The following is a 57,671-nucleotide window of genomic DNA, read 5'->3' on the forward strand; positions in this document are numbered from 1 at the left end:
TCTGCGTAAGTCAGAAGTTGCTCTAATGCTTGATGTTTACGTTGGTCATCTAGAGTTAACAGATCACGGAAAAACGTTTCTAAACCTAAAGAATCAAGATTGTTACCAAACTCTTCAACCAAACCAGCCAGCTCGATCGAATCCAACTTTTTGAACAGGCCTAATATTTCATTGAAATCTCGAAAGCCATTCATCGCTTGGTATTCAGTGATCGCGTAAACCAATTCAGGTTTGTGGTTCGAGTCTTTGTAATTACGATGTCCTGCAGTCAGAGGGATTCCTGCTTGCTCTTCTCTCGCAAAGCCAATTTCGGCTTGACGCTTGTTTGGATGAACCTGAACCGATAGTGCCTTTTCTGCTGCCAAGATCTTAAACAAGAACGGCAGTTCACCGAACTCCTGCGCAATATCAGTAGATAGATAGGCCGGTTTATTCTTGTTAATCAGCTCAGAGAGAGGCACCAAATGTTGGTCTAGTTTGACCATTGAACAACCTTTCGGATGCGCTCCCATCCAAACTTCCGCTTGCGGCTCTTGTGACTCATTCTTAAAGCCAAACAGTTCACGTATAGAAGAAATGCTCCCCCATGCATAATTTTGGATGGTGTTTTCCATTGGGAAAAATGAGTGCTCTGAGAAGTGGCTGAATGACATGGCGTTTTCCGTAGTGAGCCCTTTGAACACAATTCAGAGAGCTGATTTCTAATAACGTAAATAATTAGAAAGACTACAGAGAGCAGCTAGAACCCACATGAGATGAGGTCTTAGACGCAATAGGAAAAATTCTTAGAAACGGGTGAGAACGATGAAAAGCGTGAAAAGAGTCACATTTGAATGCTACGTATAAAAAACGCTGAAGATAGGATAGCTGCACAATAACCAGAGGACCATTAGCAGCTATCTTATTTACGAAGAAACCCCTTAAAAACCAGAGCGAGCCTCTGCACTTTTCTGAGGTGATTGAGCTTGTAGGAAAGGCAGTAGCAGTAACCCGATGACCGCAGCACAAGTAGAGATGGTAATGAAGAACCCACTCCAGCCATAAGTTTCTAGAACGAGCGCTAATGGGTAACCAGAGAGAGCTGCACCCATGTAAGCAAACAAGCCAACAAAGCCGGTTGCCGCCCCGGCAGAGTCTTTATGTGAGCATTCCGCGGCAGCCATGCCTATTAGCATTTGAGGGCCAAAAACAAAGAAGCCAACACAAAATAGCCCTGCAGCTTGAAACACAAAATTAGTTAATGGCATAAGCCATAAAGCAGATACCGAGAGGAAAATACCAATCGCAAACAGGATGTTCATCGGGCCACGGTTACCAGCAAACAGTCTATCCGATCCCCACCCAGCAACAAGTGAACCAACGAAGCCACCAATCTCAAACAGAGATAAAGCAGCATTTGCGTTGATCAAACTGTAATGGTGTTCTTCGGTGAGATATAAATTCCCCCAATCGTTGACGGCCGTTCTTACGATGTAAACCAACACATAACTAAAAGCGAGCAACCAAATGTACTTGTTGCTGAACACGTAAGTTTTCAAGATCTCTCGATAACTTAACCCTTGCCCATGGCTCTCTTGCGCCAATTCTAGATGGTCATTGCGCCACTTCCCTACAGTCGGAAGCCCCATGGTGGTGGGCTTATCACGTAAGCGCCAACAGACGATAAGACCGATAAAAACACCAATCACACCCGGCCAGATAAAACCTGATCGCCAACTGTACTGGAGAGTTAGATAGCCCACGAGAATAGGAATCAATGCCCCACCAACGTTATGTGCTGTATTCCAGATTGCCCAACGGAATCCTCTTTCGGAGCGAGAATACCAAGTAGTGAGTAGTTTAGAGCATGATGGCCACCCCCAACCTTGGAACCATGCATTGAGCACCCAAAGCGAGATAAAAGCGGCCAACGAACTAGAAAAGCCAAACGCGATATTGATCAAGCCTGTCGCGATTAGGCCAAGACCCATAAAGTAGCGCGGGTTTGAACGATCCGATATTGTCCCTGAGATAAATTTCGATAAGCCGTAAGAAAGGTAAAAAAGCGTGCCAATTAAGCCGATATCACCTTTGTCTAAGCCAAGATCGGTGATCATGGCTGGTGCGGCATAATTAAAGGTTTTACGAGTGAAGTAAAAACCGGCATAACCAACATACATACCTATCATGATGTGAAGGCGCCAGTAGCGGTAACTCTGATTGACCTCGTCATCACTTAGAGTATGACGATTTGACGTTGTTGAGCGCAGAAATCCAAACATACTCGTTCTCACACTTTAGGTAATGTAACGCTGATATTGGTGCCCGAAGAGGAACCATTAGCGTTGATTATCATCTTGCCACCGAGCGCCTGAACGCGCTCTTGCATACCACGAACACCCATCCCCTTGAGAAGATCTTGCGCTGTAAAACCAACGCCATTATCTGATATCTGAAGATAAGCCTGATCATCCAAAATCAGTTCAATTTTAATCTCGCTCGCACCGGCGTATTTATGGGCATTGTTTAAGGATTCTTGGCACAGTCGGAAGAGAGTGACCTTAAGCGTGTCACTCAAACATGAATAATCACCTTGCCAATTTAGCTGGATATCAACGCCATGATCTGAAAACTCCATTTCCCGTATCAGCTGTTCAACGGAGTCCTTTAGGTCAAGGTCATCCAACATTTTAGGTCTTAGTTTTGTGAGTAGGCGTTTGGTGGTGTCATAAACATTCAAAGACAATGACTCAATCGTGCCCGCACAACTAACACTCATTTCAGCGGCATCAACACGCTTAATAATATTTGCTTGAGTTCGAATTGCCGTGATGTTTTGGCCAATCTCATCATGTAGCTCACGAGCAATGTCACGACGAACCGATTCTTCAGCCGTGATTAACTGACGTGAAAGATTTTGATTTCTGGAGAGCTCACTGCGCAATTTCGAATTGAGATCTTTTTGCTTTTGAACCGCAAGCCCCAGCAATATGCCAGTGATGGTTTGAGCGGAAAGAGATAAGAGTAAATCGGTAATTTCGAGTTTGGACGTTCCACTGTGGGCAGCTATCAGCGCGACACTGTTTAACAAGGTCGCGAGCAAAGCGCCTTGCCACCCGTAGCGAACCGCCAACAAGATAATAGGAATCGCCATACAAAATGGGGCAAAGCGTCTGAGTTCATCTGGCAGGCTGGTCTGTATCAAAATACTAGCCACCAGCAATATGCTGTATAAGGCAATGTGACGAATTTTAAACTCTACAGCATTGTGAATTAAGTAAGAGCTCAACGGCGCCCACTTGTTTTGAAATAGATAGTTCCAAACTAGATAACACATAGGGACGAGCATTAACCCGCCAGTGATGCTCACCAACCACACCATGTAAGTTGCAGGCACATGAGAACCGACGACAGCGACATTGATCAGTGAAGTCACCATTATAATGCTGGCCATGACCAATAAGTGCCGGTTTTGGTCACCATAGTAATACCGTTTGGCAAATAGAGTAGCTGGAATGCTTAATCCGCTGGCGATTAAAACGGTTAACCATTGGGGTTCATCCAGTAATAGAGCCAAAGCGATTGCGAGCCCCCACTCTGCAACGTAAATGGCAGGCCAATATTGTGTACGAGTGTGCAGCGTCATTCCCAATCGAAGGGAGAATGGGAAAAGCAGAATGGCTAACTCAGGGTCATTAATAAAATAGAAAGCGATAACCCACAAACAAAACCATGCGCAACCCGCCATAAAAACCCCGCACAGGGAGGTTGCTAGGTAAGAACGCATTAGTACTGTTCTTGAGTGAATAGTTTGGCTAGCTCAACGTTGTTTTTAACATTAAGTTTGTCCATAGCATTGGCACGGTGCACATGTACCGTTTTATGGCTAACCCCTAACTCAATAGCAATAGATTTTACATCGAGCCCTGTCGCCAATAATTGGCACACTTCGCTTTCTCTGCGGGTTAACTGATTTAAAGAGGCCTTATTCTTTAGTGGTGTAGCAAGCTTTATTGCGATATCTGGCGTAAGGTAACAGCCGCCATTTGCGCTCGTGTGTACGGCTTGAATTAACTCATCAGGACTGCAGCGCTTGCTGAGATAACCTTTAGCTCCTAACTCTAACGACTTTTCAACCATCGCCGGAGAGTCATGTACGCTCAACATGATGCTGGCAATGCCCGATGGAATTTCTTCCAACAAACTCAGGCCACTTTCATCTTGCATTGAAATATCCAAGATAACGACATCAGGGTGACAACTTGGTAGTCCGAGGCGCGCTTCTGCCGCAGAGCTGAATTCACCCACGACCGTAATATCAGTTTCAAGACTGAGTAATTGAGCAAAGCCAGATCGAACAATGACGTGGTCATCAACAAGCGCAACATTAATCATGATATCAACCAAAATTAAGAGTAAGAAAGAAAAATAGCCCCGATAGGAGCTATATAAAATTAAGTTTATTGATAGAGATGATACTGAATCGAACTAACGATTGGTATGATCTCACGTGCTTTAATCAAATAAAGCACGCGAGACTAACTACGCGTTTTGAGCCGCTAGGTGCATCTTCTTCGCGTGACGAATCTTCTTCTCTTCCGCAACCGCAACGAATAGCAATAACACGATACAAATGGCAGCTGACGTATCGAGTGCTGCGAATGTCCCCTTCCAACCCGTTAAGCCGAAAATTGGCGTTCCGTCTGCAATCATACCTAGGCCAAGTTTGGCAAAGCTGTCACCAATTAGGTAAGCAAATGTGCCTTTCACGCCGTCAGCAACACTGATTGCTTTCTTAGGTACAAAACCTACCGCAGCAACACCAATCAACAGTTGAGGACCGAACACTAGGAAGCCAAGTATGAACAGTGACGCTAGGTACATGAACTCACTCGTTGCATTTTGGTAGAACTCTAGAGAGACAATAATCAATCCAAGCGATACACAAGCAACTAAAGCACGACGTCCGTTCGCAAGGTCTGATAAATAACCCCACATCAATGTGCCAACCAGAGCACCGACTTCAAACAGAGTAAAGCCTGAAATCGCCGTTTCTTTTGATAGGCCTAGCTCTTGATACGCGTAAACGGTAGACCATTGATCGATACCGATACGAACAATGTATAAAAAGATATTCGCGAAGCAGAGCAACCAGATCACTTTGTTTTTAAGAATGTACTCAACAAAGATCTCTTTTTTGGTCATTTGATTCTCTTCAGCAGCTGTATCTTCTTCGCTGATTTCTTCATCAAATAACTCTTCAACTGTACCTAAGCCGTATGCTTCTGGAGAGTCGTTACCAAAGCGCATACCAATGAAACCAACGACAATCGCGATGATCGATGGGAAAACAAACATACCAATTACGTTGCCATCAAATAGGTAGTTCGCACCAAACAGAGCAACACCAGCAGCACCCGCACCACCCACGTTGTGCGACATATTCCAAAGACCTAAATACGAACCACGCTTGTTACGAGGCGTCCATTTAGTAATTGTTGAATAACTTGAAGGGCCACCCGTACTTTGGAAAAAACCACTCAATGCGTAGAAGGCAACCATCATGAATAAGCTAGCGCTGCCGCCACCCATACTGAAGCTGAAGCCCAACATGGCAATACCAGAAAGGACAAGCATGAATGGCAGGAACTGTTTGGTATTTTTACCATCGGCGTAATAGGAAACGACGGTTTTACCAATACCATAAGTAATTGAGAAACCAAGACCGATAAGACCTAGATCCGTCATTGATAACCCATAAGTAGAAATCATGTCGTTTTGTGCGACATTGAAGTTCTTACGGATTAGATACATGGTTAGATAACCAATGAACACGACTAGGTACGATTGCAGGAAGGGTTTAAACCACATCTTTCTTCTAGTTTCGACCGGAAGATCCAGCGTCGGTTTTCTAACCTGATCTAGGAACTTTAACATTGTGAACTCTCTTATTTTTTGTGAGGTCTGCACGGCATAATTGCGACCATGCATTCTTTGTTAGTTGACCGTGAAATAATAAGGAGTCTAAAAATCGACCGCATGAGAGAGGGTCTTAGAATAACTAGGAAAAATTCTTAGTTCGGAATTGGGAGTCAAGAAACCGTGAACAGCATCACTTTGTTTACGGTGTGTTATGTATTGATATTACGATAACAAAAGTCGCTCATTTCAAGGCTGACGAACCGTGTAAATAAACAGAAACAAGTGAAACACTTCGCAACAAACAAAGCATTATTCATAATGGTTGCCTGACATTGCATTGATAAAGTTTGGATCCTTTTGTAAACACATTTTAGGTTCCAACTATGAATTCAATGATCAAATCATCACTTGCGATTGCTATCAGCCTTCCACTACTTGCTGGGTGTGTGACACCTGGTGAAGATGATCCCAATGCGAGCACCAAGCAGGGCGCAGTCGGTGGCGCACTGTTAGGGCTCACGATAGGTGCATTAACAGGTGATGCTGACCTAGCAATGAAAAGTGCCGTTGTCGGCGGAGTAGCCGGCGGGGTTGCAGGTGCAGGTAACGACATCAGAAGTAATCGAGACAACATCCGTCACGATAGCCGCAACGAAGCTATTGCACATACCAACGTGAACGCTGCAGCACCAACAGAAACAAAGCAACAAAATTGGGTAGAACTCAATAATTTCATTGGCGAATGGGATGTCACTATCCACAATCACGTTAACACTCTGGATACCATCTCGGACTTGGAGTCGACAGGAAAACTGAACAGTATTAGTCAAGCTGAGGTGAGCGTAGCTAATTCACAAGGTATCAACCTAACGGCTCAGTTCTCTTACGATGAAGCTCAAGGCTACCAAATGGATGTCACCAACCAAGCCACCAAGGTGAATGTCAACTTTGCTGGCGAGCCTCAATCTCAAAATAATCGTTACAATTTTTATCCAACTAACATCCAAGATGTCATCTATGAGGGCGTAAATAGTGCTGATGTTCGCATTGAATTAGGTATGCTCAATAGCCAGCTTTGGATCTTAGAAAGCTACGCTTACCTAGATGGTAGTGAAAAGAAAATACAATCAATTCGATTTAACAAAGCCAGCTAGCTTTTCGTTATTAGCGGTTCGTTATTAATTATTAGCTTCTAAATCGCAGATCAAATAAAACGCCAGTATCGGTTCATCGCCATCAAACTCCATGGCGTGCCCGATACTGGCTCAACATTCATTCCTATTAAAATAGATTCGATAGGCTTGTTACGTTTTGTGCGAATCGAACTACAGTCGTTTACCGCTGCCGTCTTCCCACATTACTTCGCACTCTTCTTTGATAGCGGCTTTCAACAGTTCAACCAACGGAAAAGCTCGGCTACCGATATTGACAGGCGCTTCAACAACTTCTTCTTCATTGTCCTCATCAGCATTTTCTTGCTCTACGGGTTTGCTCTGCTCTGCGGCGATCGCAGTGCGTAAATTATCCAGAGCTTGAGGAACGTCTGGAGCATCGATGGCTCCTGGGATCGCGCCACTATGTCCAAGCATCTTAATGAACTGAAGACCGACCTCACCAAACATCGTGACGCTAGCATGAGCCTTGCAACTAAAAGTAATTAACATAATGAGCCTCTATCAAATTTAGGTATCTACAAACTATGTTGAGTAAATCATTGGAAAGCAAGTACATAATAATCAAATAGCCTCTACCAACCTGATCTTTGAATACCATGTTCTAGAGACGACCTGCACCGTCGGTGACGTACATCACGATTTATAATGATTTGATTATTCTTTCATATGAAAGATTGATTACAGTCACACTAAATAGCTGTCTAAGTCTCCGCGTAGCTTATTATTTAATCTACTATTAATACCATTATCAAAATCTTTGGCACAAATCACATGAAAAGGCTCGTCGGCAGACACCTAGAAGAAATGGCGGACATACGCTCCACCCGCAAGCAAAAAATTGTTCACTCCTTTTCACTGACTGCCGCGGCGTTATTCATTTTTTACACTTGGGCTTACTTCCAAGGCCAACATTACACGCTGTCGGTTTTCGAACTGTGTTTTGCACTTATCGCTATCTCCAATGCATTTTACGTAAGAAAAGTCATTAACCCTAAGTATTCAGAATTGATCCTGAGCGGTGTTTTGCTGGTTCAAGGGGTCATCCTATTTTTGTACAGTCACGCCATTCCTGACCGAATTCTTTGGCTCTACCCTATTCTGGCGGCGGTGATTTTTATCAATGACTTCAGAATTGGAATCATATTTAGCACCTCATTTTGTTTGTTTATCAGCACCCTGATTACGGCAATGCCCAATAACTTTTCTCTGCCATTTAACAGCACACATCGGTTTATTCTTAGCCTGTTTACCATGAGTTTGGTGTGTCATACATCGGCCTATTACTACACAAAAGCCGTCAGCTATATTCAACGCCTCTACAAAGAAGGCATTGAAGATCTGGCCTATCGAGACCAACTTACAGGCTTGGCCAATCGTTGGAGTTTTGAACGTTGGGCGGTCGAGAAGTTAGCCACCGTTGATAGCAAACGATCCCTCACCGCATTGGTGTTTCTGGATATCGATGATTTCAAAAGTATCAATGACAGCTACGGCCACGATGTGGGCGATAGCGTCTTGCAGCATTTTGCCAATCGCTTGAGTAACAACATTCGAACTAGAGATCGAAAGAATCATGAGTACGATTATTCCATCGCGCGTTTTGCTGGGGACGAGTTCGTTCTAATGCTCTATGACATCCCAACTCGAAAAGACCTCGACGGTATTCTTGATAGAATATGTGGGTTGTTTGAGAGTGGTTGTCAGACCAACGAAAGGATAAAAGAACTCACACTCAGTGTTGGGGTTTCTTTGTATCCGCAAGATGCACAAGAATTACATGAGTTAACGAGATGCGCCGATAAAGCGATGTATGTGGCGAAACATTCAGGGAAAAACCGATACGCTTATTATCACGACAACCCAGTATCGACCTTGATAGAAGAATTACCTGCAAACCTCTCCTGTTCAGAATCTGATTCTTCTGAACTTGAAGATTGTCTTGAAGCGAAATTGGAAGGGAACAATGTTACGCTATTAAAAACGCGTCAACGCTAGCCATTAATATCGCTTACACCTAATATCGCTCACAATTAAGCGTACTAACCAGCCATATACATAAGCCAAAGGCTCACTAACCCGATCACAATGATCCAAACAACTTGTCGTGTTCGGTTTGGGTTATTGCCTCTAGGTCTCACTACCGTTTTAAAAGCGGCTTGCTTGGCCGACTGAAGAAACGGGGCTTCAATCTCACGTTTTTTCACGCGACGTTTAACAGCGCTATTCGCTACCTCGGTAAAACGTTGGCTTTGCTCCGTTGTAAAGTCGTTATCAAAGCCCATCCGACCATGCCTTTCGCCATGTTTTTGCTGAACTGCCATAGCGGCCTCCTTGGCGGTCTACTCTACACTCAAGTATAGACATAATTTCATATTCTTACCTGTTCAAGATTTTCGAATAAGACACTCAACGCTATGCCATCTTCTTTTGAAATCAAATTACATAAACTACAGCTATTCCAGTTTATGAGGGTTTCAAAATGACGAATGTAAGAGCAGTAGATCATGTGATTGCAGCACATGCCACTTCCGATGGTGATGGCGTCAAAATCCAAAGACTCGCTGGTTTCAATAACACGCGTTTCTCTCCATTTTTGATGGTCGACGAACTTAAGCCGGATGAAAGCAAGGACTATGTTGGTGGCTTTCCTCCTCACCCTCACCGTGGGATAGAAACGCTGACTTACATGCTTAAAGGTCACTTCCAACACAAGGACCACATGGGGAATGTCGGTGAACTTCGCAGCGGTGGCGCACAATGGATGGCCGCGGGTCGTGGTGTGATTCACAGTGAAATGCCGATGATGGAAGAAGGTGCGTTGCACGGCTTTCAGATTTGGATAAACCAGCCAGCAACACACAAAATGCAGCCAGCGCAATACCATGATTTCCAGAGTGAAAGCATTGCAGAACATCAAGATGAACAAAGCGGTTTATTACGAGTGATTGCAGGTGGATTTGAGCTGTATAACCAAACTGACGATGATTCAGAGGCTTTACAAGCGCAAGGACCATTACAGAAAACAGGTGTGCCGTTAAGCGTTGCGGATTGGCGAGCGAATTCAGGGCAAAAAGTGACGTTAGGGACTAATGTTAATCACAATGCCATGACTTACGTGTACCGAGGCAGTATTAAGATCGGCGACAAAGTGATCAACCAAGGTCAGCTTGCCCTACTCACCAAGGCTGAATTGTTGTCTTTAGAAAGCCTCGAAGATTCAGGTGTACTGATTTTTTCTGGTCAACCGATTAATGAACCTGTCGTGCACTACGGTCCGTTTGTCATGAACTCGATGGAAGAGATTGAACAGACGATTCAGGATTACAACAACGGCGTATTTGAGACTTACTGATTTGCAGATATCTGTCTTGAGATTTGAGATTTGAGATTTGAATTTAAGATTTAAGATTGAAGATTGAAGATTGAAGATTGAAGAGATTTTGCAACGAACAACGAATTTTGGTCGTCCATTTGATGACTGTAAAAACAAGTGACACTATCCACTGCCGGTTACTATCACTTATTTAACCACGCTCTTAGAGCGTGGTTTTTTCTTATTAGTCAGAAACTAAAACACAACTTCTTATAAGTACTCACACAAATAAGCCGTTGATTCTTTTACCTGTAGGTCGAAAGAAGAATCGCCCGCAACGTCAAAAGACTCACCAGATTGATATGTTGTCCAATCTTCATCACCAATACGCTTCACAATTAGAGCACCCTTAACAACGGTCATCTTTTCCGGAGCTGCGGTACCGAATGTATATTCGCCAGCAGCCATCACACCAACACTCACATCAGCACCAGACTGATTAAACGCTAACGACTTAACGCCACCATCAAAGTATGTATTCTCTTTAATCATTGTACTTCCTTGTTATCTTCAAATTGCAATTATTGGGCTTCAATGAATCAGCCTATGCGTAAATTCACGTGATAATTGTTTTAACCAATTCACGACATTCCTACAAGAAATAAATACGCATAGCTTAAGTCTTTTCTACAATAGAGATGCATTGACTGAACGAATGTCATCAGAAAAACTTAAAATTAGCCAAAGCAACCCATTTATCTAGAACATTCGATCCTGCTTCTAACTCTCGCAACTATCTTTGCAAACTAAGGTTTTAATTTATAGTATTTAAGGCAGTATGAGTAAGGAAAAGACGAGAACATGGCGAAAAAGAGCACCAAAATAGCAGATCTATTTGCCAACTCGTTACGTTACATTTTCTTATTGGTTGCCGCTATTATTGCTCTCACTGCAGGGTATTTCGCCTATCAAACCCACCAGCAATCCGTCAGCCCAAGTAATGTGTACGGCACATGGATAGAGATTGGCGCTCCACCTTACAAAACCGACATCCTGACTCTTTCCGACAATGGCGTGATGATGAACCATCGTTTCATCAGTACTTCATTTGATTTTGATGGCAAAGTTGTCACCATCAATACAGGTTCTGGGTCAACCGTTTATACGATAAGTGGTACCTACGATTCCCCTCGTTTAAAACGACTCGTTCCGAGCGTCCCTTCACAACAGTTCATTAAAGAGGGCTATGAAGACACAGCCGCGGGTGATACCCACAGTGTTATGCAGCAACGACGCGCTTCATTAGCGGAACAATTCAAACGATAAACCCCTTAGTTTTTTGAATAAGCACTGTATTTATCACGCAACCTATCTCAGCTTCATACATCCAACTCTGTGACTCCCCTTCAGATGACGATATTTTCTTATGGTTTGTCGCATCTTTTCATAACTTCATGTCGCGTAATTTCACTTATGAGATTTTCATTCTGAAGGATGTTTTATTTTATAAAACATGGACTCAGCCTCTCACTCATTAAGCAACAGAATTGTAACGAAACAATATTTTTTAGTTGTCCATCGAAAACGGATTTATTTTCAGTTATAAAATTAAAACTCTCTCGAATACTGACTGGGAAGCTCCTTCAAAACTGATTGGAGCCGTTTATGGGGCCATTTGGTTCTCGTAACCTTCAAGGAATGAGAGAAATAGTATGATTCGTATTAATACCTGTGCGGCAAGCATTGCTCTAGCGCTATCAGGTACAGCATTAGCTGCACCAACAGCACCTAGCATCGACATGTACGGTTCCAACAACCTACAGTTTTCTAAAATTGAACTCGCGATGGAAACGACTTCTGGCTATAACCAGATGGTTAAATATCACGACAAAGCAAAGGTCGACGTTAAATTTAACCAATGGAGCGGAACGTCAGGAAACACTTACAACATCTACTTTGATGGCGTTAAAGTGGCCACTGGCCCTATAACTGGCAGCCAAACGACAGCTTCATTCGAATACGGCCAAGGCGGCTTATTTCAGATGGAAATCGAAGCTTGTGACGAAACAGGCTGTGCCAAGAGTGCACCCGCTCAGATCACAATCGCAGATACCGATGGCTCACACTTAGCGCCACTTGCGATGAATGTGGACCCGAACAACAAGTCATACAACACAGATCCAAACACGGTAGTAGGTACTTACTTTGTTGAGTGGGGCATCTATGGCCGTGATTACACAGTCGATAACCTACCCGCTGACAACTTGACCCATATCCTTTACGGCTTCATCCCAATTTGTGGTCCTAATGAATCAGTGAAATCAGTAGGCGGTAACAGCTACAACGCACTCATGACAGCGTGTCAGGGCGTTAACGATTACGAAGTAGTAATTCATGATCCTTGGGCCGCTTTCCAAAAAAGTTTCCCGCAAGCAGGGCACGAATACAGCTCCCCTATCAAGGGTAACTACGCGATGATGATGGCGCTTAAGCAGCGTAATCCTGATTTAAAAATCATTCCATCGATTGGTGGTTGGACACTGTCTGACCCGTTCTTCGATTTCACTACAAAAGCGAACCGCGACACCTTCGTTGCATCGGTTAAGAAATTCCTCAACACATGGAAATTCTACGACGGTGTCGATATCGATTGGGAATTCCCTGGTGGAGGCGGTGCTGCTCCCGATCTTGGTGACCCTGTGAATGACGGCCCTGCTTACATTGCATTGATGGCAGAACTGCGCGTTATGTTGGATGAGCTAGAAGCTGAGAACGGCCGTACTTACGAGCTAACATCAGCGATCGGTGTTGGTCACGATAAGATTGAAGACGTGAACTACGGCGATGCTATCCAATACATGGATTACATCTTCGCAATGACTTACGACTTCTACGGCGGTTGGAACAACGTCTTAGGTCACCAAACAGCACTCAACTGCGGTAACTTCATGCGCCCTGGTCAATGTGATGGCACAGGCCTTGATGAAAATGGCGAACAGTACACTGGTCTAGCTTACACCACTGACAACGGCATCCAATTGCTACTTGAGCAAGGTGTTCCAGCCAACAAACTTGTGGTTGGTACAGCGATGTACGGTCGTGGTTGGGAAGGCGTATTACCATCATCACTTTCAGATCCAAGCGACCCAATGACTGGCGTAGGTAATGGCAAACTGACCGGCAGCTCTGCTCAGGGTGTATGGGAAGATGGCGTTATCGATTACAAAGGCATTAAAGCGAACATGCTTGGTGCAAACAACCAAGGCATCAACGGCTTTGAATATGGTTACGACGAAATGGCAGAAGCGCCTTACGTTTGGAACCGTACTTCAGGCAAGCTGATCACATTTGATGATGACCGCTCAGTGAAAGCAAAAGGCGCATACGTTCGTAGCCTTGGCCTTGCTGGTTTATTCTCTTGGGAAATTGATGCGGATAACGGCGATATCCTGAACGCGATGCATGAAGGTCTAGCAGGTGGAACTACTGATCCTGTAAACCGTAAACCAACCGCAGCAGCGGGCGCAGACCAATCGGTTGAAGGCCCAGCTTCTGTTTCTCTAGACGGTAGCGCTTCAAAAGACAGCGACGGTACGATTGCGAGCTATGCTTGGTCACAAGTAAGCGGAACGGCAGTAACTCTGGCCAACGCGAATGCGGCTGTTGCAAGCTTCGATGTGGTTGAAGTCGCTCAACAAGAAGTACTCACGTTCAGCCTAACGGTAACTGATAACGAAGGTGCGACTGCAACTGACACCGTTGTTGTAACGGTAACTCCTAAAGACACAGGCCCAGTCAATACAGCACCGGTTGCTGTGGTTACGGCTCCGGCTGAAGTGAATGCGGGTGATGTAGTCGTGGTTGATGCTTCGTCTTCGAGCGATGCTGACCAAGACACACTGACCTTCACGTGGGATGTACCTGCTGGTATTGATGCAACGGTTCAAGGTTCTTCAGTAAGCTTTGTGGCGGCGGAATACACGCAAGACACAACTCTGAACTTCTCTGTAACAGTGAGCGATGGCACAGAGACATCAGTCGCGGCTACTTCAGTGAAAGTTCTTAAGAAAACCTCAGGCGGCGGTACGTGTACTAACGCTTGGGATTCAGGTGCGGTTTACACTGGCGGCGACCAAGTAACTCAAGGCGGTAAGGTTTGGGAAGCGAAATGGTGGACAACCGGTGAAGATCCAACAACGACAGGCCAATGGGGCGTGTGGAAAGAGATCGGTCCAGCAAGCTGTGCTAACTAAAAGTAAGGTTTAGCTAAACATCAACTAAACACTTAACAGTAAAGGCCAACCAGATAACCTCTGGTTGGCCTTTTATTATTTGTTTTCTTAACTGGCGTGCCGCTGACTTACGCTAGTTAGACTTAACCAATCAAGTTATCAAAGCTCTCGAACACTTGTGGGCACTTCATCACTCGCCCGTGGCCTTGGCCTTGAGTCGCAATCAAGGTAACGCGCCCCATTTCATTAGCTGCACTCTGAGACACATCAAACTTAGTAAACTTGTCTTGCTCATCATGAACAATGATCGTCTGAGACTCACGAAGCGCTAACTTTCCATAGGGATCCACAGACTGAATTGGGTAATTAAACTGCTCTTCCACTTCACCCACGACCGCCTCAAACAGTTTCATTGAGTAACCAGAACGCGCCACACTGCCAAATAGGTTTTCTAGATAATCCAGTACAGGTGCGATAAGCAACAGCGGTTTGTTTTCCAATTTAACGTGCTTACATTCCAACGCAGAAGCCGTACCCATGCTGTGACCAACTAAACCTGCTACTTCACCAACCGAATCTAGAATCGCCTCTAAGCCGTTCACAAATGCTGGGATATGCCCATGCACGCCATCGCTGCCACCATGAGCAGGATGATCGTAAGCCAAGGCCGTAAAACCTTTCGCGGCGATGTGTTCCATTAAAGGAAAAAACTGACTCGCGGTGCCTGACCAACCGTGGGTAAGCACCCAAACTGGACCGGTACCCAAAGAATACGTTTTTAAGACGCCATCACGACCTTTGATTTCACTCTTGATGAGCCCTTGCGGATCGGCATTTTTCTGCTCGGTACGCATTGGCGTGAGCAGCAGTTTACGTGCCGTTTTCTTTGCGTGGCTCGGCGCTAAGATGTAATGCAGATTGGTTGTAGCGCCAATTAGGCTGCGCTTGAAGCTGAACTTGTTCGATGTATTAAAATAGATTTTGTCACTCATGACCGTTCCTTGTATCGCCATCATCATCTGGCGGATCGAGCTCGGCCCTAAAAATCGAACGACCGTGCTATTTGTTAATATAAAAAATGGCGTTGCTGCTACTTATAGAAGTGAATCGTAGCTTTCCGCCATTTCTCTTAAAATTATTTGTCACTGTTACCTAGCTTAACTTACCTAAGCAATGCTCCACTTAAAAACGAATTAAGCGATTTTCCAGCTAGCGATCAAGCGCTCGACACCACTCCAAAAATGGGTGTGACTCGCTTGCTGCCCTCGCAATGAGTAGAACAAATTCGCACTCAAATAAAGGCCATATAATTCAAAGGTTGCCTGTTTTGGATCTAAATCGGCCCTGAACTGTTTGCTCTCAACCGCTTTTGCTACCTGAATCGTCAAGTAATCAATCCACACTGAAATGGTTTTCTGCAGTGCCTTCTGAATCACAGACGTTTCGCTGCCTGCATCTTTCCAAGCATCAATAAACATACAGCTGCCTTGGAATGAATGATTCCAACCCAACCAGTTATCGAGCAGTTGTTTAAGCTTGGCTTCAATATCACCGTCGCCCAACTCTCTTGCGGGAATGATGACTCTTTCAGTGAATATGGCGTTGGAATATTCGAGTACAGAGAGTTGCAGGTTTTCTTTAGAGTTGAAGTGCGCAAACAATCCACTCTTAGACATACCACACTGCTTGGCTAATTCGCCAATCGTCAAACTCTCGAGACCATTTTCGCTCGCAAATGCGAATGCATGGCTCAAAATATACTCTTTGGTTATCTTTCCTTTGCTCATTATTCACCAACAATAAATCTGATGCTTTATTTTTAGCACGTTCGTACTTTTTTTCAAGTTTTTTACATAACCCTTGGTATTCATTTTGTCTTATCAAAAAATTGTGGAAAAATGCGACAGTATTCAAAGGAAATTGAAATCGACTAACAAAGGAAAAACAATGAACACACTTTGGGAACAGTTTGCGTTTTCGGCGTCAGTCACAGGCCCTATCTGTTTAATGCTGTTTCTTGGTGTGATGCTCAAGCGAATCGGCTTGATCAATGATAATTTCATTGATGTCGCGTCCAAGGTGGTGTTTCAAGTTACCCTACCCGCAATGCTATTTCTGAGTATTGTTCAATCAAATCATAATTTTTCAGCCAGTAGCGCGTTAGTTGCGTTTGGCGTCATCGCTAACTTTGTCTTTTTCTTGTTTACTATTTTCTCAACCAAATTGGTATTCAAAGGTTCGAAAGATCAAGGTGTGATTGTCCAAGGTGGATTCCGCGCTAATACCGCGATCATCGGCCTCGCCTATGTGGCCAATATCTATGGCAACCAAGGCGTAGCATTGGCGGCTATCTATGTCGCATCCCTAACCGTGCTGTATAACATTCAAGCCGTGATTGCACTAACACCCAAAGGCAAAGACACCGGCGCTAAAGCCATTAAAGTGATCGCCAAGTCCATCACCAAAAACCCGTTAATCATCGCTATCTTCTTAGCGGTCGTCTTCTATGCACTTTCAATTCCCATTCCAAAAATGGTGACTGACGCTGGGCAATACTTTGCCAATATGACTTTGCCTTTGGCTCTGCTCTGTACTGGTGGCTCTCTAGATATTAGTTCGCTAAAACAAGAAAAGTTGTCTACGTGGTTCGCCTCTAGCTACAAGTTAATTGCCTCACCGCTACTAATTACATTGGCTGCTTGGTACATAGGGTTTGAAGGGCTCGATCTAGGGCTTATCTTCTTGATGAGCGCAGCACCAACGGCAGCGGCAAGCTATGTTATGGCGCGTGCGATGGGCGGAAACTCAACGTTAGCAGCCAATATAATCGCGCTAACCACTGTCGTTTCACTTATCACTTGCACGCTTGGTATATTTGCATTGACTGCAATGGATTTAATATAGCTGCGACAGGCTTCAAAAAATCAATATAAGCCTTAAATCAAAGGCCTTCAGCTTTGATTTAGGACTAACTGATTCCACATAAAGACTGTTAGATTTTACGAAATTTTTCTTAGAGATCTGATATGTCTTCCGTTCAACATACGCCTTCACAACGCATCGCCAGTATCGAGTTGGGTCGAGTGATTGCTATCTTGGCGATCATTGGCTTACACGGCCAGATGGCACTTACTTATTGGCAAATCGATGAAGTGCCATGGATTGGTTATGTGCTCAACCAAACCGCTCGCTTCGCCGTGCCTCTGTTCTTCCTTATTTCCGGCTATCTGATTCAACCTAAGCTCACAGCGTCGCCTTGGACAACCTTCATTAACTACTCCAAACCACTACTTAAAGTTTGGTTAGCGTGGAGCATCATTTGTCTAGTCATGCCATTCAACCTCGCTAAGGTTGAAGAATTGGGTTACTTGGGCGAACGACAGGGTTACTGGGGCTTCCTAATGAATACCCCGCTCAACTCTTTCTTAGAGGGTGGACTGGTTCACTTATGGTTCATTCCCGCTTTGGTGTGCGCGGTTTTGATCATCGCCTTAATGGTCGAGATGAAACTCGATAAGCTTCTACTTCCAGCGGCCATTCTGCTTTACGTCTATGGTGTATTGGCGGGCAGCTACACAAGCTTAACCGACCTTAGTGCCCCTTTCTTCACACGTAACGGTCCGTTCTTCAGCACGTTAATGGTGACCTTAGGTTTCCTCATTCGTCAGCATCAATGGAAAGTGTCCTCAGCTAAGGCATTAGGGTTATTGGCGTTAGGCATGTTGATCCACTTTGCTGAGGCAGCATGGCTAACCACCTTTGACATCGCATTCAACATGAATGATTTCTTATTTGGTACAGCGTTATGGGGAATGGGCGTGTTTATGTGGCTTCTAGCTAATCCAAACATCGGTGATTACGCGTGGGTTCGTGCTATTTCGAATCGCATGCTAGGTATCTACGTTTGCCATCTGCTGATCATTATCGTGCTGTTCAATGTTTGCGGAGTCTTGGGCATTACGGAATTGGCAAAAGACGTTACAGTATTTTTTGGCACTGTATTATTGAGCTTCGGGTTGGTTGTTGGGATCGAGAAAACGCCACTACGACGCGTGCTACTGCGTTAGTGTTTGTGTTTGTGTTTGTGTTTGTGCCTAAAACTATCCGCTAAATCAGTTTTAAAAAGCCACAAAAAAGAAAGGCAAGATAACTTAATATCTTGCCTTTCTTTCATAATATTGGAACTGAGGTTATCTCACTCGTGAGGTGTTATAAGAACGCCATCGCGCCTTTACCTACCCCTTCATAAGCCACGATTTGTAATGACTGGTTTTCTGCCAAGCTTGGAGCCACTTGATCCGCGATATAGCCCGCAAGTAATTCTACCGTGGTATCGGTTGGTAAGATTTCCGTTTCGCTCTTAGCAATCGCTAGCTCAAATTCGCCTTGAGGTGCGGTGTAGCGGAAACCATAGTGGCTTTCATCATTAACGCTTTGCGCGTGTTCACTCAGGTTAAGTGATGAAACTGAAACTTGGTCTTCTTTAGAACCTAAGTAAATGTCTTCCCAACGCTGAGCAAATGCTTGTTCGCGTTGCTCGTCGCGCTGACCATCAACCACGATTTCTACTGGAGAACGATGACCATGGGCGATGCGTTGGCAGTTGCCATCATGCTTTTTCAAACCATGGGTGTAGTGGTAAAACGCGCCATTAATATTCTCATGACGAAGGGTGATTTCTAACCCTGTGACGTTACATGGTAGGTGATCGCGCAGAATATGATAAACGTGTGCGGTCACGCTCTCGATGGTGATCGCTTCTGCATCAATCAAGCAATATGCTTCGTCAGGGCAATGTAGGTGAAGACTCTTGTCACCACGCAATACATCAACCTTAGAGTAGCCCGCTTTGCTAGCTTGAAGAACAATTGCAGCGCTTTGCATTGGCAGCAGCAAACGGTGATCAACGTGCTGATCGACAAGCTGTTTGATCTGCTTTTTGACCTTGCTAAAATCCAGCACCATGCTCATTTCATTCAGTTCACCAGACATGGTGACATCTAAAATCCAACTATCTCCTACGACCCCTCTGTGTTCACAGATATATGAAGAATCGATAACGGTAAGGTCTCTTACAAATAGGTTCAAGTTAAACTCCTTAGTGCTTTAATGAGATACGGGAGGCTGAATAATGTTCAGCAGGCACTTCGTCTCATTGATGTCTGATAAAATAGGACGGGCAGAATGTTACAACGCGCTTATAAAGTCCACCTTTTTACACCGTCAGTTGAGAATTGAACAAACTACGCTCAATTTCCGCTAAAACATAGACTAGCCTCATGCTAATAGCCACATTTCAGTTAGGGTTGCCCAGCGATTCACGACACATTTTGCTTTAGCCACAAACGCGGCGACATTCCCGTAACGTGCTGAAAAGCTCGAGAGAAGCCAGAATAGCTGTTGTACCCCACTTCATCCGCCACCCAATTGATCGGCTTATTTTGTAGCAGCAACGACTGAGCAACAGACACCCGCCACTTTTGTACATAGTCACCTGGGGTTTCACCGACTTCACGCTTGAACGCTTCTATAAACTGAGTTCGAGACATCGCTGCCAATGAAGCCATTTGCTCTATCGAAAAGTGGCGAGCAGGCATTAGGTGAATCGCAGTAACGACCGGAGCAAGCCGCGGATGAGCAAGCGCAGAAAATACGCCTTGATCGATCTGCTGTTGTTCAATGAGGTGGCGGAAAATCAAAGCCATCAAGGCGTCACTCAACTTGTCCATTAGATATTGTTGCCCCGATGAATCTTGGCTCGACTCTCGAAATAGCACCTCTATCACTGGCATTAAGTTAGGTGCATCCGCAAACGGAATGACTATCACGTCAGGCAAAGCAGACAATAAAGGATTCATCTGCCCTGAACGATATTCGACATTCGCACACACGACCTCAGCACCTTCTCCCACGCCTTCAATCACATGTGGTGTGCTGTTCGGAAGGTAAATAATGCAGGGCTGTGACAGTTGCCTGTACTCCGTGTGCGCACTAGACAAAGTCAATTCACCCGCGCTCAATACATGAAGGTGCCCTTCTTTACCTTGTTGCGGCTTAAATGACGACACTCCACACAAATTGCCAGAATAGAAAACACCGGTACGTATCGAGAAGTGTTCCATTAGTTGTGAAAGCAGATCCATGTATCCTCCGAACGATTCGCTTACTTTTAAGTTCTTTTGTCCCTCTATAGACCGGACGAGTGGGCTAAATTACTTCAAACAAGATAACCAACACTGACAAGGAACTTGATATGTCACACATGAAATCGACCAGTCAAAAAATCACTCTATTGGCCGCGTTACTAGGAACCAGCTTTTCGTTAATGGCAGCAGACCTTGATATGAGTGTCGACAAAAATGATCTCGCCATTAAAGGTTATGACCCTGTCGCCTACTTTGCCAATCAAGGGCCAGTTAAAGGCACCTCTGAATTCACGGCGACTTATAAGAATGCGATTTATAACTTTGCGAGCAGTGAAAACAGAGATGAATTTCGAGCTAACCCAGCAGCCTATGCACCTCAGTATGGCGGTTACTGCGCCTTCGGTGTAGCAATGGGTAAGAAATTTGAAACTGACCCTCTCGCTTGGAAAGTAGAAGATGGGAAGTTGTACTTGAACTTAGACAAGTCAGTTCAAAAACGTTGGTTGGAGAATACACAAGAGTTCATCCAAGATGCCAACAGCAACTGGACGACGATAAAAACCGTCGAAGCCTACAAGCTCTAGGTTCTAAGTTCTAAGTTCTAAGTTCTAGCATTCAACGTTTATCCATTGCCCACTAACAAAACGGAAGCGACCGAACGCTTCCGTTTTTCTTTATGACCTCCCAACTAGAGATAAACCTAAAGTTATTTGTCTCACCACAATAAACAACGATATGTCGCTCAAGCTTATGAAAAATCAATAAGTCCTCAGTACGAATCAAATCCATTTTTATTCTATACTCCTAAAAGATAAGCTTTTCTTTTCATGGAAGAATAATGATATTACCTAGGATTTTTGCACTCGGACTTTGCGCCTTATCAACACTGATTTATGCCAACCCGTGGCAGTTCGTCAAAAGTGAAGATGGCATCATCATTGATAAGAGACCTCACACTGAAGGCTTGGTAGAGATACGAGCACAAATGCAAACGCCCACCACTTATTCTGGTTTTTTGCTGTTATTGGAAGACAGTGAGAACGTGCCAAACTGGATAGATAACGTATCGGAAAGTCGTGTCTTGATGCAGATATCTGAGGATGAAAATATCGTCTATACCCAATTCAAAGCGCCATGGCCTGCTAGAGATCGCGATATGGTGACCTACTCAAAATACAGCATTGAGGATGGCCAGTTTGTCTTGTCGATTAAAGATGCATCTAACTATTTGGCGAAAGAGTCGGGGTATATTCGAATTTACGATGTAGACGCACTTTGGACGCTGCAACCGCTCACCAATGGCAATACTTACATTACCTACACCGCGTATGCGAACGCAGGTGGGATCTTGCCAAATTGGTTGATGAATAAGTTATCGATTGGCAGTGCACTGAGCACGTTTAAAGGATTGAAAGAACAACTACCAAAGTACCAAGACCAACAGCACCCTAACCTGCCAAGCGAATCTCGTTAGCTATACAGATAATTCCAGTCGCAAGCCGAAAAAGCCAGAGAAGCTATGGTCTTCTGGCTAGATCGCGAGCTAAGATAAGTGCTAAACCAAACACCTGAAGAAACAGGGCAATATTCTTGTAGAAAGCCATTTTCTCATCGAGCCTTTGGATTAATTCAACCAAGGTCAGATTATCCAAATAGTAGTCATCGATTCGTGCTCGTTGCGACTCTTGGGCACTGTTTATCAGCATCATAAGCTTGGGTAAATTAGCCAACGAGATGGCCGGCACCTCATCGCTCACCCAACTCCGGAGTTGGCCGCGGAGCGCTTCATCGAGGATGGTGGCAGGTTGAGCGGTTTCTGTTGAGGGTTTATCTAGGTGGATCAGAATGGCTTCACGCTTGCGCTCTAAGGTTTCGATCGTGTTCCAGGCCAGTTGTATTGAGTACACATTGCCGTATTTACGATCGTTGTATTCCGCTTTCTCCGCTTCAATTTTGTCTAACACCAAACTCGACATGACAATCGCCATGACGTTCAGTATGAGACCTGCAAGGACAATCGCCCAAGCAGGAGGAAGGCGCAATGCCATAATGCTCCCTAGAACATTTTATCAAAAGGTAGGTAAGCTAAGTTTAGGACAATCAAAGAGATCATGCAGATAAGCGTTAACACCATCCCCACTTTGCGGCCTTTAAAATTTTTCGCCAAGATCCCTTTTGCATGAATCACTCGCCCCAGAATGAACGCCACACCAATGACATGAATAAGCCACACGCCAGCCCCATTCATCTCTAACAACCCCATCAAAATCACTGTGATTGGGATGTAGTCCATAGCGTTACTTTGTGCCGAACGTGCTATCTGTAACGACTCAACACCGCCATCGGCATGAGCAACAAGATTGATTCGCCTCTGTTTAATCACCTCAATCGCCAACCAAATCATTACGACTGTCAGCAAAGCTGCGTAAAGTGCTGTTACCATCATTTTTCCCTATTGCTTGGAGTTTGTTGGGCATGTTTTACCTCTAGACTAACGGATGAGGTCAACATAGAAGGATATTCACGCCCGAACACTTGTAAGAGATCTCTTACACCGAACGTAAGAGATCACAATCAAGCTTCGCAGAAAATTCCTAAAACACAAACTCAACCCCTTGTTTTATATGAATCCGCGCATATTTCTTTCGGTTAGCGAGTGTATTTATTTTTTCAGGTGGATTGTGAGTAAAGCCTCTGCAGTGTTTAATACACATGTCGACAGGGAGTTGGCAGGAACAGGAAAAAGCCTAACGGATTAGGTATCTTCAGGATGAAGATTTGATGGCTTAGGATGAGTTATCAGCAAGGAAGTTATGCTCTAGGACAGAGTCACTTGTCAGGATGATGAGTTAGCAAGGACACCGCTAGGACGGCGACGAATTGGATAGGTTAAAGGATTTAGCCACGTCAAGGAACGATGCAGGGAGCACCAGTTACCTATTGAAAGATAAGTAACGCGCAGTAGCAGGATGGCTACGAAAAGAATAGACCCCGTTTGGTGAAAGCCAAACGGGGTTTCCTTTTTTGTAACGTCTAAAAGCTGTTAGTAGCTAACCGTTAATAGCAGCTAACCGTTAAAAGTCGCGTTACAAAATGATGTTCATCAAGAACATTGCACCAAAGGCATTCAACACTGAAATCGCGATCATTACCGGGATGTAACGGCCTTCAGTACCAATCGGGCCCATGATACGTCCCATGTATTGCACCTGAGAGCCCATCAAGTAGATAGCTGGCGCCAAAATAGCAATATGAGTGCCGTTCAGGATACCTTGGTCAAACAGCGTGATTACCACGCCCACTGCACCGCCCATCGACATCCACGCGCCAATCAATACCGCTGCCGCTTCGCCAGGTAAACCAAACACCGCCATGATAGGTGCAAACACACTGCCCATCAGATCCAGCGCACCCGTGATTTGTAATGCTTTGATGATGACGAATGCCATTAGAACATTCGGTACCGTAGAGGTAGTCGCAATGACCCAGCCTTTCTTAGCACCTTCAACGAAAATATCAGTAACCATTGGTTTCTTTGCTTTAACTTCGCTCATTATGCTACTTCCTCTTCCAGTTTTTGTTCTTTATCTGCTTTTGGTTTGTCTTCTTTACCTTCAGTAATATTGAGGTAGATACGGAATAGGTTCGCACCGACAAATTTGAAAACAAACATCACCGCAACCGCTAAGCCAATAGACGAAGTCACAGCAAGAGAACCGTCCATCGCCGTCAACGTGAACAGCACCGCACCTGAAGAGAAGAAATTAACGATTGCCGCACCCGCCGTGAACTGGAACATGGTGAAAACATCGGTTTCACGCTTAGTCAGATGCCCTTCATCTTTGAGCTGACGTGTCATTGCAGCACCCGCATCGGTACTTTGCAGAGAAGCGATCAGTGCCAAGCCTGAGTTGCCCGGAATACCCATCAAAGGACGAAGTAGTGGAGTGAGTAGTTTACGAGCTGCATCCAATGCGCCGTAATGCTCAAGAACGTTGATCATACCTAGCGCAAACATCACGGTCGGAATAAGTGTCAAAGCAAAAATGAAACCGTCGCGAGCACCGCTACCGCCTTTACCTCGCAATGAAGTAGTAGCAGCTTGGATACCATCGGCAGTTTCACTCACATCGTAGGCGACCTTGCCAAATGAACCATTAAGCGTCGTAAAATCTAATACGCCATACCATTCGTTGGACTGCATTAAACCTGAAAAGAACACAACCGCGAAAGCGAGTGCGATGTAACTTCCGATCGTGACTTTACGATCGGTTTTGGTTGGATTAGTCATAAGGACCTCTATACATCTCGTTTATGTGGAACAGAACACGTATAGATAGTGCAAACTAATGAGCAAAAGGTTACTGACCAAAATCAAATAGCGTATCGGTTTGAATAAAAGAACAACAGCAACATATAAAACTGTGATTTGGATTTAAAACTAGAAGCTATTGCTAAAAAGTTTAGAATATTTCACATACAAAACTAATCCAAATTCGCTTCAACAACGCAACCGAAAACACACACAGTCGCCACACAAATCAAGCTTCAGGCAAGAATCCCACGCACAAGCCGATCTCTGATAATCTCGTGAGAGATCTCTTACAGGGTTTTTACGCTCAATTTTAATTTTATTATAATACAAATAGTTAAAGAGTGATTTTATTTCCAGAATGCAACCGTTTACCTCCAGTTGATTGGATTTTAAGCCGAGCGGAAACGATGAGCCATTTTATAAAGGATTTGAGCTTAATTCGAAATTCCAGAAAATAGAGGTGCTATAGACTTCGCGCTGCCAATATTGAAGGAGAGCAGTGGTTAATATGGAAATGAAAACACTTAAGTATCAAGTAATGGGTAAAGGTATGTGGATCACAGCAACGGTTTCTCGCGCGGTTGCGGACCAACTTGCGATGGAATACCAATCCTACGGCTGGCCTGTTGAGGTATGTGCTGTAGAGCAAACAATGACGTTTACTCAGAATGCAGCATAATGTTGGCGATTTAAAAGAAGCTCTATCGGCATAGTGTTCGATAGAGCTTTTTCACTTCATCTCTATTTTCCAATGATCTAAGCTTTCCATCATAGTTTCTGGTTTTCAACATAATCTATTGAATTATTAAGATATCTATCACGCTCCACATGGTGATTTAGGTCTACGCTTTTACCCGTGTTAATGACTTATTAACTTCGGAGCGTAATCCATGCTAGGTATCCAGCTTTCAGTTGTTCTCTCTTTTTTGTTTTTTTCTACTACGGCAGGCGCTGCTACTGCTCAGTTGGGAGAACCTCTCAAACTCACCAACTCATTTGTTGGCTACCTATCCCTAACCATTTTCGTTGTCGCGTACATCGTTGTGATGATGGAAGAATATTTAAAGCTGCGGAAATCGAAGCCAGTTTTACTTGCTGCTGGCCTTATCTGGATCATCATTGGCTTCACCTACCAAGAGCACAACCTCACTGAGGTAGCGAAACAAGCACTCGAACACAATCTACTCGAATACGCTGAATTACTGCTTTTCCTATTGGTCGCGATGACGTACATCAGCGCTATGGAAGAAAGAAGACTGTTTGATGCGCTTCAGGCTTGGATGGTGGGTAAAGGCTTTAACTTCCGTTCTTTGTTCTGGTTAACCGGTATTCTGGCCTTCTTTATCTCCCCGATTGCCGACAACCTCACCACCGCTTTATTAATGTGTGCTGTGGTTCTCAAGGTGGCGGGCTCCAATCCAAAATTCGTAAACCTTGCCTGTGTGAATATCGTAATTGCGGCCAATGCTGGCGGCGCATTCAGTCCATTCGGGGACATCACAACGTTGATGGTATGGCAGGCTGGCTACGTGAGTTTTAGCGAGTTTCTTCCATTATTTATTCCTTCAGTCATGAACTACGTTGTTCCAGCCCTGATCATGTCTTACTTTGTCCCGACGACTCAACCCGACACGGTGCATCAACATATTGAACTAAAACGAGGCGCAAGACGCATCGTATTTCTGTTCATCATGACGATTGCCACAGCTGTCGCTTTCCACGCCGTGATTCACTTCCCTCCTGTAATGGGCATGATGATGGGGCTCGCCTATCTGCAGTTCTTTGGTTATTACTTGCGTAAGACCTTACCCAACTCATTGGCTAAGAAAAAAGCGGTGGCGATTGCCAACAACGATGAGGGCGCATTGAAGCGACTCGGCTCAGTCGTACCCTTTGATGTATTTCGAAGAGTTTCGCATGCCGAGTGGGACACACTGCTGTTCTTCTATGGTGTTGTAATGTGCGTCGGTGGTTTGAGCCTGCTTGGGTATTTGGAACTTGCGTCTGGGGTGATGTACAGCCAATGGGATCCAATTTGGGCCAACATCATGGTGGGGATCTTGTCTGCGATTGTCGATAACATTCCGGTTATGTTTGCGGTGTTATCGATGGAGCCTCAAATGTCGATTGGTAACTGGTTGTTGATTACCTTAACGGCAGGTGTGGGCGGTAGCTTATTGTCGATTGGTAGCGCAGCAGGTGTGGCATTAATGGGGGCGGCACACGGCAAATATACTTTCTTTGGTCACCTGAAATGGATGCCGGTGATCATGATTGGTTACGTGGTGAGTATCGCTGCCCACCTTTGGTTAAACGGTGACCTTTTTTAATAAGAGTCTGTTTTGATAGAGTCTTATTCTAGAGAGTAGAATCATCTAATGGTTTTTCGACTCGTGTCCAGACATTGCTTAACTGCATAGCTGGACACTGATTGCACGTTAGCATGGCACCTTCTTGATGGATTCGCATTACCAATCCAGGCCCCTCGCGGCTATTCCCTGAATTAAGTTCAATGTTAATCAGGTCATCTTCGACATGATAACTGCGGGTAACACTGCTGTTTGCTGATTGATAAATGACTTGTCCTGACTCGAATTCGAGATAACTTTCATTATCTGCGTTCTCGTACATACCACTAAATAAAACAAGCCGAGGGACTTCGAAGGGACGGGTGGTATCCGTTAAGCATCCTGTTAGTAACAGTGCGCTACTGCAGCCGATTATTAAAGAGTGATGGCTATTCATTTGGGCATCCTTGCCTAGAGAACATGGTTAAAGGATATGCAACCAAATAAGTATTTTCCAGAAAGCGACCACTTTTATTGCGAAGTCACACTTTAGAATTCTCAACGTTCACCGGTAATCAATACGTAATCTTCAACAGAAAACCGACAGAAAGACTCTCTACTCCTCGACTCTTCCCTCAATCGCTAACAAGCGCTGTTTGCGTTCTACACCGCCCGCATACCCGGTCAGCTTGCCATTTTTACCAATCACACGGTGACATGGAACAATCACTGACACCGGATTTTTTCCATTCGCTAAACCCACTGCACGCACTGCTTTTGGGTTACCAATCGCATCAGCCAGTTGTGCATAGCTCCATGTTTCCCCGTAAGGAATCGTTGTGAGTGCTTGCCAAACCGATTGCTGAAATGGCGTACCCTTTGCCGCGATTGGCACAGAAAACTGGATAACCTCACCCGAAAAGTAGCGATTGAGTTGGTCAGTGACCAATTCAAAGATCGGAAAGCTATCATCTCGAACACCTAATTCTTCAGGCTTGGTGGTGTATATTTCAAACCAGAGACCTAACAGCCCTTCATCGTTCGCCTGTAAAGTCACCGTGCCCAGAGGGCTCTCGTAGTAAGTAAAACGGTTAGCCATGATATCTCCTAGCTTAGTATTCCGATTAAGATTGGTTCCAACAATGGAATGTGGCATAGCTGCCCCACGGCGACACGCTCTCTGCATTAATAGCAAGGCGATGCTCAATGAATTTTTTCACCACCAAATCGCCTACGAGCAAATGGTTAGGTTCACTTAGCCCACGCAGCAGCGCATATTGGATCGTCCAAGGACCAATACCTTTGAGGTCAATCCACTTAGAAGGATGCTCGGCTTCGTTATCGACCATGTACTCAGCAAAACGCTTTAAGGTTTCCTTACGGCTTCCCGGCATTCTTAAAAAGCTCACATCCGCCTCCGCTATCTGTTTAGGCGTTGGGAAGCTGGCTTTCTCATGCTCACCAGAAAGCTCTTTCACCAATAGGTTGAGCTGACCAATCGCCGCCGTTACCGAAACTTGTTGGCCCAGAACCGCTCTTACTCCGGCTTCCCAAGCACTCCACACACCAGGGATGCGAATACCACTCTTAGCAACCAAGTTGGGATCAATGGTGGTAAAGAAATCTTCAACTTTGCTGATATCAACATCAAGGTCGAACATACGTCGAATATTGGCGATCAAGCTTCTTAATTGGCTCATATCATCCAACTCAAACTCAATATCCAAGCTGCTCGCTTTGGCTAAAGTCGCCTTGAACCAGCCCTTCGAACCATTCACATTCACTGTGCGTTGGTAATAGCCGTCGCCCACCTCTTCTAAGCCTTCAATCATTCGTCGTCGATAAAAGCCCAGCAAATGATCCCAGTCCAACGGGCCATGAAAACTGAGTTGGATATGATTACTTAGGTTGTTACTTGGCTTGGCTCTTCGGATTTGACTTGGCGAAAGCTGCAGCTCTTTTTGAAAGGCATCATTGAAACGGCGCGTGCTGTTAAAACCACTCGCAAAACCTACGTCTGTAATACTCATGCTGCTGGTATGCAGTAACTGCTTGGCAAACATCAACTGGCTATAAAGGCTATATTGCTTGGGTGATACTCCGATGTAATTGTCGAACAAGGTTCGTAAATAACGATCTGAGATGCCTAGTCGAGTAGCAAGGTCGACAATCGACCCCGAATTCAGCGCGCCGTTGTCGATCAATTGCATAGCTCGCAGAAAGGTAGTTTCGACCCCTTTCCAAGCTGGAGAGAAAGGCGCGCTGTCTGGACGACAACGTAAACAAGGACGATAACCCGCTTTCAAAGCCTGAGCTTGATGAGAAAAGTATTCGACATTTTCTTCTTTGGGTGGGCTCGCAGGGCAAATAGGTCGACAAAAAATGCCCGTCGTTTTCACCGCAGTAAAAAACATCCCATCAAAACGAGCATCTCGAGCATAACGAGCTAAATGGCACTGCTCACTCGTTAACGTACTGTTGTGATGAATACTTTTCGACATGTCGTGCTCTTCCCTTTGATCATAACCTTCATTCTGATAACTAAAAGTTTACCGTTAACTTCCATTGTCGCTAGCCATTTTCGGAAGCGAAGGTCAGATAAATCACAAAAAAGGTTTTAATTTTATTCAATTCGGCTAAATTTAACCTAGAGAAGGTGTTCTTCTCACAACGTCAACGATAGGTACTTAGCACGCCAAGATGCAGAGACCTATTGAATAATAAGGAAAAAGGCTATGGTTTTACACACGTGTCGTATTGTTTTATCAAACCAACAAGTTCTCACCAGTCAATCAGTCGAACAATCTCTCAGCTTTCTTGAAGACAAAGCGAGCAACGGGATTTCTAAGATTGAAATAGACGCAACCGATGGGCATCAGATCCATTCCTATCTATCTCACTCTCTTGAAGAGTCCATTGAGAACTTAATGAACCTATAGCTTGTTGAAAGCATAACGCTTTGAAAACACGAGCTCTGCAATTTGGTGCTTTTGAAAACTTAGCGTCTTGAAGTAGGTTACAGATACCAGGCTTAAACTGGTTTAAAAACAAAAATGGCTCCCTTGGGAGCCATTTTTTATCGAATCAACTTTTTACTTCATCAACATCATAGTGATAACGAATACCACTATTCTGGTGCTTGCTCAGCGGCTTGTTGCAACGTGTAAGCAGTCGATGGGTCAATCTCGTTAACCAACTTCTCAACTTGAATGATCGCGTCAACCGAGGTGCTGCTTTTGCGGTAGCTAAGGTAAATAGGGCGATACCAATCTTCAACACCTTTCACCTTATGGAGCTGACCTGAGTCGATAAACGGCTCAACCATAGAAACAGGTAAATACGCACTGCCACCTTTCTCTAAGATAAAATCTAAAGCGATACGAGCCGTTGAGGTACGTAGATACGGCGCGGGCACTTTTGGGTGACGCTCGGCATGTTCAGAACCAAAACGCGTTCCCCAATCGACATACACGTATTTATGTTGGAATACAGATTCCAGATCATCTTGTTGCGTTGATACCAACACCAAAACCAAATCAGCGACTTTTTTACAGTTCAGCTCTTCCGCTTTGATCTGATCGAAGGCAAAAGCCATATCTAAGGTTCGTTCTAACAAATTACGGTTCAGTTGCTCGCGCCCCATCACCTCTGCCATGAAGCCGTAGCCGCCGAAAGAATCGGTCACTACGCTCAAACAGTTTTGCAGATACGCATCCCAAATGTTCGGTGTGCCACCCAGTGTTAACTGCAAGGCTTTGCCACTTTCCAACGACAGCTCAAATTTGGCTTGTTGTAAGGTAGACACCATTACTTCAGCATAACCAATCAAACGTTCACCGGAAGAGGTGAGCTTGATGTTATTGCGGTCACGAATGAAGAGCTGAGTATCAAAATAGCCTTCAAGCTGTTTGATTCGCGCACTCACCGCCGCTTGTGTTAAATACAAGTTTTCAGCTGCACGCCCAAAATGGCGCACCCTTGCAACCTCAAGAAAGGTTCTAAATACTTTCACATCCATCAAATACATCTCTGTAATAAATCTGCTAACTAGCCGATCTAGGATTGTTTATCGTAAAGGCAAAAACGTTTTGTTTCCTATTTTAGCCTTTTAACAATATTTTCGCGTGAGCAATAAACACTAATTTCTATCTAACCACATTACTGAGGCTGATATGTCTGAGACCGAATTCCGACACGGAAAAAAACGTTTTTATGACACCATTAAATTCCCACGAGGGTTCGCTAAGTCAGGTAATTTTACTCTGTCAGAAGAGGAAATCCTAACCTTGTTTGGTGACACTATGCTTGCACTTGAGACTGGTGAACTAACACCAATCAATGCAGAAGAAAAACACTTCATCAAAGTGTTGTCTCACCCTCATAAGGCAAAGTCCAAGTTAGACCTTGTTTGGTTGAAATACATTCAACTAGCTCGTGGACGCCGTCGCTTTCATACCCTAAACGGCTGCAAACGCGGTGAAGTGCCAAGGGAAGAATACGAAAGTGAGTTAGTGTTAGAAGATTAGTAAAATAGCTCAAAGTGATACATCATCGCTTTGGGCTTTTTTTTGCTTCAAATACACTTTTACGTCGTAAGTTATAAGTCTAGCTAAAGTACACCTTTTTACCAATATGTATATAAAATTCATAATGATAGAATGGCTAATCGTGACTAAAATGTGATTATCTTACACTGTACTTATCCACTAATGCCGTTCCACTTATCATCATAGGCTTAAGCCCCCTTCATCACCTTTCCTTTCAGCTATACTCATTTATCCGTAATCACGAGACCAGAACCTCCTAACCCAAACATAGCTCTATTGTGATAAATACCTCGTTATAACGACTGACCTAGACTCGAATAAGCTAACGCAATTTTCATGGCAGGATTGATGTCTTCAGCGACTGTATTGGATTGACGTGACGATATATGACAAACGTATTAATCTTGTTTAACGACACCAAATATCCATACAAAAAATGTGCAATTTTGAGAGTTCTAGTCACAGATACCATTAAAAAAGTAAAAACTTGACCTAAAACAATAGCGGAAGTGGATAGCTTATTTTATAATGCGAATTAATGTTTCAGAACACTATAAAATTTAATTTCTAGGGGCAAAATCAATGAGACTTATTCCTTTAAGCAACAAAGCAAAAGTAGGTAAATGGGCTGCTCGTCACATCGCAGATTCTATCAAAAAATTCGCTCCAACTGCTGAGCGTCCATTTGTTCTAGGTCTTCCTACTGGTAGCACACCTCTAACTACTTATGCTGAGCTAATTGAACTTTACAAAGCGGGCGAAGTGAGCTTCAAGCACGTTGTAACATTCAACATGGATGAGTACGTTGGTATCGACCCTAACCACCCAGAGTCTTACCGAACATTCATGCACGAGAACTTCTTCAACCACGTTGATATTCAAGCAGAAAACATCAACCTGCTAGACGGCAAAGCTGAAGACATCGATGCTCACTGTGCAGCATACGAAGAGAAAATCCGTTCATACGGCAAAATCAACCTGTTCATGGGCGGCGTAGGCATCGACGGTCACATCGCATTCAATGAGCCAGGTTCTTCTCTATCTTCACGCACTCGTATCAAAACGTTGACTGAAGACACTCGTATCGCGAACTCTCGTTTCTTCGATGGCGACATCAACCAAGTTCCTAAATACGCACTAACTATCGGTGTTGCTACTCTTCTAGATTCTGAAGAAGTAATGATCCTTTCTCTAGGCCACAACAAAGCGCAAGCGCTTCAAATGGCTATCGAAGGTTCTGTAAACCACATGTGGACTGTTACAGCTCTACAGATGCACCGTAAAGCTATCATCGTTGCTGATGAGCCAGCTCAACAAGAGCTAAAAGTTAAGACTCTACGCTACTTCCAAGAGCTAGAAGCTGAGAACATCCAAGATCTATAATCCCCATAGTCTTGGATAAAAGGGCGTTTTTAATAAAGAGAGCGTCTTGAATAGAAAAAGCCACTGAATGTGGCTTTTTTTGTGCCTGCTGCTTTTGTGTTTAATGGGAAGAGAGGTTTCGGGTATTTTTTATAGGCACAAAAACAACAAAGCGATTTCTCCAACGAGAGAAACCGCCATCATTTTAAACTTTGTATTGATACGAACGAACAGCTATAAGATATGTAGGATACGAAACAAGTTAAGTAGGGCTGCAAACTAGAGCTAAGAGCTCAGAGCGTTATCTCGGCATAAGGTCGTAATAATGTCAGTGATAGCCAATATGATCGTCGACTTCACCTTTTGATTATGTCGCCCTAAGAACATTTCAAGCATTGGGCCAGACATGGTTTCCACCATCTCTGCGTCATATTCGATCGGCATAATACGCTGAATCGCGTGCACCTTGTTGAGCTCAAATATCACATCAACTTCTGTAAAGCTGGTGTCTTCGCCCTGTATTTTCGCCCACTCTTTCAAGGTAACGAAAACCTCTAGATCGTCGTAGAGTTCTTTACTGATCACACCAAGCCCGAGTAGCAACTTAGCACGAATCATGATCTCGCCTAACGGCCCACCACTGTTGAGAAGTGGTTCTACAACGAACTTAATGGCCGTGTCGTCTTTCTTGAAGATGTTTTTTAATACGGCATCTACTGTGTCATCCAATGCATCGTAAGCAGCCATTAGGCAGGCGCTAGCACTCTCAGCTTCCGAAAGGGCTTCGAGTAATTCAGTTTCATGGCTAGTTTGTATTGGCATAACGGCTCGACAATAAGAAAGTGCCACTGGTGTGGCACTTTGATGGTTTATCATTTCAATGCTAGATAAGCTTCTTCCGCTAGTTTAACAACTTCTGAGTCACTATTCAGCTCAGAATAATGCGCTAATGTCTCAGCAAAACCTTTTTCTGCGAACATTGCCTGAAGTTCAACCGCTTGAGGGTCATCTTCATTTTTGTAATGGAACGCAGCTGCGATCGCTTTTACTAGATGAGCATTTGGTAGCCCGTATTCTAGCGTACCGTTCAATGGCTTGACTAGGCGATCTTGAGGGCTCAGCTTACGAATAGGTTGACGACCAACACGATCCACTTCATCACGTAGGAACGGGTTAGCAAAACGACCAAGAATTTTTTGGATGTATGCCGCGTGCGCTTCTGGATCAAAGCCGTAACGCTTAATGAGAACAGCGCCACTTTCTTCCATCGTTGCTGTTACTTCAGCGCGGATGACGTCGTCTTCGATAGAGTCTTTAATTGTCTCGTGACCTGCAAGTACACCAAGGTATGCCGTTACCAAGTGGCCCGTGTTTAGCGTGAACAATTTACGCTCAACGAAAGCCATTAGGTTATCAGTGCATTCCATTCCTGGGATGTTTGGAATCTCACCCTTAAATTGTGTTTGGTCTACGATCCACTCGCTGAACGTTTCAACCGTTACCGCTAGAGGGTCTGTTTCACCTGCTTCTGCCGGTGGAACAATACGGTCAACCGCTGAATCAACAAAACCAATGTGCTCTTCGGTGAACGCCTTCATTTCATCAGAAAGGTGCTCTAAAACTGCTGCTTTTAATTGGCTAGTACCGCGAACCATGTTCTCAGCCGCAATGATGTTCATTGGTGCCGTGTTGTTTGCTGCAGCACGCTTTTCAATGCCTTGAGCAATAGACTTAGAGATGATTTTAAGAACTGTAGGTCCTACCGCTGTTGTCACAATATCAGACTCAGCAATGCAATCTACTACAGCACCTGTTGCTGAATTTACCGCTGTCACATTCTTAACAACTTCAACAACACACTCTTCGCCAACAATCTTAACTGGGTATTCTTGACGTTCAATTAACGCATTTACAACCGTTTCATTTACGTCAGCAAACGTAACCTTCATACCAGCATCAGAAAGAAGCTTACCAATGAAACCACGACCGATATTACCTGCACCAAAATGTAACGCTTTCATAATTTTGACCTTATAAATATTTAAATCTAGATAGCTAACCACTCAACAACATGCCTTGACGATGTGCCCTAGGCATCAAGCAGTAAGCTATTCAGACTGAATCTTCTTAGAGGAGATTAGACCGAAAATGAGGCCAGTAGGGGGATACCGGCCTCCTTCACTCAGGAGCTTGACTAGAGCTTGTTAGTTTCCGTTGAGAATACGTAGAACATTAGCAGGATTTGTTGTGTTCTGTAGGCATTCCACAGCTTCTTCATCGTCGAGTGAATTGGTAATAGCCATCAGCACCATGTTGTGCTCATCGCCTTGTGCAGCAATACCGATAACCATCTTAGCGATATCATCTTCATCTTCGCCCCACTGAATACCTTCAGGGTACTGACAGAAAACGATGCCAGTTTTTTGTACGTATTTTTTCGCTTCGATTGTGCCGTGTGGTACTGCAATAGACTCACCTAGGTAAGTAGAGACAAGCTCTTCACGAGCAAACATGCCTTCTACATATTCTGGTGATACGTTGCCCAATTTGACCAGTTTCTCACCAGCGAACCTGATAGCGTCTTCTTTTTGAGTCGCTTTAAGGCCAAGGAAGATGCTGTCGTCAGTCAGTGCAAGCTTGTTACCTTCTTGTGCTGGAGCTGCTGCAGGAGCCGGAGCTTCTACTTTCGCTTCACCACTTTGATCATTCGTAGCCTGAGCTTCTGTTAGCTCTGCAACTAGCTGGTCGTAGACACCGCCGTCTAGGAAGTTGCTTAGAGACATGTGCATTGCACCTGGTACGGTGTTACGAGCACGGTCTGTTAAGTCTTTATGCGTGATAACAATTTGCGAATCAGCCGGTAGGTTGTTGATTGCGTAGTTTGTTACCTCAATATCTAGGCCTGCTGATGCTACCTTTTTACGAAGTAGACCAGCACCCATTGCACTCGAACCCATACCTGCATCACAAGCCACATAGACAGCTTTAACATCCGCTAGGTTTACGCCAGCTTCTGAAGCTGCACCTTTAGAAGACGCTTTCATGTCTTTCATTTGAGCCGATGCTTTTTCTAGTGAATCTTCGTCATCACCTTGAGCTGAAGTCTTAAGTAGGATTGAAGCTACGATGAAAGACACAGCCGTTGCAGCGATTACAGAAAGTACAACACCGATGTAAGAGCCTTTTGGCGTCATCAATAAGATAGCGAAGATTGAACCTGGTGATGCTGGAGAGATAAGGCCAGAATCGAACACTACGTTAGTGAATACACCCGCCATACCACCCGCGATTACAGCAAGGATTAGACGTGGGTTCATTAGAACGTAAGGGAAGTAAATTTCGTGGATACCACCTAGGAAGTGGATGATAGATGCACCAGCAGCAGACTGCTTCGCGCTACCTTTACCAAACACCATGTAAGCAAGTAGAAGACCAAGACCTGGACCTGGGTTCGCTTCGATTAGGAAGAAGATTGAGCGACCAATTTCTTCAGATTGCTGGATACCGAGTGGAGAGAAGATGCCGTGGTTGATTGCGTTATTTAAGAATAGGATTTTCGCAGGTTCAACAAAGATAGAAGCAAGAGGTAATGCACCCGCTTCAACCATTACGTTAACACCAGCCGCTAAACCAGAAGACAGAACTTTAACCGCAGGGCCAATCACGATGAACGCGATGATCGCGCAGATCATGCCGATGATACCTGCAGAGAAGTTGTTCACTAGCATTTCGAAACCACTCTTCACTTTACCGTGAACAGCTTCATCGAATTTCTTAATTGCGATACCACCCAGTGGACCTACAATCATTGCACCCATGAACATTGGGATATCAGTACCAACGATAACACCCATTGTTGTGATAGCACCCACTACGGCACCGCGGTCGCCACCAACCATTTTACCACCGGTATAACCGATCAATAGTGGTAGTAGGTATGTGATCATTGGGCCAACCATTGATGCTAACGTTTCGTTAGGCCACCAACCCGTTGGAATGAATAGTGCAGTAATGAAACCCCACGCAATGAATGCGCCGATGTTTGGCATTACCATATTGGATAAGAAACGACCAAAGTTTTGAACCTTAATCTTTGCTTCTGGTGATAACATAGGTAGAACCCCGTAATGTATTGGTTGGTCAAATGACCGAAAGTGTGTACTCAAAAGTCGATTAAAATGTATCACAACATTTTTAAAATGCACCTCAGCCCAACTTTCGTGATAACCATCACACGCAAAAAACACTTTCGGGTTAACGAGCACACCTTAGATCACAAAAACATCATGAATTTAAATTACAAAGCCAAATTAATGAGAATGGATATCATTAACACAAGATCTAGGTCACATTTTATTTTGTAATACTTAAAAATAAATAGTGATACAAATCACACTTAATAAAATATAGCATCTGAGATCTATATAACCCGTATAAAAGAACATCGTGCCACGAATAATAAATATGCACCAAGATGAGTAAAAGCCCTGAAACTGTAATTTAATTACAAATTAGGCGACATTTTGCTTAACATTCAAAATGAGAGCGAATACTCACTAAAAACATGGACCAGTGAACTGCAGTTAGTATCAACAGTTGTGTTATTGTATTTCCCTATTCTATACAACAGCCCCTCAACATTAATCAGCAGTTCTACTGCTAATTGAGAAACAGACTATGCCAGACAAGATTTCCACATCAGCACTAGCCAAACAAAAAGGGATAGAAGCAAAGGCTCTATTCAGTGATTTGAAAACAGCTGGCTATATCGTGCGTTCACAGGAGCGTTGGGTACTCACAGAACGAGGCGAAAGCTTTGGTGGGGAGTATGTCGAACACAAGAAGTTTGGTGTCTTTATTGTCTGGCCAGAAAAACTACTCATCGACCTAGATTCTTTCTCTGGAAAAACGCTAACGGCAACTCAACTAGGCAGTGCCTTTCAACTTAGCGCAAAAAAAATTAACCTGTTGCTCAGCGAGCTTGGTTGGATAGCACGTGAAGAAGATGGTTGGCATGTCACCTCAACAGGCTTAAAAGCAGGCGGTGAGCAAAGGGAAGATAAAGCGACTCAAAACCTATTTGTGGTATGGCACGATTCATTGGTTCGCAATAAACGTTTGAAGCAGTCTGTTGTCGAATTTCTAGGGCATGATGCTGAAAGCCACTCTACCGATGTCTCGTTTTCTAGCTTTCGTCAGAAATTTGAGGCGAAACACCGAACCTTAGACGGACATTATGTGCGTTCAAAGGGAGAGCTGATCATCGATAACTGGCTTTATATGGCGGGAGTGGTTCATGCCTATGAACGTCCGCTCCCGATATCAAAAGAAGTAATGAGCGATTTCTACCTGCCAAGCGGCAAGGTATACATTCAGTTCTGGGGAACAGATTCAGGCCCTATAGAAGAAGACAAACGAAATGCGACCAAGAAAGTTTACCAAGAGCACGGTTTTAGCTTGATTGAACTTAACCCTGAAGATATCCCAAACCTCGACAGTGTACTTCCCTCTTTATTACGCCAATATGGAATCAAAGCGTACTAACTGGCTGATTTTCGAAAACCAACACACATCCAGATCACACTAATCAAATCATTATGGACATTATTAACCATAGTGATTTGATGTGTTCGCTATTTTTCCCAAGCCAATCTTCTATTATCTTACACCCATCGACTTGAGCTACCGCAGATACTCGATTTATTGGGGCATGTTCGATAGCCATTTAAGCGTTCAGCCTTTTAGAGGCTGACTGTTCTAGAAACGACTTCTATAGAGATATAGCCTAAATGCGTTATCCGTTTATTGTTGACGTTACCGAACATAAAACCCTACAACATTTATATTGATAGATATTAGGATTCAACATGACTCATCCAATCATTTCAGATCTAAACACTCGCTACACAGCTAAAAAATACGATGCAGAAAAGCGCATCTCTGCGGAAGACATGGAAGTAATCAAAGAAGCACTTCGTTTGTCAGCTTCTTCTATCAACTCTCAGCCTTGGAAATTCATCATCATTGAGAGTGACGCAGCAAAACAACGCTTCCACAATACTTTCGAGAACATGTTCCAGTTTAACCAACCGCATGCGAAAGAAGCGTCACATACGATCCTGTTTGCTCACGATCCTAAGTACACTAAAGAGAAATTCGCAAAGCGTGCTGACACAGAAGTAAGCTCTGGTCACCTACCCGCTGAAATGTACGAGCAGTTCTTAGGGGCTTACGCATTCGCAGAAATGAACACAGACGAAACAGGTTTCAACGGTAACTGGACTAAGTCTCAAGTGTACATCGCGCTAGGTAACACAATGCACACACTGGCTCGTCTTGGTATTGCTTCAACACCGATGGAAGGCGTAGATGCCGCTATGATCGGTGAAGAGTTTGCTGACGAACTAGACGGTCACGTTGTTGATGTAGCGCTAGCAATCGGCTACCACAAAGACGGCGAAGACTATAACCACGGTAAACCAAAAGCACGTCTAGCTCTTGATGAAATCGTGACGACGCTTTAACGCGTTAATTAAGATGACGAATGAATCAACAGCTATAACACGTTAAACAGTTACAACGCTTAACTGCTACAACGCTTTAATTTTTAAAACGCTTTTTCGTTTTACAAAATATAGTTTCAACAGCACTTCAGACTGTTAAATTACACTGCCTTGTTTTGGCCAGACACTCGTCTGGCCTTTTTCATTTCTGTATTTCGCATCCATCCTTTCTATCTCAGCTTTAGCCATTCCAGCCGCTTTTTAGACCACCAATACTTGATCAATCCACGTGTTCTAATTCGCGAAGCGCAGGAGTTACGCTATAATCCCCTTTGTTGAAACATGTCCCTCACCCTGCTCTTTCTGAGCAAACATCATTAACTTTCTTGTCAAACCACTATAAATCCACAAAGTCATAAAGACACCTAAGATTCATTTTAACCATAAAACTCAGCACGTCAAAATGACTCATTAGACAACATAAATGCTAAACAAACATATTTAAAACAGGCAGTTAAAAACATGGCACAACTAGTGCAATGATGACCTTAGATATTTAAATAAGGTATTATCATTATGACTATTCACGTTAAATCAAATGTTCACTGGGTTGGCGTCCACGATTGGGAAACAGAACACTTCCATGGTAAGGAATACCACATGAACAAAGGTACCAGCTATAACTCGTACCTGATTCGTGAAGAGAAAACGGTGCTTGTTGATACCGTTGATCATCGCTTTACTGAACAATTCCTTGCAAACCTTGAGATGGAAATCGACATCAATGAGATCGACTACATCATTTGTCAGCATGCTGAAGAAGACCACTCAGGTGCCCTTTCGGCACTATTAGCCAAAATTCCAAACACACCCGTCTACTGCACAGAAGCTGGCGTGAACTCTATTGTTGGCCATCACCATCAGCCTGGCTGGAACTTCCGAACCGTTAAAACAGGCGACACGCTCGATGTCGGTAACGGTAAGCAACTCATCTTTGTTGAGATGAAAATGCTGCACTGGCCAGACTCAATGGCAACATACCTCACTGGTGACGAGATCCTGTTCAGCAACGATGCGTTCGGTCAGCACTACTGTGATGAAAACCTATTCAACGATCAGCTAGACCAAGTCGAGCTGCATGATCAATGTCTGCGTTACTTCTCGAACATCCTCACACCTTTCGCGCCTTTGGTGAAAGCGAAGATAGAAGAAGTATTGAGCTTAGGTGTGCCTATCGATGTTATCGCCACCTCTCATGGCTGTATTTGGCGCGACAACGCGACGCAAATTGTTGAGCAATACTACGAGTGGTCTAAAGCCTACAAAGAAGATCGTATCACGATTGTTTACGACACCATGTCGAACAACACTCGCATGATGGCTGACGCAATCGCAAAAGGTATCCGTAAAGGCAGCCCAGAAACAGCAATCAAGGTCTTTAATATCTCTAAGCACGATAAGAATGACATCCTTGCCAATATCTTCCGTTCAAAAGGGGTTCTAGTCGGCTCATCGACCATGAACAATGTGATGATGCCGCAAATCGCAGCACTACTAGAAGAGATCCACGGACTGCGCTTTGCTGGTAAAAGAGCTGCGGCATTTGGCTCTTCAGGTTGGACAGGTGGCGCAGTAAAACGTATCGACGCTCGCTTACATGAAGCCAACTTCGAGGTGAGTGCTCCGCAACACATCCATTGGAAACCAGACACAGACGCGCTTCGCCAGTGTATCGATTACGGCATGACACTGGCCGAGGTTTGGCGTGTAGAAGCAGATGAAGTGAGCACACCGAAACAAGTATCACGTAATGTAACACCGCTTGAAGCCGCACCAGCACCGACAAGCACCACTGAAGAACTCAAAGACACGACACAGCTGAAGCCAGAAGTCGCTCAAGATAAGCCAGTACACAGTGCAGACTGCACTTGCTGGCGTTGCACAGTGTGTGAATGGGTGTACGACCCACAATTGGGCGAACCCTACCAAGGCGTCGAACCTGGAACTCCTTGGGCGCAAGTTCCTGATGATTTCCTTTGCCCTGAATGCCATTTAGGCAAAGAAGTGTTTGTGGAGAAGTAGCATGTCGAACATTGTTATTGTGGGTGGCGGTTTCGCTGCCCTACAAACCATCAAGATGGTACGTAAGCTTGACCAAGATATCGCAATTACGATGATCACCGCCGATGCCGGGGTTGAGTACAGTAAGCCGAATCTTTCGCACGCGTTCAGTCAGGAACAAACGCCGGAAACACTGGCAGTACATAACGCTCAACAATTGGCAGAGCAGTACAACGTGGTCATCAAAACCAAAGCACTTGTGAGCGAGATAGATACTGAGCAGCAGTGTGTTCATGTTGATGGCCAATCTATCCACTATTCAAAGTTGATATTAGCGACGGGCGCGACGCCTTTTATACCACCAGCGGAAGGGCTTAAACGCAGCGCAACCATTACGTTAAATAGTTTGGAAGAGTTCGATAAACACAAAGCTCAGATCGATGGCGCTCAACGCATCACTGTGATGGGTGGAGGCTTGATTGGGGTTGAGCTCGCATTCGACCTTCAAACTGCGGGTAAAGATGTCACGATTATCGAACCCGCAAGTTATCTATTGAATAACCTAGTGCCACCTTTCGTTTCGCTTGAATTGGAAAGGGAACTAACAAAAGCAGGCGTTACCGTCGAAACCGATTCTGCAGTGTGTCGCGCAACTTATCTCCCTGATGGCGTGAGGTTGCAAACCACGTCTTCTCGATTGATACGAACCGATATCGTGATTGCAGCAGCAGGGCTAAGACCAAACACACAGTTAGCCACACAAGCGGGAATAGAAGTAAACAAAGGGATTGTGGTCGATACCATCATGAGAACCAATGTCGAGAATGTGTATGCGATTGGTGACTGCGCCGAAATAGAGGGGCGTGTGATGGCTTATCTTCAGCCCGCTATTTTGTCTGCAAACGTGTTGGCTAAGCAGCTGGCTATGGGTAACGGAGAGAGCAAAGTGGGCGAAGGAAAGCTCAGCTTGCCTCACATCATCACAAAGGTGAAAACACCGAGTTACCCGATTCAACTCGCAGGGCGCGATATTCAAACCGCTCAGAGTTGGGAAACTCGATTCGATCCTAAAGGCATTGTCGCTAAGGGCTTCAATGAAGATAACCAGTTGGTTGGATTCATTGTCACGGGAGAATACACCAAAGCGGCGTTCCCTCTGCTCAAAGAGCTACAGGCAAGCTCACCCGCATAGGCTCAGTAAGATACCCTCAATAATATACGTTGAATAAAATAAGCGGCGTTCGCTAAAACAAAAAAAGCCAGTCAATTGACTGGCTTTCTTGTATCTGCATACTTCGTTATTGGTGCGTTCGCACTATCCAATAAACGAGATGTAACCTTGTAGGATAATCAGGTTAACGATATCGATAAAGAAGGCACCAACAATTGGCACAACCATGAAGGCTTGTGGCGACGGACCGAATCGGTTCACCAAAGAACCCATGTTCATTACTGCTGTTGGGGTTGCACCTAGGCCGAAACCACAGTGACCACCCGCCATAACCGCTGCATCGTAGTTAGAACCCATTACTTTGAACGTCACAAAGTAAGAGAAGATACCCAACACCACTGCCTGAACCGCAAGGATAACCAAGAACGGAATCGCAAGGTCAAAGATGTTCCAAAGCTTAAGGCTCATTAGCGCCATCGCTAGGAACAGCGACAATGACACCGTACCAAGAATATCGACCGTTTCACTGTCGGTTTTATGTAGCTTAGTCACTTCAAAAACGTTAGTGATGAACACACCGATAAACAACGCGTAAACGAAGTCAGGAATCATCAACCAAGAAATTTCAAAAGTCGCCACCCACTCTTCTAGGTATTTCGCCCCCGAGATACAGATAAGAAGAATGAACAATACTTCAATCACCTTCTTCGCTGTTACTTTGTCTTCTTCATACTCGTTGTAAGTAACAAGCTCAGGAAAACGCTCGTGGGTTTGTGTGCCAGTGCCGTACTCAGATTCAAGCTGGTTTTTATCAATCAACTTTTGAGCGACTGGGCTACCGATAATACCACCGATAATCAAACCAAATGTCGCTGAAGCCATCGCGATTTCTAGAGTATTGGCAATGCCAAACGTGTCTGAAAAAGTTTGAGACCAAGCTGCGCCTGTACCGTGACCACCCGAAAGCGTGATAGACCCAGCAATCAAACCCATCAAGGGTTCAAGGCCTAATGCCGTCGCAAGTGTTACACCTACACCGTTTTGGATAATGATGTAAACCGAAGCCACCCCTAAGAATAGGAATACCTTAGCACCACCTTTTATCAGCTGCGTGTAGTTAGCTGCAAGGCCGACCGTTGCAAAGAACATCAACATAAACGTGTTCTGCAAGGGCAAAGAAAACTCAAGATCAAGGCCGTTAAAGTGCAGGGCTGTAATAGCAAAAGCGACAATCAAGCCGCCGACAATGGGCTCTGGAATATTGTACTTTTTGAGAACCGGAAGCTTTGCATTGACGAAATGACCTAGAAACAAAACACTAATCGCGATTAGGAAGGATTCTAGTGGTCCAATTGAAATTAATTGATTCATATAACCTCTATTTTTTTACGTTCTCATCTTCCTTAATGAGTCTAGTTTTATCTGTAATTATTTGTGCTGCTCTACCTATATTTATACAAACTGGAGAGAAATTGTAGATTCGAAAAGCGAACACATTACTGCGTTCACTTGGTGTCAGGTTAGTGACACGTTAACTTTTATAGGAGATAAAAGGATTTGTGACAACAATCACCTCCAAAAAGTTGATAACGGCGCGAGTATCCTTGCCGCTGACTCTGCTTTTTTAATACCTAAAAAAGCAAAAAGGAGCTATTGCTAGCTCCTCTTTCATCACCATCACTGGTAATTAGAATTTTTTCGGTGCGTAACCCGTCATAACTTCAATGCGAAGCTCTTTACCAATCTTGGTCATCGGGTGAACAATCACGAGCCCTTTTACAGACTTCTTAAGTTTACCCATATCCGCTTGCTCAGCTTTTGTGATTTCACGGCTAAATGGCATATCAATCAGCGATTTACGCTCTTGATTCACATCAAAGCTTTCTTTGTGTTTCAGCTGTGCAATTTTCTTAGTTAGCTTCTTAATCTCGTCTTCAAATTGACGAACAACAGGACGATCATTACGAGTTTTAGCAGCCGCTAACTTGTTGCGACACTTGTCTAGACGGTTGTTAATTTGTTGAAGTTCGTTTTTAACACTCATAATAATTTCCTAAGATTAAGCAAGCCAATTCGGATTGGGGCGCGGAGTATAGCACAAGGGTTTACTTGAACCGAAATTTATCTGACAAATAGCCCTTAGAATGAAACATGATCTAAACTGACAATCAATCGCTCACCACTCAAGAGCTATTCATTCTAGGAAATATGGTTCACCATGAGATGGCTATTCACCCGATTATAAGGACATACGATGACATTATTGAAACAAACACTGACCTACAGCCTAGCCCTTGGTTCTGTGTTTGCCACGACTTATGCGTCCAGTGAAACATCCATTGATAATACGCTGCCCAACAACCTTATTGTCGAGTATGCACCACCTCAAACTGAACAAGAAAAACAGCTCAAACAAGAGATTGAACTCAGTGGCATCAACGACACCGTCATTGACCTCTCCAACCAACTGTTGATGTTTAACCAGCCTTTGGTGATTCAATACGGCGGTGATGAAGGCCCACTCTACGATCCGCAAACACATCACGTACTTATCCCATACAGTTTTTACGCTGAATCACTCGCTTACTTCGAGAAGAACCAATACGAAAAAGAGTACGGAAAATCGGCACAAACGGGTGCCATCGATACCTTACTTCATACGCTGCTACACGAAGCGGGGCACGGCTATATCGAAGATCAAAATATCGCCATTCTCGGTAAAGAAGAAGATGCCGTAGATAACCTCGCAACAGTCTTGCTGCTCAACTACGTGGAACATGGCGGTGATGCCGCAATAAGTGCAGCCGATATGTTTGCCTTTGAGTCAGAAGACCGCCCGGAGTATTACGACTTGGGGGAATACATTGATGAACACAGCTTCGATCTCCAACGCTACTTCTCAACCCTATGCCTTGTGTACGGCAGCGACCCTGAAGCCTATAAAAACTTGCTTGATGAAGTGGAAAACGACTATTTAAAAGATAGGAAAGAGTTCTGTATTGAGCACTTTGATGTGATCTCTGGGAATTGGCACCAATACTTAAAAGAGAGTGATGAGGGTTAGTAGAATAGATCGATACAAGAGACCTCTATAACGGAATCACTCTACAACAAAATAGAATCAAGTTAGCGGCTCAAACACCTAGCTCTGAAGCCGCTATCACGCGATTTACCTAAACTTTGACTTTGTACTTAAGATCTTGGGCTTCATCGCCAGTCATGCCTCGAAAGCCCCAGCAATGCGATGGCTGCTCCTTGATGGTGATCTCGATATCAATGGGGGAGATGGCCAACTGCTTTTCTATTTCAGAAAATATCTTCTTAATCAGGCGCTTTTTGGTATTCACCGCTCGCCCTTCCATCATATTGATTTCTATGACGGTGTAAGCTTCTGTTCGCCCTTCGGGATAAAAGAAATCATCTCTTTCTAATGGTACAAACCGATGCGCTCGTTTGTCATCAGGTAACCCCATCTCACTGTTCAAACATTGTTGTAAGACATTAGAAAGCTGTAACTTAATCGGATTTAAGCACTCTTTGATACCATAAATAACGATCATGACCATTCCTTTGATGTGATGTCAGGTAAAGAAGAACTAAGAGATAAGCAACGTAAGATAAGCGTGTCACTTGTTATCTACCCATTGACTAATTCTTAACCCATATTACCTAATGACGTAAGTTAAAAAAGGTTAAACCGATTAAATTGCGAATAAACGCGACAAAAAACCATGTCTCCCTCTCTCTAACTTCCCGTTCAATACATCACCCCACATTGATCGAACTTCAACGAGCACGCGTATACATCTCTGAATTACGTACGAATCAAATCCGTACAGACTCAATCATGTATGAACTAAGGAGTGCTATGTGCCGAATTCAGCTGAGAAGATGACACGGATAGAAACCGAATCAGAAACACCCGTAGAGACTTCTCAAGAGCTTGCGGTGTTTCCTCTACCGTTATTCATTTTGCCAAGAGGCAGACAAAGACTGCGTATTTTCGAACCCAAGTATTTGAAAATGGTCGCTCATGCTGCGCAGGGAGACGGCTTCATCATTGCGACTCAGGACGACACCAACTCCGAACGTCTGAGTTCTTGGGGGACAAAAGTGTCTATTGTCGATTTCAATATGTCCGATGATCAAATCTTGGAAATCGATGTTGAAGGCGAACAGTTGGTGCAGCTTCACTCGTCCTTCCGCGACACAGATGATTTAATAAAAAGTGATTTCCGCCCTTTACCTCACTGGCCACAACACAGCTATAAGGTGCCGAACGTGGTGACTGCATTTCTTGTCGAGTTGTTTCGAGAACACGATTCAATCAGAGCACTTTACCCCACGCCTGACTTTGAAAGCCCTCAATGGATCTGTGCTCGACTCCTCGAAATGATGCCTATCCCATTGGAAAAGAAAACCAAATTCACAGAACCCGCTAGTTTTCCGTCTTTAGTTCCCTTTTTGAATCAAATCATTACAGGGCAATAAGCACTTTTATTCACTATAATTTTGTATAGTAGAAATTAATTTAAAATAAAGTGATCCCTACTCTCACTCTCCGCGTAGTGTCTATCAAATTCGCATGATGGTTAATTACTATGCAAGTGGAAAGCAGAAGAACAGGGAACGGCAAGGAGCATGTCATTATCCCCGACAACAAACTACCTACCGAAAGTAAGGTACCTACAGAGCTCTCAAGCTGGCTGATCTTGGTTGGTTCAGACAGAGATAAGCAGGCATTTACTTGTTTGTTTAAATTCTTTGCTCCCAAAATCAAGCGTTTTGGCATCAGTAAGTTGGGCGGTGAAGCCGCTGCCAACGAGCTAGTCCAAGACACGATGACCAACGTTTGGAAGAAAGCGCATCTCTACAATGAAGAGAAAGGCGCAGCGACCACTTGGGTTTATACCGTTATGCGAAACGCCGCCTTTGATATGTTAAGAAAGGTGAAGGCGAAAGCAGAGCAAACCATCGCTGACGACATTTGGCCAATTGACGCCATGGTAGCCGAGTCACAAAGTGATCAGCTTCAGTTTGGCGATCATCTAATGAGCCGTCATGTAATGACTCAAATTGAAAAGCTGCCTCTCGCTCAAAAAACCATTGTGAAAGGTGTCTACTTCCAAGAGTTATCGCAAGAGCAACTCGCCCAACAACTCGATGTCCCGCTTGGAACTGTTAAATCACGTCTAAGACTCGCACTCGCCAAACTAAAAGTTCACATGGGGGAACAAGACCATGATTAAACATCACCCAAATGCGGCAATCTTGAAAGATTTTGTCAATGGCAACCTAGCGGATTCGGTTTCACTGATTGTTTCTAGCCATGTAGAGCTTTGCGAACACTGTCAAAAACAAGTAAGCATGTTGACAGCGCAAGCCGCTGACACAGTCTTTGAAAGCGATACATCTGCCTTTGAAAATGACACAGCAGGGCTAAAACTGTCTGACAGCGAAATGGATGCGTTCCTATCTGACGATGGGGAGTTCGATTTTGATGCTATTGACCAGATCACAGCTGATTTGTCACAGGCAGTCGAAGTTGTTGTTGAAGCGCAACAAGAGACTGTGTCTAACACAACCTTCACGATTCCTCGCGCACTCAATTCAGTCGCAAGAAAAGACTGGTTGAACTTGGGCAAGATTTCTCGCGCACGTCTCGATTTTGATGACGAATCACACCACACCAGCTTGCTGCATATAGATAAGGATGGACAGGTGCCTTGTCACACTCATAAAGGCTTCGAGATCACGCTTCTTTTAGAAGGCAGCTTCGAAGATGAAATGGGCGTCTACAACAAAGGTGACTTCATCTGGTTAGACGGAGAACACACTCATCAGCCTGCGACCAAAGAAGGCTGTGTGTGCTTAACCGTTTCAAGTGATGCCTTGTATTTCACTAAAGGGGTGAGCCAATTGTTCAACCCACTGGGTAAATACATTTATTAGTTTTAAAAGATTTATCGGATACGTCACAAGACTCATAGAGTTGGCTAGTAAGAGAAGTAAAAACCGAACTAAAGTAATGTTTAATAAGCAACAAAACACACAATATAAGAATAACAACGAGCAATGAGCGTAAGGAATTGACCAATGGATAAAAAAATAAAAATAGGCATTAGTGCATGTGTCGCCGGTCATAAAGTTCGGTTCGATACTGGCCATAAGCGTTCTCGTTTTTGCACAGACGATCTTGCAGACTACGTAGAGCTTGAGCCAGTTTGTCCAGAGATGGGGGTTGGACTTCCAACACCTCGTCCTACGATCCGTCAAACAAGAATGTTAGACGATATTATTCATGTTTCTCGACCTGATGGTTCTGGCGATGTCACCGATGAACTGATCGAGTTTGGGCAAAACTATTCAAAGAACAACCAACACATCGCAGGTTTCATTGTGTGTCAGAAAAGCCCAACCTGTGGCATGGAGCGAGTAAAGGTTTACCACCACCACGGGCGTGGGTCTGAATCGACAGGCGTTGGCTTGTTCACTCAGCAAGTAATGCAAGGCAATCCCCTCCTTCCAGTAGAAGAGAATGGTCGCCTCAACGATCCAATTCTGCGTGAAAACTTTATGACTCGAGTCTTCACTTACCAAAAATGGCTCGATCTTGTTGATGAAGGTGTCACCAAACACAAACTGATTCAATTCCACAGCGCTCACAAATACCTAGTGATGTGTCACCACATTGAAGGCTACAAGAGCCTTGGCAAACTTTTAGCGAGTAACGATTTAGAGATCGATGAGTTGGCTGACAAGTACATCGAAGGTCTGATGACGGCGCTAATGCACCATGCAAATCGCGGCAGTCATGCTAATACTCTGCATCACTTGCAAGGCTACTTTAAGAAACAACTGAGCAGCGCTCATAAACAAGAGCTCACCAATCAGATTTCATCATTCAGAGAAGGGCTAGTTCCTCTGTTAGTTCCACTAACGCTGATTAATCACTATCTGATGGAATACCCAAACGAGTACCTAGAATCACAAGTTTATCTAAACCCGCACCCACAAGAACTTAAGCTGAGATACGGATATTGAGCGACATTCTATGGATAAGACGAGACCTGAGGATTCACGATAACCCAGCGCTCGTCTCTGCAGTTGAAAACGGCGTCTCTATCGCCGTTTTTATTTCAACCCCGCAGCAATGGCAACAACATCACCTGGCACCGATAAAAGCGGACTTCATTTATCGCCACCTGAAACAATTCGAATCACAACTCGCTGAATTCGGTATCACTCTGCTGCACCTCAAAGCCACAGATTTTAACGATCAAGCCACTCAACTCATCAACTTGTGCAAACAGGTCGATGCGACATGTGTGTATGCCAATTCAGAGCCGGAAGTGGATGAGCAGTTAAGAGACAAACGCTTAATCGCTACTGGTATAAAGCTGAAAATAACCGACTGCGATACGATTCTGCCATTAGGTAGCGTGCTGAATAAACAAGGTGAGATGTTCAAGGTTTTCACACCTTTCAAAAACGCATGGTTAAAAGAAGTGCAAGCGAAAGGCATCATTTGCAGCCACGCTCCTGTGCATTCAAAAGGATCGGCACAAGCAGGATCAGCGCAAGCAGGTTCATCTGAAACGGATTCGCTTCAGAATCCATCACAACTGAAACAATCGTTAAGTGGTTTTTCTGGCGAGTACGATTTCGACTTTCCGCGTACCGATTCAGAGCGTTGGCCACTAAGCCAAGACGTCCTTGAGAGCGTGATTCCCAATTTCTTAGCCAATAAAGTTAACGATTATTCTCGCCTTAGAGATATTCCATCGGTAAAAGGCACGTCTGGCCTTTCCCCTTACTTAACCATTGGCGCTCTGAGCCCACGATGGTTAGCGATTCAATTGATTCAACAACAGCCGGACTTGTTATTTGATACTCAGTTGCCAGCCTTTTCTTGGCTTAATGAATTGATTTGGCGAGATTTTTATAAGCATTTGATGTTCCACCATCCTAAACTGGTTAAAGGTGCGAACTTTCAGCAGAAATACAACGGCTTAGATTGGTATCACGACAACCCTAGCTTTAAGGCTTGGTGTGAGGGTAAGACAGGCTACCCATTAGTTGATGCAGCGATGCGTCAATTGGTTGAGACAGGCTGGATGCACAACAGGCTCAGAATGGTGGTAGCAAGCTTCCTAACCAAACACCTGCTGATTGACTGGCGCTGGGGCGAACGCTTCTTTATGTCTCACCTTATCGATGGTGATTTCAGCGCCAATAATGGCGGTTGGCAATGGGCTTCAAGTACTGGCTGTGATGCTCAACCCTACTTTCGAATTTTCAATCCGATCACACAGAGTGAAAAGTTTGATCCGAAAGGAATTTTTATTCGTAAGTACATACCAGAGCTGCAAAATATTCCTGACAAGCATGTGCATTTTCCACATGATTACATTGCAAAAAACGGAATTAACAGCGAATACTGGCAACCCATCGTTGAACACAAAGAAGCACGATTGAGAGCCTTAGCCTTTTTCAAATAATTAGAGTGAATATTATGGATAACTCTCTATGGCTTGATAACTTTCTCAACATGTATCGAGAACTCGGAACCGACAATTTCGACGTGCTAAAGACGGTTTATCACCCTGATATCGAATTCCAAGACCCACTGCATCATGTCAGTGGGATTGTCGCGTTAACTCATTACTTCGAGAACCTCTACACACAAGTCACTAGCTGTTACTTCCACATCGAACACACCTTTGAAGTGAAAGATGAAGCATCCGTTTATTGGACAATGCAATTCGCTCACAAACAACTCAACGGACAAAAGCCGATTGAAGTTCAAGGGCATAGTCATATTAAAATGTTGGACAACCAAGTGGTTTATCATCGCGATTACCTGGATGTGGGATCGATGCTGTACGAGCACATCCCAGTACTAGGTTGCGCGATCAAATCCATCAAAAAAAGAGCGAGCCGATAATGCGTATTATGATCACAGGCGCGACCTCAGGTATCGGCCAATCACTCGCTATAGATTATGCTCAACAAGGGCATCAGGTGATTGCTTGCGGCCGTAATCAAGACAAACTGCAAGCCTTAGTTGATTCTCACGAGACAGACTTATCGCACTCGTCAATTGACCCACTCTGTTTTGATTTAACCGATTACCACAATTTCCCAGCACTCGAACAAGATAAGCCGCTCGACCTACTGATCTTGAACGCGGGTGATTGTGAGTACATCGACGATCCTGTCAATTTCGACGCAGAATTGTTCGAGCGCGTCATCAACATCAACCTAATTTCAATTGGCTACGCCCTTAAAGCTTGGCTAAAAAACATCAAGCCTGGCGGCCGCTTGGTTTTGGTAAGTTCAAGCGCGAGCTTTCTACCATTGCCAAGAGCCGAAGCTTATGGCGCTTCAAAGGCCGCTCTTACCTACTTAGGTAGAACACTCTCAGTTGATCTGGCCGAGCATGACATTCATGTCTCAATTGTGCACCCAGGCTTTGTTGAAACACCATTAACCGAGCGAAACTCCTTCGCTATGCCTATGATTATTAGTAGCGAGGCAGCCACTCAACGAATCGTAAATGGTATTGCTCAAGGAAAGAGCGAGATCGATTTCCCAAGACGATTCATATTAATAATGAAATTACTAAGAATGCTACCGACTCCAGTTTGGCAAAAACTCGCTTCAAGGATGGTATAACAATGAAAAAAATCGCCATTATAGGTTCAGGTATCTCTGGACTGACTTGCGCACATGTATTAGATAAGCACCACGACGTTACGGTATTCGAGAAAAATGACTACGTCGGCGGGCACACTGCTACGGTTGATATTGAACACCGAGGCAAGGCGTTTTCAATTGATACTGGCTTCATCGTTTTCAACGACAGAACCTACCCAAACTTCAACCAATTGCTTGAGCAACTCGGTGTCGAAAGGCAACCTACGGAGATGAGCTTCAGCGTTCACAACACCACGACTAAATTCGAATACAACGGCCACAGCATCAATTCGTTATTCGCTCAGAGGAGGAATATTTTCAAACCTCAATTCTGGTCATTAGTATCTGACATCCTCAAGTTCAATAAGCTGTGTAAAGCCCAGTTCGAAAGCAACCAATTCACGCCAGATGTTACCCTTGGCAACTTCCTGCGCGAGAATCAATTTTCCGACTTTTTCAGTCAGCATTACATCCTACCTATGGGTGCGGCTATTTGGTCGACAAGCTTGGAAGAGATGGAAGAATTCGAACTCAAGTTCTTTATCCAGTTCTTCTACAATCACGGCCTGTTAGACATTGCCAATCGTCCTCAATGGTATGTGATCCCTAAAGGTTCGCGTTCTTACGTCGAGATCATCCTTTCATTCTTGAATAAACCGGTCGCGTTAAACACCTCGATTAAGCAAGTCATTCGCCAACAGTCAGGGGTTACCATTGAATTCGAAGATGGCAGCACACAAGACTTCGACGAGGTAATATTTGCGTGTCACTCAGACCAAGCCCTACGTTTGCTGGGCGACGCAACTGAACAAGAACAACAGGTACTAGGGGAGATCCCTTACAGCCGAAATGAGGTGGTTCTGCACACGGATACCAACCTGTTACCCGACCGTAAACTGGCTTGGGCTAGCTGGAACTACATGTTGGATGGCGACAGTAAACGACCTGCCTGTGTGACTTACAACATGAACATTCTGCAAGGCATCGAAAGCCAATACACCTTTTGTGTCACCTTGAATCAAAGTGAAGCCATCGACCCAGAAAAAATCATTCGTAGCTTTGTTTACCATCATCCGGTGCTTAACTCGAATACGGTAGAAGCCCAACATAAGCGCGAGCAGATCTGCGGTAAAAACAACACCCACTTTGCAGGCGCTTATTGGTACAACGGATTCCATGAAGACGGTGTTCACAGTGCACTCGATGTGACTAAGCGCTTCGGCCTAGATTTGAGCACGAGTTCAGTACGATGAACACTCACACCATCACATCCGACATGGGGGTCGCATCTGAAAAGAGTGAAGAGCTCAGCGGCATTTACTGGGGCAACGTACGACACCGTCGCTTTGGCGATATTACTCATGAATTTAGCTACCAGTTGTACATGATGGGATTAGATCTCGATGAAATCCCTCAAACAACCACTCGCAGTCGCTTATTCGGTACTCAATGGTATAACCCGATTCGCTTTGTCGAATCGGATTATCTCGCTGAAAAAAAAGAAAATGTCACGACTGATGAACCTAAATCACTTAAGCAACGTATAGCATCCAAAGTACAACAACTTGGTGGGGTTTGGTCTATATCAAACCGTGTGACGATGCTGGCTCAGTGCCGTTGTTTAGGGGTTTATTTCAGCCCAATCAACTGTTTTTTCTGTTACGACGAGACTGGTGATTGCAGCTATATGTTAGCCGAAGTGAGCAACACGCCTTGGCGAGAAAGACACTATTATCTCATCGACATGCACAAAGAGTTGAAAGTAAAAAAAGAGTTTCACGTTTCGCCGTTCATGGATTTAGACATGAACTATTTGTGGAAAATAAAACCACCAACGAAACGGACGTTAGTACACATCGAGAGTCATCGTAGCGACAAGATTTTTGATGCCACACTAGCACTCTCAAAGCAGTCGGTAACAAAAGCAAACATTAGGAAAACGGTACTGAAGATCCCAGCAATGACAATTAAGGTTGTAATGGGTATCTATTTTCAGGCTCTCAAATTATTTCTGAAAAAAGTACCGTTTGTGGCGCATCCAGACTCAGCGTCTAAAACGCCATAAAGACGTCTAAATTGAAGGCTTGGGTTGGCTTAACGAGAACAACAGTTCTAACCCTCAGCCAGTAAAACTAAATTTAAAACAATTTCTCAGCGAGGTTTCCATGGAACAGCTTGCAAAACAAAACAACAACGTAGAACAACAAGCTAAAGCCGTTGCTGTTTCAAGCAACTGCAAATATCGAGCTCTGATTTTCAAGGTTCTAGAACGTCTGCAATTCGCAAAACTCGAAGTAATAGAACGAGACCAACATTCAGTGTTCGGAGACAGAGAAGCGACCTTAAGCGCTCAAATTGTTATCCATGATGCGAGCTTTTATCGAGATGTAGTAATGAGCGGCAGTATTGGTGCATCTGAGGCCTATATTGATGGAAAATGGACCAGCCCAGATCTCACCAAGGTGATTCAAATCATGGCTCGAAATCAAGCACAGTTAGACGAGCTTGATGACAAGACGCAATGGATTTCACGAATCAAAAATTTACTGCTACGCCGTAAGAACGCCAACACCGAGCAAGGCTCCAAACGTAATATTCTCGCCCACTACGACATTGGTAACGAACTATATGAGTGCTTCCTAGACAGTTCAATGCAATACTCTTCTGCTATCTATAGCGAAGATGCGTTAACCCTGTCGAAAGCACAACAGAACAAAATGAAAACCATCTGTGAGCGTTTAGAACTGTCTGAATCAGATAACGTGGTTGAGATAGGCACTGGCTGGGGCGGATTAGCGATATTTATGGCTCAGCACTACGGCTGCCACGTTACGACCACGACCATTTCAGATGCTCAGCACGAGCTGGCAGAACAGCGAGTCAAAGCGCTCGGCTTAACAGACAAAATCACTCTGCTTAAAGAAGATTATCGCAACCTCACTGGTGAGTATGACAAGTTGGTCTCTATCGAGATGATAGAAGCGGTCGGACATGAATATCTACAAACCTTCTTTGAAAAGTGCTCTTCTCTGTTGAAGCCTTCAGGGAAAATGCTGATTCAAGCGATTACCATTGCCGACAGTCGTTATGATAAATACCGTAAAGGCGTCGACTTTATTCAGAAGTACATCTTCCCCGGTGGTTGTTTACCTTCGGTTGCCGTGATGACTCAACATCTCGCGACCAGCACCGACCTTGTCGTCCAAGAAATTGATGACATTGGCCTTCACTACGCTCGCACACTAAATGACTGGAACGTCGCCTTTGAAAACAGCTGGGAAGAGCTCGAGTCACTAGGCTATTCAGAAGAGTTTAAACGCCTTTGGGTCTTCTACTTCTGTTACTGCGAAGGGGCATTCCTAGAGCGCGTGATCAGTACTCATCACCTTGTCGCAAGAAAACCTCGTTACTTTGGAGCAAAAGATGAAACGGTTTTGGATTATTAATCTCGTTCTGTTTCAAGCGACCTGGGTTTGCAGCGCCTTCTTTACCGCGCAAGCCCCGTTCGTCACGCCATTGATCGTGGTGGTTCACTTCCTTCTCTCTCCAACTCGCAGTAGCGACTTAAAAATACTCATCTTATTACCATTGGGGCTATTGCTTGATAGCCTCATGCTCCACTTCGGTATTTTTGCCGTCGACTCTGAAATTGCTAATCAATCTTGGTTTCCAGTTTGGCTCATTTGCCTGTGGATCATGTTCTTAATCAGTTTCAATCACAGCCTGAATTGGCTTTTAAAATGCTCAAAAGTGATCTTGTTTGTCATAGGGTTCGTAGCAGGTACTAGTAGTTATTGGGGAGGCATCAAAGCAGGTGCCCTTCTTACTACTTGGCCAGATGCATCGGTGCTAGCTGCCCTTGCAATAAGTTGGGGGATTTTGTTGCCCTTACTGGTGGCCGCCTACTCCAACTTAGTACAACCCAAAATGGCAACAACGAGGTGACTTATGGCTTTTCCACGCAACCCTACGCAAGCGTTCAAATCTGAGAGCGATGATAGTCGCGTTCGCACTCAAACAAGAGAGCAATCAAGAAATCGACTATTTAGCTTAGTCACCTTAACCCTCATTTGTGCGGCACTGCTGTTCACCGGAAATGCGAAGGCCTCTGCTGTAGATAATCTAAGCAAACGCGGCCAAGGTGAGATGAGCTACCTGTTTTGGACACTCTACTCAGCTGAATTCTACGCGACCCCAACCAATTCTGAACGCGCTCTAAAGCTTGAATATTACCGTTCGATTGACAGCAAAGACCTCGTTGATGCTACCCAAGATCAATGGAGCAAACTTGGTTACTCCAACAACAATATCCAACGTTGGTTGAAGCCTTTGTACGAGATGTGGCCCAACGTAGAAGCTGGAAGCACACTCACTATCCGCGTAACCGAAGACAACGTGAGTCGTTTTTACTTCGATGAACAGCCTATCGGTATCATCCAAGACAAGCAGTTTGGTGACGCTTTCTTAGCGATTTGGTTGTCTGAAAACACCTCTGAACCCGGCCTACGCAAACAACTTTTAGGTTTAAATAAATGAGTCCAAAAACAAAAATAATCAAACTCGCCCTGACAATATTGTCGCTCGCTTGGCTAACAGGTTGTGGCTCTGCAAGTTTAGAGAACCACGCAGACACGACCCCAGAGCTCAAGCTGGAAACCTTCTTTGACGGTGAATTGATGGCCTACGGCATCGTGCTTGACCGCTCTGGTAACTTACTGCGCCGCTTTGATGCCAAGCTCATCGCTACTTGGGATGGAGACAACGGAGAAATCAAAGAGTGGTTCTCCTTTGCTGATGGCGAGCGTTCAACCCGCGTTTGGAACCTCATCAAAACCGGTGACAACACCTACACAGGCACCGCCAACGATGTCGTGGGCACGGCATATGGAGAGACCCAAGGTTCAGCGCTTTACTGGAAATACGATTTGGAAATCGAAGTAGACGGTAGCACTTATGAA

Annotated in this window: 58 protein-coding genes (2 of these 58 running past the window's edge); 32 read left to right on the forward strand and 26 right to left on the reverse strand. The window is 44.4% G+C overall.

What is annotated here, in order from left to right:
• The 5 genes from manA to uhpT form a co-directional block, all read right to left on the reverse strand.
• Window positions 1-653: the 5' portion of a mannose-6-phosphate isomerase, class I gene (gene manA / locus OW495_RS08225; RefSeq protein WP_289885950.1), read on the reverse strand. 553 nt of this gene lie to the left of the window's left edge; the window shows 653 of its 1,206 coding nt (coding positions 1-653); the start codon lies at window positions 651-653; the stop codon falls past the left edge of the window.
• A 267-nt stretch (window positions 654-920) separates the two neighbouring features.
• Window positions 921-2,261, reverse strand: coding sequence for an MFS transporter (locus OW495_RS08230; RefSeq protein ID WP_289885951.1), 1,341 nt, complete (start codon window positions 2,259-2,261; stop codon window positions 921-923).
• A gap of 8 nt (window positions 2,262-2,269) precedes the next feature.
• The gene (gene uhpB, locus OW495_RS08235) at window positions 2,270-3,766 is read right to left on the reverse strand and encodes a signal transduction histidine-protein kinase/phosphatase UhpB (protein ID WP_289885952.1); all 1,497 of its coding nucleotides are present in this window, start codon (window positions 3,764-3,766) and stop codon (window positions 2,270-2,272) included.
• Complete coding sequence (gene uhpA, locus OW495_RS08240) at window positions 3,766-4,374, reverse strand: transcriptional regulator UhpA (RefSeq protein WP_289885955.1); 609 nt, start codon at window positions 4,372-4,374, stop codon at window positions 3,766-3,768. Before uhpA ends, uhpB begins: the two co-directional genes overlap by 1 nt.
• 147 nt (window positions 4,375-4,521) lie before the next feature.
• On the reverse strand, window positions 4,522-5,916 hold the full coding sequence (gene uhpT / locus OW495_RS08245) for a hexose-6-phosphate:phosphate antiporter (protein ID WP_099165936.1): 1,395 nt from the start codon (window positions 5,914-5,916) through the stop codon (window positions 4,522-4,524).
• Window positions 5,917-6,284: 368 nt separating this feature from the next.
• Between uhpT and OW495_RS08250 the strand changes: the two genes are divergently transcribed.
• Window positions 6,285-7,055 carry a hypothetical protein gene (locus tag OW495_RS08250; RefSeq protein WP_289885958.1) on the forward strand — a complete coding sequence of 257 codons (771 nt, stop codon included), beginning with the start codon at window positions 6,285-6,287 and terminating at the stop codon, window positions 7,053-7,055.
• A gap of 171 nt (window positions 7,056-7,226) precedes the next feature.
• Here OW495_RS08250 and OW495_RS08255 read toward each other — a convergent pair whose 3' ends face one another.
• Entirely contained in the window at window positions 7,227-7,565 is a 339-nt protein-coding gene (locus OW495_RS08255) for a DUF1840 domain-containing protein (protein ID WP_289885960.1), read from the reverse strand.
• 315 nt (window positions 7,566-7,880) lie between these two features.
• Between OW495_RS08255 and OW495_RS08260 the strand changes: the two genes are divergently transcribed.
• The gene (locus OW495_RS08260; RefSeq protein ID WP_289886051.1) at window positions 7,881-9,071 is read left to right on the forward strand and encodes a GGDEF domain-containing protein; all 1,191 of its coding nucleotides are present in this window, start codon (window positions 7,881-7,883) and stop codon (window positions 9,069-9,071) included.
• 44 nt (window positions 9,072-9,115) lie between these two features.
• Here OW495_RS08260 and OW495_RS08265 read toward each other — a convergent pair whose 3' ends face one another.
• Window positions 9,116-9,397 (reverse strand): hypothetical protein, encoded by a 282-nt coding sequence (locus OW495_RS08265; RefSeq protein ID WP_029225699.1) that lies wholly within the window; start codon window positions 9,395-9,397, stop codon window positions 9,116-9,118.
• A gap of 158 nt (window positions 9,398-9,555) precedes the next feature.
• On the opposite strand from OW495_RS08265, the gene OW495_RS08270 reads away from it, so the two are divergent.
• On the forward strand, window positions 9,556-10,428 hold the full coding sequence (locus tag OW495_RS08270; RefSeq protein WP_289885962.1) for a pirin family protein: 873 nt from the start codon (window positions 9,556-9,558) through the stop codon (window positions 10,426-10,428).
• A gap of 231 nt (window positions 10,429-10,659) precedes the next feature.
• On the opposite strand, the gene OW495_RS08275 is transcribed toward OW495_RS08270, so the two are convergent.
• Window positions 10,660-10,941 (reverse strand): pyrimidine/purine nucleoside phosphorylase, encoded by a 282-nt coding sequence (locus OW495_RS08275; protein ID WP_289885963.1) that lies wholly within the window; start codon window positions 10,939-10,941, stop codon window positions 10,660-10,662.
• A 309-nt stretch (window positions 10,942-11,250) separates the two neighbouring features.
• On the opposite strand from OW495_RS08275, the gene OW495_RS08280 reads away from it, so the two are divergent.
• Both OW495_RS08280 and OW495_RS08285 read left to right on the forward strand, forming a co-directional pair.
• Window positions 11,251-11,715: a DUF2850 domain-containing protein gene (locus OW495_RS08280; RefSeq protein ID WP_065111764.1), complete on the forward strand. Its 465-nt coding sequence runs from the start codon at window positions 11,251-11,253 to the stop codon at window positions 11,713-11,715.
• A gap of 386 nt (window positions 11,716-12,101) precedes the next feature.
• The gene (locus tag OW495_RS08285; protein WP_102513771.1) at window positions 12,102-14,642 is read left to right on the forward strand and encodes a glycosyl hydrolase family 18 protein; all 2,541 of its coding nucleotides are present in this window, start codon (window positions 12,102-12,104) and stop codon (window positions 14,640-14,642) included.
• A 122-nt stretch (window positions 14,643-14,764) separates the two neighbouring features.
• On the opposite strand, the gene OW495_RS08290 is transcribed toward OW495_RS08285, so the two are convergent.
• Together OW495_RS08290 and OW495_RS08295 are read right to left on the reverse strand one after the other, a co-directional pair.
• Entirely contained in the window at window positions 14,765-15,613 is an 849-nt protein-coding gene (locus OW495_RS08290) for an alpha/beta hydrolase (protein WP_102513770.1), read from the reverse strand.
• A gap of 201 nt (window positions 15,614-15,814) precedes the next feature.
• Window positions 15,815-16,408 carry a TetR/AcrR family transcriptional regulator gene (locus tag OW495_RS08295; RefSeq protein ID WP_102513769.1) on the reverse strand — a complete coding sequence of 198 codons (594 nt, stop codon included), beginning with the start codon at window positions 16,406-16,408 and terminating at the stop codon, window positions 15,815-15,817.
• Window positions 16,409-16,568: 160 nt separating this feature from the next.
• On the opposite strand from OW495_RS08295, the gene OW495_RS08300 reads away from it, so the two are divergent.
• Window positions 16,569-17,525, forward strand: coding sequence for an AEC family transporter (locus OW495_RS08300; protein ID WP_099165943.1), 957 nt, complete (start codon window positions 16,569-16,571; stop codon window positions 17,523-17,525).
• A 122-nt stretch (window positions 17,526-17,647) separates the two neighbouring features.
• A complete protein-coding gene (locus tag OW495_RS08305; protein WP_102340375.1) occupies window positions 17,648-18,688 on the forward strand; it encodes an acyltransferase family protein in 1,041 nt (346 codons plus the stop codon).
• 142 nt (window positions 18,689-18,830) lie between these two features.
• On the opposite strand, the gene OW495_RS08310 is transcribed toward OW495_RS08305, so the two are convergent.
• Window positions 18,831-19,709 carry a 6-carboxytetrahydropterin synthase gene (locus OW495_RS08310; protein ID WP_102513768.1) on the reverse strand — a complete coding sequence of 293 codons (879 nt, stop codon included), beginning with the start codon at window positions 19,707-19,709 and terminating at the stop codon, window positions 18,831-18,833.
• A 230-nt stretch (window positions 19,710-19,939) separates the two neighbouring features.
• The gene (locus tag OW495_RS08315) at window positions 19,940-20,764 is read right to left on the reverse strand and encodes an AraC family transcriptional regulator (protein WP_017111348.1); all 825 of its coding nucleotides are present in this window, start codon (window positions 20,762-20,764) and stop codon (window positions 19,940-19,942) included.
• Window positions 20,765-20,874: 110 nt separating this feature from the next.
• Here OW495_RS08315 and OW495_RS08320 point away from each other — a divergent pair, with 110 nt between their 5' ends.
• Together OW495_RS08320 and OW495_RS08325 are read left to right on the forward strand one after the other, a co-directional pair.
• Window positions 20,875-21,351: a YHS domain-containing (seleno)protein gene (locus tag OW495_RS08320; protein WP_065111758.1), complete on the forward strand. Its 477-nt coding sequence runs from the start codon at window positions 20,875-20,877 to the stop codon at window positions 21,349-21,351.
• Between the two features lie 254 nt (window positions 21,352-21,605).
• Window positions 21,606-22,241 (forward strand): START domain-containing protein, encoded by a 636-nt coding sequence (locus tag OW495_RS08325; protein WP_102513767.1) that lies wholly within the window; start codon window positions 21,606-21,608, stop codon window positions 22,239-22,241.
• Between the two features lie 43 nt (window positions 22,242-22,284).
• Here the strand turns inward: OW495_RS08325 and OW495_RS08330 are convergent, their stop codons facing one another.
• The 4 genes from OW495_RS08330 to OW495_RS08345 form a co-directional block, all read right to left on the reverse strand.
• A complete protein-coding gene (locus OW495_RS08330) occupies window positions 22,285-22,815 on the reverse strand; it encodes a DNA mismatch repair protein (RefSeq protein WP_102513766.1) in 531 nt (176 codons plus the stop codon).
• Window positions 22,816-22,823: 8 nt separating this feature from the next.
• Window positions 22,824-23,210 carry an MAPEG family protein gene (locus OW495_RS08335; RefSeq protein ID WP_004732742.1) on the reverse strand — a complete coding sequence of 129 codons (387 nt, stop codon included), beginning with the start codon at window positions 23,208-23,210 and terminating at the stop codon, window positions 22,824-22,826.
• A 643-nt stretch (window positions 23,211-23,853) separates the two neighbouring features.
• On the reverse strand, window positions 23,854-24,321 hold the full coding sequence (locus OW495_RS08340; protein WP_004732741.1) for a YjiG family protein: 468 nt from the start codon (window positions 24,319-24,321) through the stop codon (window positions 23,854-23,856).
• Window positions 24,321-25,058, reverse strand: a complete 738-nt coding sequence (locus OW495_RS08345; protein WP_004732740.1) for a nucleoside recognition domain-containing protein — start codon at window positions 25,056-25,058, stop codon at window positions 24,321-24,323. Before OW495_RS08345 ends, OW495_RS08340 begins: the two co-directional genes overlap by 1 nt.
• Window positions 25,059-25,590: 532 nt before the next feature.
• On the opposite strand from OW495_RS08345, the gene OW495_RS08350 reads away from it, so the two are divergent.
• Window positions 25,591-25,761: a hypothetical protein gene (locus OW495_RS08350; protein ID WP_017111344.1), complete on the forward strand. Its 171-nt coding sequence runs from the start codon at window positions 25,591-25,593 to the stop codon at window positions 25,759-25,761.
• A gap of 211 nt (window positions 25,762-25,972) precedes the next feature.
• Window positions 25,973-27,412 carry a sodium:proton antiporter NhaD gene (gene nhaD / locus OW495_RS08355; RefSeq protein ID WP_017111343.1) on the forward strand — a complete coding sequence of 480 codons (1,440 nt, stop codon included), beginning with the start codon at window positions 25,973-25,975 and terminating at the stop codon, window positions 27,410-27,412.
• Window positions 27,413-27,440: 28 nt separating this feature from the next.
• Here the strand turns inward: nhaD and OW495_RS08360 are convergent, their stop codons facing one another.
• From OW495_RS08360 to OW495_RS08370, 3 genes are all read right to left on the reverse strand, one after another.
• Window positions 27,441-27,827 (reverse strand): hypothetical protein, encoded by a 387-nt coding sequence (locus tag OW495_RS08360; protein ID WP_102306256.1) that lies wholly within the window; start codon window positions 27,825-27,827, stop codon window positions 27,441-27,443.
• A gap of 159 nt (window positions 27,828-27,986) precedes the next feature.
• Window positions 27,987-28,469 carry a methylated-DNA--[protein]-cysteine S-methyltransferase gene (locus OW495_RS08365; RefSeq protein WP_017107066.1) on the reverse strand — a complete coding sequence of 161 codons (483 nt, stop codon included), beginning with the start codon at window positions 28,467-28,469 and terminating at the stop codon, window positions 27,987-27,989.
• A 25-nt stretch (window positions 28,470-28,494) separates the two neighbouring features.
• Window positions 28,495-29,871 (reverse strand): AlkA N-terminal domain-containing protein, encoded by a 1,377-nt coding sequence (locus tag OW495_RS08370; protein WP_102513765.1) that lies wholly within the window; start codon window positions 29,869-29,871, stop codon window positions 28,495-28,497.
• A gap of 234 nt (window positions 29,872-30,105) precedes the next feature.
• On the opposite strand from OW495_RS08370, the gene OW495_RS08375 reads away from it, so the two are divergent.
• The gene (locus OW495_RS08375) at window positions 30,106-30,309 is read left to right on the forward strand and encodes a hypothetical protein (RefSeq protein ID WP_065111752.1); all 204 of its coding nucleotides are present in this window, start codon (window positions 30,106-30,108) and stop codon (window positions 30,307-30,309) included.
• Window positions 30,310-30,497: 188 nt separating this feature from the next.
• Here the strand turns inward: OW495_RS08375 and OW495_RS08380 are convergent, their stop codons facing one another.
• On the reverse strand, window positions 30,498-31,388 hold the full coding sequence (locus OW495_RS08380; RefSeq protein WP_029223593.1) for a LysR family transcriptional regulator: 891 nt from the start codon (window positions 31,386-31,388) through the stop codon (window positions 30,498-30,500).
• Between the two features lie 154 nt (window positions 31,389-31,542).
• Between OW495_RS08380 and OW495_RS08385 the strand changes: the two genes are divergently transcribed.
• Window positions 31,543-31,896, forward strand: coding sequence for a DUF413 domain-containing protein (locus tag OW495_RS08385; RefSeq protein WP_017107062.1), 354 nt, complete (start codon window positions 31,543-31,545; stop codon window positions 31,894-31,896).
• A 603-nt stretch (window positions 31,897-32,499) separates the two neighbouring features.
• Window positions 32,500-33,300 carry a glucosamine-6-phosphate deaminase gene (gene nagB / locus OW495_RS08390; protein WP_017111336.1) on the forward strand — a complete coding sequence of 267 codons (801 nt, stop codon included), beginning with the start codon at window positions 32,500-32,502 and terminating at the stop codon, window positions 33,298-33,300.
• 264 nt (window positions 33,301-33,564) lie between these two features.
• On the opposite strand, the gene OW495_RS08395 is transcribed toward nagB, so the two are convergent.
• The 3 genes from OW495_RS08395 to OW495_RS08405 form a co-directional block, all read right to left on the reverse strand.
• Entirely contained in the window at window positions 33,565-34,101 is a 537-nt protein-coding gene (locus OW495_RS08395) for an MltR family transcriptional regulator (RefSeq protein ID WP_192852389.1), read from the reverse strand.
• 50 nt (window positions 34,102-34,151) lie between these two features.
• Window positions 34,152-35,300: a mannitol-1-phosphate 5-dehydrogenase gene (locus tag OW495_RS08400; RefSeq protein WP_017111334.1), complete on the reverse strand. Its 1,149-nt coding sequence runs from the start codon at window positions 35,298-35,300 to the stop codon at window positions 34,152-34,154.
• Between the two features lie 183 nt (window positions 35,301-35,483).
• Entirely contained in the window at window positions 35,484-37,391 is a 1,908-nt protein-coding gene (locus tag OW495_RS08405; RefSeq protein ID WP_289885985.1) for a PTS mannitol transporter subunit IICBA, read from the reverse strand.
• A gap of 565 nt (window positions 37,392-37,956) precedes the next feature.
• On the opposite strand from OW495_RS08405, the gene OW495_RS08410 reads away from it, so the two are divergent.
• From OW495_RS08410 to norW, 4 genes are all read left to right on the forward strand, one after another.
• Window positions 37,957-38,823 (forward strand): glycerol kinase, encoded by an 867-nt coding sequence (locus tag OW495_RS08410; RefSeq protein ID WP_102513763.1) that lies wholly within the window; start codon window positions 37,957-37,959, stop codon window positions 38,821-38,823.
• Between the two features lie 323 nt (window positions 38,824-39,146).
• Window positions 39,147-39,803, forward strand: coding sequence for an NAD(P)H-dependent oxidoreductase (locus OW495_RS08415; protein WP_009846099.1), 657 nt, complete (start codon window positions 39,147-39,149; stop codon window positions 39,801-39,803).
• Between the two features lie 555 nt (window positions 39,804-40,358).
• Entirely contained in the window at window positions 40,359-41,864 is a 1,506-nt protein-coding gene (gene norV, locus OW495_RS08420) for an anaerobic nitric oxide reductase flavorubredoxin (protein ID WP_102513762.1), read from the forward strand.
• 1 nt (window position 41,865) lies between these two features.
• Entirely contained in the window at window positions 41,866-43,035 is a 1,170-nt protein-coding gene (gene norW / locus OW495_RS08425) for an NADH:flavorubredoxin reductase NorW (protein WP_102513761.1), read from the forward strand.
• Between the two features lie 123 nt (window positions 43,036-43,158).
• Here the strand turns inward: norW and gltS are convergent, their stop codons facing one another.
• Window positions 43,159-44,385, reverse strand: coding sequence for a sodium/glutamate symporter (gene gltS / locus OW495_RS08430; protein WP_004732723.1), 1,227 nt, complete (start codon window positions 44,383-44,385; stop codon window positions 43,159-43,161).
• Between the two features lie 316 nt (window positions 44,386-44,701).
• Entirely contained in the window at window positions 44,702-45,058 is a 357-nt protein-coding gene (locus OW495_RS08435; RefSeq protein ID WP_010432454.1) for a YibL family ribosome-associated protein, read from the reverse strand.
• Window positions 45,059-45,268: 210 nt separating this feature from the next.
• On the opposite strand from OW495_RS08435, the gene OW495_RS08440 reads away from it, so the two are divergent.
• Window positions 45,269-46,078 (forward strand): DUF4344 domain-containing metallopeptidase, encoded by an 810-nt coding sequence (locus OW495_RS08440; RefSeq protein ID WP_102513760.1) that lies wholly within the window; start codon window positions 45,269-45,271, stop codon window positions 46,076-46,078.
• A 109-nt stretch (window positions 46,079-46,187) separates the two neighbouring features.
• Here the strand turns inward: OW495_RS08440 and OW495_RS08445 are convergent, their stop codons facing one another.
• On the reverse strand, window positions 46,188-46,574 hold the full coding sequence (locus OW495_RS08445) for a tautomerase family protein (RefSeq protein WP_017070218.1): 387 nt from the start codon (window positions 46,572-46,574) through the stop codon (window positions 46,188-46,190).
• Window positions 46,575-46,884: 310 nt separating this feature from the next.
• On the opposite strand from OW495_RS08445, the gene OW495_RS08450 reads away from it, so the two are divergent.
• From OW495_RS08450 to OW495_RS08510, 13 genes are all read left to right on the forward strand, one after another.
• Window positions 46,885-47,505, forward strand: coding sequence for an LON peptidase substrate-binding domain-containing protein (locus OW495_RS08450; protein ID WP_102513759.1), 621 nt, complete (start codon window positions 46,885-46,887; stop codon window positions 47,503-47,505).
• A 110-nt stretch (window positions 47,506-47,615) separates the two neighbouring features.
• A complete protein-coding gene (locus tag OW495_RS08455) occupies window positions 47,616-48,263 on the forward strand; it encodes a sigma-70 family RNA polymerase sigma factor (protein WP_009846090.1) in 648 nt (215 codons plus the stop codon).
• Entirely contained in the window at window positions 48,256-48,966 is a 711-nt protein-coding gene (locus OW495_RS08460; RefSeq protein WP_102513758.1) for a ChrR family anti-sigma-E factor, read from the forward strand. The genes OW495_RS08455 and OW495_RS08460 overlap by 8 nt, the downstream gene beginning before the upstream one ends.
• 144 nt (window positions 48,967-49,110) lie before the next feature.
• Entirely contained in the window at window positions 49,111-50,058 is a 948-nt protein-coding gene (locus OW495_RS08465) for a DUF523 and DUF1722 domain-containing protein (RefSeq protein ID WP_102513757.1), read from the forward strand.
• Window positions 50,055-51,515, forward strand: coding sequence for a deoxyribodipyrimidine photo-lyase (phrB, locus tag OW495_RS08470; RefSeq protein ID WP_102513756.1), 1,461 nt, complete (start codon window positions 50,055-50,057; stop codon window positions 51,513-51,515). The genes OW495_RS08465 and phrB overlap by 4 nt, the downstream gene beginning before the upstream one ends.
• A 14-nt stretch (window positions 51,516-51,529) precedes the next feature.
• A complete protein-coding gene (locus tag OW495_RS08475) occupies window positions 51,530-51,961 on the forward strand; it encodes a nuclear transport factor 2 family protein (protein ID WP_017085002.1) in 432 nt (143 codons plus the stop codon).
• Window positions 51,961-52,692 carry an SDR family NAD(P)-dependent oxidoreductase gene (locus OW495_RS08480; protein ID WP_102513755.1) on the forward strand — a complete coding sequence of 244 codons (732 nt, stop codon included), beginning with the start codon at window positions 51,961-51,963 and terminating at the stop codon, window positions 52,690-52,692. The genes OW495_RS08475 and OW495_RS08480 overlap by 1 nt, the downstream gene beginning before the upstream one ends.
• Window positions 52,693-52,694: 2 nt before the next feature.
• Entirely contained in the window at window positions 52,695-53,966 is a 1,272-nt protein-coding gene (locus OW495_RS08485; protein ID WP_289885999.1) for an FAD-dependent oxidoreductase, read from the forward strand.
• Window positions 53,963-54,778 (forward strand): DUF1365 domain-containing protein, encoded by an 816-nt coding sequence (locus OW495_RS08490; RefSeq protein ID WP_102513753.1) that lies wholly within the window; start codon window positions 53,963-53,965, stop codon window positions 54,776-54,778. Before OW495_RS08485 ends, OW495_RS08490 begins: the two co-directional genes overlap by 4 nt.
• 100 nt (window positions 54,779-54,878) lie before the next feature.
• Window positions 54,879-56,159 carry a cyclopropane-fatty-acyl-phospholipid synthase family protein gene (locus tag OW495_RS08495; RefSeq protein WP_102513752.1) on the forward strand — a complete coding sequence of 427 codons (1,281 nt, stop codon included), beginning with the start codon at window positions 54,879-54,881 and terminating at the stop codon, window positions 56,157-56,159.
• Window positions 56,137-56,658, forward strand: a complete 522-nt coding sequence (locus tag OW495_RS08500; RefSeq protein ID WP_102268100.1) for a DUF2878 domain-containing protein — start codon at window positions 56,137-56,139, stop codon at window positions 56,656-56,658. The genes OW495_RS08495 and OW495_RS08500 overlap by 23 nt, the downstream gene beginning before the upstream one ends.
• Window positions 56,659-56,661: 3 nt before the next feature.
• Window positions 56,662-57,249: a chalcone isomerase family protein gene (locus OW495_RS08505; RefSeq protein WP_102513751.1), complete on the forward strand. Its 588-nt coding sequence runs from the start codon at window positions 56,662-56,664 to the stop codon at window positions 57,247-57,249.
• Window positions 57,246-57,671 carry the 5' portion of a DUF3833 domain-containing protein gene (locus OW495_RS08510; protein ID WP_017100703.1) on the forward strand. It continues 117 nt past the right edge of the window, so the window shows 426 of its 543 coding nt (coding positions 1-426); its start codon is at window positions 57,246-57,248; the stop codon falls past the right edge of the window. The genes OW495_RS08505 and OW495_RS08510 overlap by 4 nt, the downstream gene beginning before the upstream one ends.

The organism is Vibrio sp. 14N.309.X.WAT.E.F5 (assembly GCF_030397615.1).
Lineage (GTDB): Bacteria > Pseudomonadota > Gammaproteobacteria > Enterobacterales > Vibrionaceae > Vibrio > Vibrio lentus.

Bases quoted from the DNA above. Each gene is read 5' to 3' on its own strand.
- OW495_RS08230 (WP_289885951.1), bottom strand. From the start codon at position 2,261: ATGTTTGGATTTCTGCGCTCAACAACGTCAAATCGTCATACTCTAAGT.
- uhpB (WP_289885952.1), bottom strand. From the start codon at position 3,766: ATGCGTTCTTACCTAGCAACCTCCCTGTGCGGGGTTTTTATGGCGGGT.
- uhpA (WP_289885955.1), bottom strand. From the start codon at position 4,374: ATGATTAATGTTGCGCTTGTTGATGACCACGTCATTGTTCGATCTGGC.
- uhpT (WP_099165936.1), bottom strand. From the start codon at position 5,916: ATGTTAAAGTTCCTAGATCAGGTTAGAAAACCGACGCTGGATCTTCCG.
- OW495_RS08250 (WP_289885958.1), top strand. From the start codon at position 6,285: ATGAATTCAATGATCAAATCATCACTTGCGATTGCTATCAGCCTTCCA.
- OW495_RS08255 (WP_289885960.1), bottom strand. From the start codon at position 7,565: ATGTTAATTACTTTTAGTTGCAAGGCTCATGCTAGCGTCACGATGTTT.
- OW495_RS08260 (WP_289886051.1), top strand. From the start codon at position 7,881: ATGGCGGACATACGCTCCACCCGCAAGCAAAAAATTGTTCACTCCTTT.
- OW495_RS08265 (WP_029225699.1), bottom strand. From the start codon at position 9,397: ATGGCAGTTCAGCAAAAACATGGCGAAAGGCATGGTCGGATGGGCTTT.
- OW495_RS08270 (WP_289885962.1), top strand. From the start codon at position 9,556: ATGACGAATGTAAGAGCAGTAGATCATGTGATTGCAGCACATGCCACT.
- OW495_RS08275 (WP_289885963.1), bottom strand. From the start codon at position 10,941: ATGATTAAAGAGAATACATACTTTGATGGTGGCGTTAAGTCGTTAGCG.
- OW495_RS08280 (WP_065111764.1), top strand. From the start codon at position 11,251: ATGGCGAAAAAGAGCACCAAAATAGCAGATCTATTTGCCAACTCGTTA.
- OW495_RS08285 (WP_102513771.1), top strand. From the start codon at position 12,102: ATGATTCGTATTAATACCTGTGCGGCAAGCATTGCTCTAGCGCTATCA.
- OW495_RS08290 (WP_102513770.1), bottom strand. From the start codon at position 15,613: ATGAGTGACAAAATCTATTTTAATACATCGAACAAGTTCAGCTTCAAG.
- OW495_RS08295 (WP_102513769.1), bottom strand. From the start codon at position 16,408: ATGAGCAAAGGAAAGATAACCAAAGAGTATATTTTGAGCCATGCATTC.
- OW495_RS08300 (WP_099165943.1), top strand. From the start codon at position 16,569: ATGAACACACTTTGGGAACAGTTTGCGTTTTCGGCGTCAGTCACAGGC.
- OW495_RS08305 (WP_102340375.1), top strand. From the start codon at position 17,648: ATGTCTTCCGTTCAACATACGCCTTCACAACGCATCGCCAGTATCGAG.
- OW495_RS08315 (WP_017111348.1), bottom strand. From the start codon at position 20,764: ATGGATCTGCTTTCACAACTAATGGAACACTTCTCGATACGTACCGGT.
- OW495_RS08320 (WP_065111758.1), top strand. From the start codon at position 20,875: ATGTCACACATGAAATCGACCAGTCAAAAAATCACTCTATTGGCCGCG.
- OW495_RS08325 (WP_102513767.1), top strand. From the start codon at position 21,606: ATGATATTACCTAGGATTTTTGCACTCGGACTTTGCGCCTTATCAACA.
- OW495_RS08330 (WP_102513766.1), bottom strand. From the start codon at position 22,815: ATGGCATTGCGCCTTCCTCCTGCTTGGGCGATTGTCCTTGCAGGTCTC.
- OW495_RS08335 (WP_004732742.1), bottom strand. From the start codon at position 23,210: ATGGTAACAGCACTTTACGCAGCTTTGCTGACAGTCGTAATGATTTGG.
- OW495_RS08340 (WP_004732741.1), bottom strand. From the start codon at position 24,321: ATGAGCGAAGTTAAAGCAAAGAAACCAATGGTTACTGATATTTTCGTT.
- OW495_RS08345 (WP_004732740.1), bottom strand. From the start codon at position 25,058: ATGACTAATCCAACCAAAACCGATCGTAAAGTCACGATCGGAAGTTAC.
- OW495_RS08350 (WP_017111344.1), top strand. From the start codon at position 25,591: ATGGAAATGAAAACACTTAAGTATCAAGTAATGGGTAAAGGTATGTGG.
- nhaD (WP_017111343.1), top strand. From the start codon at position 25,973: ATGCTAGGTATCCAGCTTTCAGTTGTTCTCTCTTTTTTGTTTTTTTCT.
- OW495_RS08360 (WP_102306256.1), bottom strand. From the start codon at position 27,827: ATGAATAGCCATCACTCTTTAATAATCGGCTGCAGTAGCGCACTGTTA.
- OW495_RS08365 (WP_017107066.1), bottom strand. From the start codon at position 28,469: ATGGCTAACCGTTTTACTTACTACGAGAGCCCTCTGGGCACGGTGACT.
- OW495_RS08370 (WP_102513765.1), bottom strand. From the start codon at position 29,871: ATGTCGAAAAGTATTCATCACAACAGTACGTTAACGAGTGAGCAGTGC.
- OW495_RS08375 (WP_065111752.1), top strand. From the start codon at position 30,106: ATGGTTTTACACACGTGTCGTATTGTTTTATCAAACCAACAAGTTCTC.
- OW495_RS08380 (WP_029223593.1), bottom strand. From the start codon at position 31,388: ATGGATGTGAAAGTATTTAGAACCTTTCTTGAGGTTGCAAGGGTGCGC.
- OW495_RS08385 (WP_017107062.1), top strand. From the start codon at position 31,543: ATGTCTGAGACCGAATTCCGACACGGAAAAAAACGTTTTTATGACACC.
- nagB (WP_017111336.1), top strand. From the start codon at position 32,500: ATGAGACTTATTCCTTTAAGCAACAAAGCAAAAGTAGGTAAATGGGCT.
- OW495_RS08395 (WP_192852389.1), bottom strand. From the start codon at position 34,101: ATGCCAATACAAACTAGCCATGAAACTGAATTACTCGAAGCCCTTTCG.
- OW495_RS08400 (WP_017111334.1), bottom strand. From the start codon at position 35,300: ATGAAAGCGTTACATTTTGGTGCAGGTAATATCGGTCGTGGTTTCATT.
- OW495_RS08405 (WP_289885985.1), bottom strand. From the start codon at position 37,391: ATGTTATCACCAGAAGCAAAGATTAAGGTTCAAAACTTTGGTCGTTTC.
- OW495_RS08410 (WP_102513763.1), top strand. From the start codon at position 37,957: ATGCCAGACAAGATTTCCACATCAGCACTAGCCAAACAAAAAGGGATA.
- OW495_RS08415 (WP_009846099.1), top strand. From the start codon at position 39,147: ATGACTCATCCAATCATTTCAGATCTAAACACTCGCTACACAGCTAAA.
- norV (WP_102513762.1), top strand. From the start codon at position 40,359: ATGACTATTCACGTTAAATCAAATGTTCACTGGGTTGGCGTCCACGAT.
- norW (WP_102513761.1), top strand. From the start codon at position 41,866: ATGTCGAACATTGTTATTGTGGGTGGCGGTTTCGCTGCCCTACAAACC.
- gltS (WP_004732723.1), bottom strand. From the start codon at position 44,385: ATGAATCAATTAATTTCAATTGGACCACTAGAATCCTTCCTAATCGCG.
- OW495_RS08435 (WP_010432454.1), bottom strand. From the start codon at position 45,058: ATGAGTGTTAAAAACGAACTTCAACAAATTAACAACCGTCTAGACAAG.
- OW495_RS08440 (WP_102513760.1), top strand. From the start codon at position 45,269: ATGACATTATTGAAACAAACACTGACCTACAGCCTAGCCCTTGGTTCT.
- OW495_RS08445 (WP_017070218.1), bottom strand. From the start codon at position 46,574: ATGATCGTTATTTATGGTATCAAAGAGTGCTTAAATCCGATTAAGTTA.
- OW495_RS08455 (WP_009846090.1), top strand. From the start codon at position 47,616: ATGCAAGTGGAAAGCAGAAGAACAGGGAACGGCAAGGAGCATGTCATT.
- OW495_RS08460 (WP_102513758.1), top strand. From the start codon at position 48,256: ATGATTAAACATCACCCAAATGCGGCAATCTTGAAAGATTTTGTCAAT.
- OW495_RS08465 (WP_102513757.1), top strand. From the start codon at position 49,111: ATGGATAAAAAAATAAAAATAGGCATTAGTGCATGTGTCGCCGGTCAT.
- OW495_RS08475 (WP_017085002.1), top strand. From the start codon at position 51,530: ATGGATAACTCTCTATGGCTTGATAACTTTCTCAACATGTATCGAGAA.
- OW495_RS08480 (WP_102513755.1), top strand. From the start codon at position 51,961: ATGCGTATTATGATCACAGGCGCGACCTCAGGTATCGGCCAATCACTC.
- OW495_RS08485 (WP_289885999.1), top strand. From the start codon at position 52,695: ATGAAAAAAATCGCCATTATAGGTTCAGGTATCTCTGGACTGACTTGC.
- OW495_RS08490 (WP_102513753.1), top strand. From the start codon at position 53,963: ATGAACACTCACACCATCACATCCGACATGGGGGTCGCATCTGAAAAG.
- OW495_RS08495 (WP_102513752.1), top strand. From the start codon at position 54,879: ATGGAACAGCTTGCAAAACAAAACAACAACGTAGAACAACAAGCTAAA.
- OW495_RS08500 (WP_102268100.1), top strand. From the start codon at position 56,137: ATGAAACGGTTTTGGATTATTAATCTCGTTCTGTTTCAAGCGACCTGG.
- OW495_RS08505 (WP_102513751.1), top strand. From the start codon at position 56,662: ATGGCTTTTCCACGCAACCCTACGCAAGCGTTCAAATCTGAGAGCGAT.